At 71.8% G+C, this 55,388-nt stretch carries 50 protein-coding genes (2 of these 50 cut by a window edge); 22 read left to right on the forward strand and 28 right to left on the reverse strand.

The annotated features are described in order from the left end of the window. The 3 genes in view from AACH11_RS00300 to AACH11_RS00310 are tightly spaced (each overlapping or abutting the next) and all read left to right on the forward strand, a layout consistent with a single transcriptional unit that may run on beyond the window. A protein-coding gene (locus AACH11_RS00300) for a glycosyltransferase (protein WP_341372194.1) crosses the window boundary here: on the forward strand, nt 1-149 show its 3' portion. The gene continues 1,126 nt to the left of window position 1, outside the view; only the last 149 of its 1,275 coding nucleotides appear in the window; its start codon lies off the left edge, out of view; its stop codon occupies nt 147-149. Next, the gene (locus tag AACH11_RS00305) at nt 142-1,677 is read left to right on the forward strand and encodes a putative O-glycosylation ligase, exosortase A system-associated (RefSeq protein WP_341372195.1); all 1,536 of its coding nucleotides are present in this window, start codon (nt 142-144) and stop codon (nt 1,675-1,677) included. The genes AACH11_RS00300 and AACH11_RS00305 overlap by 8 nt, the downstream gene beginning before the upstream one ends. Beyond that, entirely contained in the window at nt 1,674-2,675 is a 1,002-nt protein-coding gene (locus AACH11_RS00310) for a polysaccharide deacetylase family protein (protein ID WP_341372196.1), read from the forward strand. The genes AACH11_RS00305 and AACH11_RS00310 overlap by 4 nt, the downstream gene beginning before the upstream one ends. Before the next feature lie 60 nt (nt 2,676-2,735). Here the strand turns inward: AACH11_RS00310 and AACH11_RS00315 are convergent, their stop codons facing one another. Genes AACH11_RS00315 through AACH11_RS00365 form a run of 11 tightly spaced genes read right to left on the reverse strand, consistent with a single transcriptional unit; the run spans nt 2,736 to nt 14,341 of the window. Beyond that, nucleotides 2,736-3,743, reverse strand: a complete 1,008-nt coding sequence (locus tag AACH11_RS00315) for an acyltransferase family protein (RefSeq protein ID WP_341372197.1) — start codon at nt 3,741-3,743, stop codon at nt 2,736-2,738. A gap of 32 nt (nt 3,744-3,775) precedes the next feature. Then, entirely contained in the window at nt 3,776-5,455 is a 1,680-nt protein-coding gene (locus AACH11_RS00320) for an asparagine synthetase B family protein (RefSeq protein WP_341372198.1), read from the reverse strand. A gap of 52 nt (nt 5,456-5,507) precedes the next feature. Beyond that, nucleotides 5,508-6,998, reverse strand: a complete 1,491-nt coding sequence (locus AACH11_RS00325) for a lipopolysaccharide biosynthesis protein (RefSeq protein WP_341372199.1) — start codon at nt 6,996-6,998, stop codon at nt 5,508-5,510. A gap of 5 nt (nt 6,999-7,003) precedes the next feature. Beyond that, nucleotides 7,004-8,011: a glycosyltransferase gene (locus AACH11_RS00330; RefSeq protein ID WP_341372200.1), complete on the reverse strand. Its 1,008-nt coding sequence runs from the start codon at nt 8,009-8,011 to the stop codon at nt 7,004-7,006. A 19-nt stretch (nt 8,012-8,030) separates the two neighbouring features. Further along, nucleotides 8,031-8,873, reverse strand: coding sequence for a glycosyltransferase (locus AACH11_RS00335; protein ID WP_341372201.1), 843 nt, complete (start codon nt 8,871-8,873; stop codon nt 8,031-8,033). A 39-nt stretch (nt 8,874-8,912) separates the two neighbouring features. Further along, nucleotides 8,913-9,833 (reverse strand): hydrolase 1, exosortase A system-associated, encoded by a 921-nt coding sequence (locus AACH11_RS00340; RefSeq protein ID WP_341372202.1) that lies wholly within the window; start codon nt 9,831-9,833, stop codon nt 8,913-8,915. Next, nucleotides 9,830-10,687, reverse strand: a complete 858-nt coding sequence (locus tag AACH11_RS00345; protein ID WP_341372203.1) for a hydrolase 2, exosortase A system-associated — start codon at nt 10,685-10,687, stop codon at nt 9,830-9,832. The genes AACH11_RS00340 and AACH11_RS00345 overlap by 4 nt, the downstream gene beginning before the upstream one ends. Further along, the gene (locus AACH11_RS00350; RefSeq protein ID WP_341372204.1) at nt 10,684-11,469 is read right to left on the reverse strand and encodes a sulfotransferase family protein; all 786 of its coding nucleotides are present in this window, start codon (nt 11,467-11,469) and stop codon (nt 10,684-10,686) included. The genes AACH11_RS00345 and AACH11_RS00350 overlap by 4 nt, the downstream gene beginning before the upstream one ends. A gap of 13 nt (nt 11,470-11,482) precedes the next feature. Beyond that, entirely contained in the window at nt 11,483-13,264 is a 1,782-nt protein-coding gene (locus AACH11_RS00355; RefSeq protein WP_341372205.1) for an arsenate reductase/protein-tyrosine-phosphatase family protein, read from the reverse strand. 38 nt (nt 13,265-13,302) lie between these two features. Next, a complete protein-coding gene (locus AACH11_RS00360; RefSeq protein WP_341372206.1) occupies nt 13,303-14,055 on the reverse strand; it encodes a tetratricopeptide repeat protein in 753 nt (250 codons plus the stop codon). Nucleotides 14,056-14,092: 37 nt separating this feature from the next. Beyond that, nucleotides 14,093-14,341: an acyl carrier protein gene (locus AACH11_RS00365; protein WP_341372207.1), complete on the reverse strand. Its 249-nt coding sequence runs from the start codon at nt 14,339-14,341 to the stop codon at nt 14,093-14,095. A gap of 341 nt (nt 14,342-14,682) precedes the next feature. On the opposite strand from AACH11_RS00365, the gene AACH11_RS00370 reads away from it, so the two are divergent. Then, on the forward strand, nt 14,683-16,329 hold the full coding sequence (locus AACH11_RS00370) for an acyl-CoA ligase (AMP-forming), exosortase A system-associated (protein WP_341372208.1): 1,647 nt from the start codon (nt 14,683-14,685) through the stop codon (nt 16,327-16,329). Nucleotides 16,330-16,380: 51 nt separating this feature from the next. Here AACH11_RS00370 and AACH11_RS00375 read toward each other — a convergent pair whose 3' ends face one another. The 3 genes from AACH11_RS00375 to cysD form a co-directional block, all read right to left on the reverse strand. After that, nucleotides 16,381-17,169 carry a sulfite exporter TauE/SafE family protein gene (locus tag AACH11_RS00375; protein ID WP_341372209.1) on the reverse strand — a complete coding sequence of 263 codons (789 nt, stop codon included), beginning with the start codon at nt 17,167-17,169 and terminating at the stop codon, nt 16,381-16,383. A 106-nt stretch (nt 17,170-17,275) separates the two neighbouring features. Next, nucleotides 17,276-19,180 carry a sulfate adenylyltransferase subunit CysN gene (gene cysN / locus AACH11_RS00380; protein WP_341372210.1) on the reverse strand — a complete coding sequence of 635 codons (1,905 nt, stop codon included), beginning with the start codon at nt 19,178-19,180 and terminating at the stop codon, nt 17,276-17,278. A gap of 1 nt (nt 19,181) precedes the next feature. Further along, nucleotides 19,182-20,081 carry a sulfate adenylyltransferase subunit CysD gene (gene cysD / locus AACH11_RS00385; protein ID WP_341372211.1) on the reverse strand — a complete coding sequence of 300 codons (900 nt, stop codon included), beginning with the start codon at nt 20,079-20,081 and terminating at the stop codon, nt 19,182-19,184. Between the two features lie 401 nt (nt 20,082-20,482). Between cysD and cysQ the strand changes: the two genes are divergently transcribed. Further along, the gene (cysQ, locus tag AACH11_RS00390; RefSeq protein WP_341372212.1) at nt 20,483-21,295 is read left to right on the forward strand and encodes a 3'(2'),5'-bisphosphate nucleotidase CysQ; all 813 of its coding nucleotides are present in this window, start codon (nt 20,483-20,485) and stop codon (nt 21,293-21,295) included. An 82-nt stretch (nt 21,296-21,377) separates the two neighbouring features. Here the strand turns inward: cysQ and AACH11_RS00395 are convergent, their stop codons facing one another. Further along, nucleotides 21,378-22,385 carry an NAD-dependent epimerase gene (locus AACH11_RS00395; RefSeq protein WP_341372213.1) on the reverse strand — a complete coding sequence of 336 codons (1,008 nt, stop codon included), beginning with the start codon at nt 22,383-22,385 and terminating at the stop codon, nt 21,378-21,380. 228 nt (nt 22,386-22,613) lie between these two features. Here AACH11_RS00395 and AACH11_RS00400 point away from each other — a divergent pair, with 228 nt between their 5' ends. The 3 genes from AACH11_RS00400 to htpG all read left to right on the forward strand — a co-directional run bounded on the left by AACH11_RS00400 (nt 22,614) and on the right by htpG (nt 27,294). Next, nucleotides 22,614-23,951, forward strand: a complete 1,338-nt coding sequence (locus AACH11_RS00400) for a UDP-glucose dehydrogenase family protein (RefSeq protein ID WP_341372253.1) — start codon at nt 22,614-22,616, stop codon at nt 23,949-23,951. 1 nt (nt 23,952) lies between these two features. After that, entirely contained in the window at nt 23,953-25,233 is a 1,281-nt protein-coding gene (locus AACH11_RS00405) for a pyridoxal-dependent decarboxylase, exosortase A system-associated (RefSeq protein WP_423228668.1), read from the forward strand. 168 nt (nt 25,234-25,401) lie between these two features. Next, complete coding sequence (gene htpG, locus AACH11_RS00410) at nt 25,402-27,294, forward strand: molecular chaperone HtpG (RefSeq protein WP_341372214.1); 1,893 nt, start codon at nt 25,402-25,404, stop codon at nt 27,292-27,294. Nucleotides 27,295-27,400: 106 nt separating this feature from the next. Here htpG and AACH11_RS00415 read toward each other — a convergent pair whose 3' ends face one another. The 3 genes from AACH11_RS00415 to AACH11_RS00425 all read right to left on the reverse strand — a co-directional run bounded on the left by AACH11_RS00415 (nt 27,401) and on the right by AACH11_RS00425 (nt 30,443). After that, nucleotides 27,401-28,513, reverse strand: coding sequence for a serine/threonine protein kinase (locus AACH11_RS00415; RefSeq protein ID WP_341372215.1), 1,113 nt, complete (start codon nt 28,511-28,513; stop codon nt 27,401-27,403). A gap of 92 nt (nt 28,514-28,605) precedes the next feature. Further along, nucleotides 28,606-29,475, reverse strand: coding sequence for a PDDEXK family nuclease (locus AACH11_RS00420; protein WP_341372216.1), 870 nt, complete (start codon nt 29,473-29,475; stop codon nt 28,606-28,608). Between the two features lie 323 nt (nt 29,476-29,798). Beyond that, a complete protein-coding gene (locus tag AACH11_RS00425) occupies nt 29,799-30,443 on the reverse strand; it encodes a GNAT family N-acetyltransferase (RefSeq protein ID WP_341372217.1) in 645 nt (214 codons plus the stop codon). A 393-nt stretch (nt 30,444-30,836) separates the two neighbouring features. Between AACH11_RS00425 and rplM the strand changes: the two genes are divergently transcribed. The 3 genes from rplM to erpA all read left to right on the forward strand — a co-directional run bounded on the left by rplM (nt 30,837) and on the right by erpA (nt 32,295). Then, complete coding sequence (rplM, locus tag AACH11_RS00430; RefSeq protein WP_341372218.1) at nt 30,837-31,265, forward strand: 50S ribosomal protein L13; 429 nt, start codon at nt 30,837-30,839, stop codon at nt 31,263-31,265. A gap of 9 nt (nt 31,266-31,274) precedes the next feature. Next, nucleotides 31,275-31,667 carry a 30S ribosomal protein S9 gene (gene rpsI / locus AACH11_RS00435; protein ID WP_341372219.1) on the forward strand — a complete coding sequence of 131 codons (393 nt, stop codon included), beginning with the start codon at nt 31,275-31,277 and terminating at the stop codon, nt 31,665-31,667. A gap of 253 nt (nt 31,668-31,920) precedes the next feature. Beyond that, nucleotides 31,921-32,295 carry an iron-sulfur cluster insertion protein ErpA gene (gene erpA / locus AACH11_RS00440; protein WP_341372220.1) on the forward strand — a complete coding sequence of 125 codons (375 nt, stop codon included), beginning with the start codon at nt 31,921-31,923 and terminating at the stop codon, nt 32,293-32,295. 45 nt (nt 32,296-32,340) lie between these two features. On the opposite strand, the gene AACH11_RS00445 is transcribed toward erpA, so the two are convergent. Together AACH11_RS00445 and AACH11_RS00450 are read right to left on the reverse strand one after the other, a co-directional pair. Continuing rightward, nucleotides 32,341-33,462 carry an anhydro-N-acetylmuramic acid kinase gene (locus AACH11_RS00445; RefSeq protein ID WP_341372221.1) on the reverse strand — a complete coding sequence of 374 codons (1,122 nt, stop codon included), beginning with the start codon at nt 33,460-33,462 and terminating at the stop codon, nt 32,341-32,343. A gap of 133 nt (nt 33,463-33,595) precedes the next feature. Beyond that, entirely contained in the window at nt 33,596-35,026 is a 1,431-nt protein-coding gene (locus AACH11_RS00450) for a peptidoglycan DD-metalloendopeptidase family protein (protein ID WP_341372222.1), read from the reverse strand. Between the two features lie 352 nt (nt 35,027-35,378). Between AACH11_RS00450 and tyrS the strand changes: the two genes are divergently transcribed. Next, complete coding sequence (gene tyrS / locus AACH11_RS00455; RefSeq protein ID WP_341372223.1) at nt 35,379-36,626, forward strand: tyrosine--tRNA ligase; 1,248 nt, start codon at nt 35,379-35,381, stop codon at nt 36,624-36,626. A 66-nt stretch (nt 36,627-36,692) separates the two neighbouring features. Here tyrS and AACH11_RS00460 read toward each other — a convergent pair whose 3' ends face one another. From AACH11_RS00460 to AACH11_RS00470, 3 genes are all read right to left on the reverse strand, one after another. Next, the gene (locus AACH11_RS00460; protein WP_341372224.1) at nt 36,693-37,253 is read right to left on the reverse strand and encodes a flavodoxin family protein; all 561 of its coding nucleotides are present in this window, start codon (nt 37,251-37,253) and stop codon (nt 36,693-36,695) included. A 106-nt stretch (nt 37,254-37,359) separates the two neighbouring features. After that, nucleotides 37,360-39,246 (reverse strand): ABC transporter ATP-binding protein, encoded by a 1,887-nt coding sequence (locus AACH11_RS00465; RefSeq protein ID WP_341372225.1) that lies wholly within the window; start codon nt 39,244-39,246, stop codon nt 37,360-37,362. Between the two features lie 107 nt (nt 39,247-39,353). After that, on the reverse strand, nt 39,354-39,935 hold the full coding sequence (locus AACH11_RS00470) for a Spy/CpxP family protein refolding chaperone (RefSeq protein WP_341372226.1): 582 nt from the start codon (nt 39,933-39,935) through the stop codon (nt 39,354-39,356). A 209-nt stretch (nt 39,936-40,144) separates the two neighbouring features. On the opposite strand from AACH11_RS00470, the gene AACH11_RS00475 reads away from it, so the two are divergent. The 3 genes from AACH11_RS00475 to AACH11_RS00485 all read left to right on the forward strand — a co-directional run bounded on the left by AACH11_RS00475 (nt 40,145) and on the right by AACH11_RS00485 (nt 43,228). Next, nucleotides 40,145-40,918, forward strand: coding sequence for a response regulator (locus tag AACH11_RS00475; RefSeq protein ID WP_341372227.1), 774 nt, complete (start codon nt 40,145-40,147; stop codon nt 40,916-40,918). Then, on the forward strand, nt 40,915-42,450 hold the full coding sequence (locus AACH11_RS00480; RefSeq protein WP_341372228.1) for an ATP-binding protein: 1,536 nt from the start codon (nt 40,915-40,917) through the stop codon (nt 42,448-42,450). The genes AACH11_RS00475 and AACH11_RS00480 overlap by 4 nt, the downstream gene beginning before the upstream one ends. A gap of 115 nt (nt 42,451-42,565) precedes the next feature. Beyond that, a complete protein-coding gene (locus AACH11_RS00485) occupies nt 42,566-43,228 on the forward strand; it encodes a GDP-mannose mannosyl hydrolase (RefSeq protein WP_341372229.1) in 663 nt (220 codons plus the stop codon). A 33-nt stretch (nt 43,229-43,261) separates the two neighbouring features. Here AACH11_RS00485 and AACH11_RS00490 read toward each other — a convergent pair whose 3' ends face one another. From AACH11_RS00490 to AACH11_RS00500, 3 genes are all read right to left on the reverse strand, one after another. Then, nucleotides 43,262-44,557 carry an amidohydrolase family protein gene (locus tag AACH11_RS00490; protein WP_341372230.1) on the reverse strand — a complete coding sequence of 432 codons (1,296 nt, stop codon included), beginning with the start codon at nt 44,555-44,557 and terminating at the stop codon, nt 43,262-43,264. Between the two features lie 173 nt (nt 44,558-44,730). After that, the gene (locus AACH11_RS00495) at nt 44,731-45,378 is read right to left on the reverse strand and encodes a response regulator (protein ID WP_341372231.1); all 648 of its coding nucleotides are present in this window, start codon (nt 45,376-45,378) and stop codon (nt 44,731-44,733) included. A 53-nt stretch (nt 45,379-45,431) separates the two neighbouring features. Continuing rightward, the gene (locus tag AACH11_RS00500) at nt 45,432-47,345 is read right to left on the reverse strand and encodes a sensor histidine kinase (RefSeq protein WP_341372232.1); all 1,914 of its coding nucleotides are present in this window, start codon (nt 47,343-47,345) and stop codon (nt 45,432-45,434) included. A gap of 103 nt (nt 47,346-47,448) precedes the next feature. Between AACH11_RS00500 and AACH11_RS00505 the strand changes: the two genes are divergently transcribed. Together AACH11_RS00505 and ybeY are read left to right on the forward strand one after the other, a co-directional pair. Beyond that, a complete protein-coding gene (locus AACH11_RS00505) occupies nt 47,449-48,471 on the forward strand; it encodes a PhoH family protein (RefSeq protein WP_341372233.1) in 1,023 nt (340 codons plus the stop codon). A gap of 2 nt (nt 48,472-48,473) precedes the next feature. After that, nucleotides 48,474-48,929 carry an rRNA maturation RNase YbeY gene (gene ybeY, locus AACH11_RS00510; protein ID WP_341372234.1) on the forward strand — a complete coding sequence of 152 codons (456 nt, stop codon included), beginning with the start codon at nt 48,474-48,476 and terminating at the stop codon, nt 48,927-48,929. A gap of 49 nt (nt 48,930-48,978) precedes the next feature. Here ybeY and AACH11_RS00515 read toward each other — a convergent pair whose 3' ends face one another. Together AACH11_RS00515 and hemB are read right to left on the reverse strand one after the other, a co-directional pair. After that, the gene (locus AACH11_RS00515; protein WP_341372235.1) at nt 48,979-50,082 is read right to left on the reverse strand and encodes a magnesium transporter CorA family protein; all 1,104 of its coding nucleotides are present in this window, start codon (nt 50,080-50,082) and stop codon (nt 48,979-48,981) included. Nucleotides 50,083-50,102: 20 nt separating this feature from the next. Then, on the reverse strand, nt 50,103-51,116 hold the full coding sequence (hemB, locus tag AACH11_RS00520) for a porphobilinogen synthase (RefSeq protein WP_341372236.1): 1,014 nt from the start codon (nt 51,114-51,116) through the stop codon (nt 50,103-50,105). A 393-nt stretch (nt 51,117-51,509) separates the two neighbouring features. Between hemB and AACH11_RS00525 the strand changes: the two genes are divergently transcribed. The 5 genes from AACH11_RS00525 to AACH11_RS00545 form a co-directional block, all read left to right on the forward strand. Next, nucleotides 51,510-51,950 carry a CopD family protein gene (locus tag AACH11_RS00525; protein WP_341372237.1) on the forward strand — a complete coding sequence of 147 codons (441 nt, stop codon included), beginning with the start codon at nt 51,510-51,512 and terminating at the stop codon, nt 51,948-51,950. Between the two features lie 44 nt (nt 51,951-51,994). Further along, a complete protein-coding gene (locus AACH11_RS00530) occupies nt 51,995-53,125 on the forward strand; it encodes a VanZ family protein (protein ID WP_341372238.1) in 1,131 nt (376 codons plus the stop codon). A 99-nt stretch (nt 53,126-53,224) separates the two neighbouring features. Next, a complete protein-coding gene (locus AACH11_RS00535) occupies nt 53,225-53,551 on the forward strand; it encodes a (2Fe-2S) ferredoxin domain-containing protein (protein ID WP_341372239.1) in 327 nt (108 codons plus the stop codon). A 15-nt stretch (nt 53,552-53,566) separates the two neighbouring features. Then, nucleotides 53,567-54,187, forward strand: a complete 621-nt coding sequence (locus AACH11_RS00540; protein WP_341372240.1) for an alpha/beta hydrolase — start codon at nt 53,567-53,569, stop codon at nt 54,185-54,187. Nucleotides 54,188-54,319: 132 nt separating this feature from the next. Continuing rightward, a protein-coding gene (locus AACH11_RS00545) for a D-alanyl-D-alanine carboxypeptidase family protein (protein WP_341372241.1) crosses the window boundary here: on the forward strand, nt 54,320-55,388 show its 5' portion. The gene runs 113 nt beyond the window's last position; 1,069 of the gene's 1,182 nt are visible here — the first part of the coding sequence; its start codon is at nt 54,320-54,322; its stop codon lies beyond the right edge, outside the window.

The raw sequence follows: 55,388 nt of genomic DNA on the forward strand, positions 1-55,388 counted from the left end.
TGGCCGATCTGCTGGACGCGGCCGTGCCGCGTCCGGCCGTGCGCGCCTATGCCGCGGATTTCGGCTGGGACCACACCAGCCAGACCCAGCTCGGCCTGTTCGCGCGCGTGCGAGGCGGTGCCTGCAACGAGGCCTGCGCCCATGCGTGACATCGCCCTCAGCCTGATCATCAGCTGGATGCTGCTGGTGTCGCTCAAGCGACCCGAGATCGGGGCCTATCTGTGGGCCTGGCTGTCGCTGATGAATCCGCACCGGATGACCTACGGCTTCGCCCACGACCTGCCGTGGGCGATGATCGCCGCGCTGTTCGGCCTGATGGGCGCGCTGTTCTCCCGGCACAAGTCGATGCCGCGCAGCGCCGGGGTCTGGCTGCTGGCCCTGCTGTGGGCCTGGATGAGCCTGACCTCGCTGACGTCCATCAATCCCGGTGACGCGGTGCTGGAGCGCTGGATCTTCGTCTCGAAGATCATGCTGATGTTCTTCGTCGCCCTGCTGGTGGTGCAGGGGCGCTCGCAGATCGAGGTGCTGGTGGCCGTGGTCGCCGTCTCGCTCGCCTTCTTCGGCGTCAAGGGCGGCATCTTCACCGTGGCCACCGGCGGCAGCTACCGCGTCTGGGGGCCGCCGGACAGCATGATGGAGGAGAACAACGCGCTGGCGGTCTCGCTGATCATCGTGCTGCCCTTCGTCTACTACTTCTGGTCGGTGACCACGCGGCGCTGGCTGCGGCTGGCGCTGCCGTGGGCGATGCTGTTCATGGGCGCGTCCATCCTCGGCTCGCAGTCGCGCGGCGCGCTGGTGGGCGTGCTGGCGATGTCGATCTTCCTCGGCCTCAAGAGCAAGCACCCGGTGCGCTTCTCGCTGGTGCTGGGCGCGCTGCTGGTGCTGCTGATCGCCTTCATGCCCGACAGCTGGTCCGAGCGCATGTCGACCATCAGCAATCACCAGGAGGACGCGTCGGCGACCCAGCGGTTCTATGCCTGGATCTCGATGTGGAACGTGGCGGTGGACCGGCCGCTGGTCGGGGCCGGCTTCCGCGCCGACAACCTGGCGCTCTACGCGGTCTACGGCCCGACCGATCCGAAGTACGAGGTCGCCTTCGGCACGCCCTGGGTGGCCCACAGCATCTACTTCCAGGCGCTGGGCGAGCACGGCTTCGTCGGGCTGGGCCTGTTCCTGCTGATCTGGGCCTGGGTCTGGCGTGCGGCCGGGCGCACGGCGCGCGAGGCGGCCACCGTGCCGGAACTGGCCGACTGGGTGCCGGTGCTGATGCGCATGTGCCAGGTCTCGACCATCGGCTTCCTGGTCGGCGGCGCCTTCCTGTCGCTGATGAATCTGGATCTGCCGTACTACATCGTCATCTTCGTCATCCTCTGCCAGCGGGAGGTGCAGCGGGCACGGGGCCCGGCGACCCGGGCCGTCAATGCCAGCGCCATCGCCGGCGCGGGTGCCGGGCCGGCGATGGCCGCCGGCCGCCCGTCCCGTGTGGCGGGGGCGGCGTCCTCATCCGTGCCCGCCGCGAACCCGCAGCCGACCGCCGTGTCGACCCCCGTGCCGAACCCCGTGTCGATGGCCCGCCCGGGTGCGCCCCGCCGCGCCCGTCCGGCGGCGCCCGGCGCGACCGCGCCCCACGATGGCGCCCGGCCGGCGCCCGCGAACCGACCTCCGACCCGACGATGAGCCCGTCCGATCTGATGCTGGGCGCTGGCGCCCGTCTGGGCCTGGCGCTGGCCACGCCGGCCGCGCCGCGGCTGTCGATCCTGATCTTCCACCGCGTGCTGCCGCAGCCCGATCCGGTGTTTCCGCTGGAGCTCGATGCCGCGCGCTTCGACCGCCTGATGGGCCTGGTGCGCCGCAGCTTCAACGTGCTGCCGCTGGAGGCTGCCGTCGACGGGCTGGCCGCCGGCCGGCTGCCGCCGCGGGCGATGGCGATCACCTTCGATGACGGCTATGCCGACAACCACGACGTCGCGCTGCCGATCCTGCGCCGCCACGGCCTGCACGCCACCTTCTTCATCGCCACCGGCTTTCTCGACGGCGGGCGCATGTTCAACGACACGGTGATCGAGAGCCTGCGCCATTCACCGCTGACGGAGCTGGATGCCGGGGACTTCGGCCTCGGCCGCCTGCCGATCGGCACGCCGGCGCTCAAGGCCGCGGCCATCGGCCAGCTGCTGGGCGTCATCAAGTACCAGTCGCCGGCCGAGCGCGAGCCCTCTCTGGCGCGGCTGCGCACGCTGGCGCAGCCGCGCCACCTGCCCGACGACCTGATGATGCGCTCGGACCAGGTGCAGGCGATGGCCGCGGCGGGCATGGGCCTGGGCGCCCACACGCTGGACCACCCGATCCTGTGCTCGATCGAGGACGCCGAGGTGGCGCGCCAGATGCGCGGCAGCCGCGATCGCCTGCAGCAGCTGGTGCAGGCCCCGGTGGACCTGTTCGCCTACCCGAACGGCCGCCCGGACCGGGACTACGCCCGTCGCCATGCCGAGCTGGCACGCGGGCTCGGCTTCAAGGCCGCGGTGACGACGGCCCCGGGCGTGGCCCGGCCGGGCGACGATCTGTTCGAGCTGCCGCGCTTCACCCCCTGGCAGGCCGGCGCCTGGCCGTGGATGGCCCGCCTGGTGGCCTGCCGCCGGCAGCCCGGCTACCAGCGCGCGGGCCTGGCCGCGGCCTGAGCCCGACGGCCGGCATCCGGCGACATCCAGCCGGACCGCCGGCTTCAGCCCGTCAGCCCCTCAGCCCACCAACCAGCGCGTGTGCCGGCTGCGCAGCAGCAGCGCACTGATCAGCAGCGCGCCGGTCAGCGCGGCCAGCATCAGCGTGCCGCTGGCGGGTGCGGCCCCGTGCTGGATCGCCAGGATCAGCGCCATGTGGCTGAAGTACACGCCGTGGGCCAGGCGGGCGGTCTCGCGTGGCACGAGGCCCGGCGGCCAGCGTTCACCCAGGCGCAGCGCGGCCAGCAGCAGGGCCGGCGCGGCCGGCAACAGGCTCAGCAGCAGGTCCCGGTCGCGGTCGGCCGTTCCGGCCTGCACATGCCACCAGGCTTCGGCCAGCACCGCCAGCAGGCCGAGGGCGGCCAGCCCGGCCGCGTGGCGGGCCGGCAGCCGGCTGACCCAGGCCTGCCGTTGCAGCAGCAGGCCCAGGCCGAAGAAGGGCAGGCCCACGCCCAGCACGTTGCGCCAGGCCCAGGGCCGTCCGTCCAGATCGCCGAAGCCCGGCAGCGGCGCGTCGGCGGGTACGCCGTCCTGCAGCGCGAAGCCGTAGAGCCAGCCCGCGGCCATCAGCGCCAGCAGCGCCCGCGGATGGCGGTCCAGGCCCAGCCAGCACAGCCCGGCCGCGGTGGCCGCCGCCGGCAGATACCACAGGTGCCGGTCGCCGAGCAGCAGCAGGCGCAGCGCGGTCCAGCCGGGCTGGGGTGAGGCGAGCGCGGTCTGCACGAGGTCCGCGCCGTAGATCAGGCTCCAGGCCAGGTAGAGCCGCAGCAGCTTGCCGATCCAGGCGCGCTGCCGGCCGCGGTCACCCAGCGCGCCGAAGAACCAGCCGTTGATCAGCAGGAAGGTGGGCACCGCCAGCCGGAACAGGCCCTCGCCCAGCAGCTGGCCGGCCAGCGGATGGTCCTGCCGCCAGAGCTGGGCGTGCAGGCCCACCACCATCACCGCCAGCACGATCTTCAGCAGATCGATGCCGGGCAGGCGCCGCGCCGGCGGGCCGGGCGGCGCGGATCGGCGGTCGCTGGCGACCACGGCCTGCGCTGTCGATCGTGGCCCGGGCCCGGTCAGGCGCGCAGCTTCCAGTCCGGCGCGTGGCGGCGGAACCAGTGCTCCATCATGATCAGGATCCAGGCCATGGTGCCGTAGTAGTGCGGGTGTTCGGGCATGCGCTGCTCCAGCAGCGTGCGGATGAACTCCGGCCGCACGATGCCGCGGGCCACGCCGGCCTGCAGCGCGTCGCGGGCCATGGCCTTCAGGCCCTCGTGCTGCACCAGCCAGACGCCGAAGGGCAGGCCGAAGCCCTGCTTCTGCTTGGTGATCACGTCGTCGGGCAGGAAGCCGCGCAGCGCCTCCTTGAAGAACCAGCGCAGCGCCTTGCCGCGCAGCTTGTAGTCGACCGGCAGGCGCGACGAGAAATCGACCAGCCGCGCATCGAGCATCGGGAAGCCCACGCTCAGGCCGCCGAGTCCGGTGGTGCCGACGACCTTGGGCAGATCGCACTCGGCCAGCGTGTAGCGCCAGTCGTAGCCCAGGTGGCGGTCGAGTTCGTCGCTGGCCTGGGGCAGGGCCCAGACCGCGCGCTGCTGGACGTTGACCGAGCCGGTGTCCACCCGGCGCAGGAAGCCGGTGGTGAAGACGTCGGCATAGCCCAGGCGCTTGATCAGGTTGTAGTCCTGCACGCGGTCGGGCATCGGCGTGGTGGCCTGGCGGATGTAGCTGGCGCCCTTGCGCAGCAGCGGCGCGGCGGCCACCGGCGGCAGGCGGAAGAAGGGCTCCAGCAGGCCCTTGCGCACCAGCGCGGGCACGCGCTCGTAGACCTCGAAGATGCGCTGCGTCGCGTAGCGCGAGTTGCCGCCGAACAGCTCGTCGCCGCCGTCGCCGGCCAGCATGCGGGTCACGCCGTCCTCGTGCGCGCGCAGCGAGGCGAGGTAGGACGGCAGGGCCGAGGAGTTGCCGAAGGGCTGGTCGTAGCCGCCGGCCACCCGCGGGATGTCGCGCAGCAGGTCGGCCTGGGTGTAGTAGATCTCGCGGTGCTCGGCGCCGAAGTGGCGGGCGGCCAGGCGCGCGTAGGCCATCTCGTCGTAGCCATCGGCCTCGAAGCCGATCGAGTAGGCCACCGCTGGCCGGCCGGCTGCCGCGCAGGCCATGCCGGTGACGGTCGAGCTGTCGGTGCCGCCGCTGAGGAAGCAGGCCGGCGTGCTGCCGTCGAGCTGGTCGGCGACCGAGGTCTTGAGCAGGTCGCGGAACTCGTCGCGCAGCGCGTTGAAGTCGGCCTGGGCCGAGGGCTGCGGCGCGAAGGTCGGCACCCAGTAGGGCTGCACCGTCAGCCGGCCGTCCTTGAACAGGCCGTAGTGGCCGGCCGGCAGGCGCTGCACGCCGTCGAAGACGGTGCGCGGCGAGGGGATGACGTGGAAGTACAGGTAGTCGAACAGCGCCTGCGGGTCGATCTCCTGCACGCCGAAGGCGTCGGCGCGGTCGGCCACCTGCAGGGCGCCGCCCTCGACGCGCCAGCACAGCGTGCGGATCGCGAAGCGGTCGACGGCCAGGAAGACGCTGCCGTCGTCCAGCGTCAGCGCGACGGCGAAGTCGCCCTGCACGCGGCGGGCGGCCTCGGCCGGGCCGTGCTGGCGGATCAGCGCGCGCCAGCGCTCGGCGGTGCCGGCGTCAGGCCGGGCCAGGCCGGGGACAGTCAGCTCGGGAAAGCGCGGGTAGCCGGCGCACAGGGGCAGGGTCGAAGCGGGCATGGGCGATGCGGTCGGAAGGCGGTGCGGGGCGGGCGTGGACACGGGCGCGGTGTCAGTGCGGGGCGCCGTCGGAGGGTTCGGGGGTGTCGGCGGAGCGGCCGCCGAAGCGGCGCCGCAGCGGGACGATCAGGCGGGCGATCTCGGCCCACAGGGGATGGCCGGTGCGCTGCAGCGCGAGCAGCCAGGTCGCGGTCGTCAGCAGACCGCCGACGGCCAGCTGACCGAGGTAGTTCGATGCGGTGGCCGGCCAGGCCAGCACCAGCGCCCCCATCGGGGCCAGTGCGATCAGGGCCACCGGCGCGCTGGCGCGGCAGGGCGCCAGCAACTCGCCGAGCGTGTAGCCGGTGCCCTGGTGCAGCGCGCGCTGCGACAGCACGAGGCCGATGGCCTGGGCGGCGATCAGGCCGACGCAGGCGCCGGTCAGGCCCCAGGGCAGCACGCCCAGCAGGCCGACCAGCTGCACCCCCTGCAGCTCGGCCTGCAGGCGCGAGGCGGCCTTGACCTGACCGTGGGCCAGCAGCGCCTCCTTGGCCAGGTAGTGGACGATCTCGAAGGCCGCGGCCAGGCACAGCAGCTGGGCCAGCGGCACGGCCGCCAGCCACTGGTCGCCGTAGACGACGCGGATCGACGGCCAGGCCGCCAGCGCCAGGAAGCCGAGGAAGGTCCAGCCGATGACGGTGAAGATGGCCACGCCCCTGCCATAGGCCCGGTTGACGCTGCCCTCGTCGCGCACCGACTGCGCGAAATACGGCAGGCACACCGGCATGATCGCGCGCACCACCAGCTGGCGGAACAGCTGCACCAGACCGCCACCACGGCTGAACATCGCCACCGCGCTGACGTCCTGCACGCGGCCGATCACCAGCTCGGGCGCATTGCGGCCCAGCTGGCCCAGCAGGTAGATGCCGCTGGCGAAGCCGCCGAAATGCAGCACCTCGCGGATGCCGGCCAGACCCGGCCAGCGCGGGAAGTCACGCGGCCGGAACGAGACCGACACCAGCCAGGTCACGACCACGCCGGCGAACGACGACCAGGCCAGACTGAGCGCACCATGGCCGCGCAGCGCCAGCGTGATGGCCACGACCAGGCCGATCACGTCCGACAGCACGCCGGCCATGAACATCGGCTTGAAGTTCATCTCGCGCCGGTACCAGGCCATGTTGATCGCGCCGAAGGGGATCAGCACGAAGTTCAGCGCCTGGATGCGCATCACCTCGCTGATGCCCGGCTCGCGGTAGAACTGGCCGGCCAGCCCGGCGCCGAGCGCCAGCGCCAGCGCCATGGCCCAGGACACGCCGATGTTGACGGCGAAGGCGGCGCGGATCTGGCGGTGCGTCAGCTCCTTGGCCTGGATCAGGTACTCGGCGACGCCGAAGTCGCGGAAGTTGCTCGCCAGCGCGGCGAACACGGTGGCCACGGCGAAGGTGCCGACCTCGGCGGGCGTGAGCACGCGCGAGAGCACCATGGTCGACAGCAGCTGCAGTGCCACCCCGAGGTAGCTCTGCGCGGCCGACCAGGCCAGCGAACGGCGCAGTTGCGTCATGTGGCTCAGGCCCCGCGTCCGCCGAGACCGCGCAGGCTGGCCTGCAGCGTCCACAGGCCCCACTTCAGGCCCGGCGCGGCGCCGAAGGCCTGGCGGGCGTACCAGCCGGCCAGCGGCCAGTCACCGCGCTCGGCGCAGTCGGCGGCCAGCTTCTTCAGCGCCCAGGCCTTGTGCTCGCGGGCATGGGCGATGACGGCCGGATGGCGCGCGCGCACCAGCACCTTGTCCAGCACCAGGCACTGCAGCACGCGCTTGTCGGCCGTGCTCAGCGAGGTGGTCATGTTCAGCGCCTTGGTCGGATCGGGCACCCGGTGCCAGGACATCACGCCCGGATGGTGGCGCATGCGGCGCGCGGCCTCGACCAGGCGCAGCCAGACCTCGCGGTCGCATTCCCAGCGGATGCCCTCGTCCATGCCGCCGATCTGCTCCCACAGCGCGCGGCGCACGGTCAGCGCGTTGAGGTGGCAGAAGCCGTCGATCGCCATCAGGTCGTCGAGCGTGACGTCGAGGACGCCGTCGGCGTCGGCCGTCGCGCCGCGCGACTGCAGCCGGGCCTGCAGGCCGCCGATCCACAGCACGCCCACGCGCGAGCCATCGACCCGCCAGGCCTCCTGGTTGGCCATGTAGAGGTCGGCCGGCGGCACGTCGGCCCGCGGCGCGGCCACCGCGCGGCCCACACGGGCCAGATGGCCGTCGTCGGTCCAGCGGTCGTCGTCGTCGAGAAAGCAGACATGGCTGCCCGTCGCCTGCGAGACCCCGTAGTTCAGCGAATAGCTCTGGCCATGGCCCCGCGGCCGGTGCACCAGGCGGTGGACCGAGAAGCGCTCGCCCAGCCGCGCGCGGGCGTCCGCCCACATGGCCTGATAGGCCGGCAGGTGCCGCTCGTCACCGCCGTCGTTGACGACGATGAGCTCGAAATCGGCATCGCGCTGGGCCAGCACCGACGCCAGTGCCTCGCCGAACAATTGCGGGCGATCGCGCGTGGCGATGATGACGGAGATCATGGCGGACATGAGGGGCGGGCCGGCGGGCTCAGGAACGGAAGTCAGGGGCTTCGATGAAGCGGCGGAAGTCGGTGCGCGAGGCGATGCCCAGCGCGCGGCGGTAGATGCGCGAGATCAGCATGTCGCTCCAGTACAGCTCTTCGAGCGGCACGTCCTTGAGCACGCCCTTGAACGGCCCGTTGTAGAGCATGAAGATGCGGGTGTCGGGCTTGAGCACGGCCTCCGGCGACAGGCGCGTGTCCGGAAAGGCCGTGTCGGCCTGCTCCCAGGTGACCGGCTGGATCTCGCGCTCGGGGATGTCCAGCGCGTGCCGCGGCATCGCATCGGCGATCGGCGTCAGCATCTCGTGGCCGACCTCGTTCCAGTGGTAGTCCAGCGGGCCGGCCAGGCGTGCGCGCATCTGCCGCACGTAGGCGTCGATCACCGGGTTGCCCGGTCGGGCGCCATAGAAGCCGATCGACGTGTGGCGCTTGCCCAGCGACGCGCGGCGCGTGACCAGGAAACCGTGGTGTTCGAGCGCCTCGAAGTAGGGCTGGATGGATTCCAGCACGATCGCGTCGGAATCGATGTAGAGCCCGCCGTGGGCCTGCAGCAGCAGCGCACGGATGTAGTCGGCGCGCTGGGCGACGGCGCGCTGCCGGCGCGCGGCGCGGCCGAACAGGCGGTCGGCCCAGCCTTCGGGGGCCAGCGCGATGCGCTGCAGGCGCGGCGGCAGGTCGGGCAGCCAGCGCGCGACGTTGGCGGGCGTCACCAGCTCGAAGCCGTAGCCGTGCGCGGCCGCCTTGCGGCGCATGATCTGGTGGCACAGCGCGATGTGGCCGGGCTTGTCCTGGCCGGGCGGGTTCTCCCAGTAGGCCCAGAGGGTACGCATGTCGTCGAACAGGTCCGCCGTACTGCTGTCGCGGCCCGCTCAGCGCGTGGCGTGCGGGATGGCGCGCAGCCACTCGAGCACCGCCGGCGCCAGCATGTCGCGCGTGGCCACCGAGGAGAAGCTGTGATCGGCCTCCGGCAGGTCCCGCCGCTGCAGGCTGCGCGGCGCCTGGACCGCCCGCTGCCAGGGCGCATCCACCGCCAGCAGTTCGTCGAACTCCTTGCTCTGCAGGCTGCGGCCGCTGATGATCAGCAGCACGTCGCCCTTGAAGCGCTCCAGGCCCAGGCGCATCCGCAGCAACGGTGAAAGCGAGGGGTCATCCTGCGCCGCGGCGGCCGGGCCGCCGGCCTGGGCGCCGCCGCCCAGCTTGCGGGCGACGCGGCTGCGCAGATTGCGCGCCAGGGTGCCGAGGGCCTCGCGCGGGTCGTACTGCAGGCGCGCGACCTTGAGCCAGAAGGCCTTGTCGAGCAAGCGGCGGCGGTAGTGGGCGACCGCGGCCTGGTCGCCCAGCTCCTCGGAATGCACCCAGGGATTGCCGACCGCCATGCCGACGACCTGCGGGAACTTCCAGGCATTGATCATGATGGCCGAGGCGGCATCACAGCCGCCCCACAGCACGATCTCGTCGAGCCCCGGCACCGCGCGCTGGAAGGCGGCGATGGCGGCGCGCAGGTCCGGCTCGACGTGCGGATAGCCGCGGAAGCTGCCTTCGCTGTCGCCGATGCCCCGGTAGTCGAAGCGCATCACCGGCACGCCCTGGGCCGACAGCGTGCGCGCCATGTCGACCTGGCCGCGCGCCACGCCGCCTCGGTACTGCGGACCGCCGGCGACCACGCACAGCATGCCGCGGCCGGCATGGCGTGCCGGGCGGTGGACCATGCCCAGCAGTTCGCTGCCCTGGCAGTCGAAGACCAGCGGACATTCCTCGACCGCCACGGGGCCGTGCTCTCCGGCGCTCATGCCGCGTCTCCCACCTGGGCCAGCGTCGCCTGCAGCAGGGCGCCGGCATCGAACTTCTCGTACATCTGCCAGATCAGCGGGCAGGCCACGGTCTCGGTCTGGACCTGGGCGCCGGCCGCCGTCAGCGCATCGACCAGCTTGCGGCTGGGCACGCCCAGCGGCTGCTGCGGCTGGGCCACCATCTCCAGCCAGTGCAGCCGGGTGCCGGCCAGTGCGGCCTGCCAGTCGGCCATGCGGCGACGCTCGAAGGCGGCGGCCAGCGCATCGGTCATCACGTAACCGGCCACTTCAACGTCCTCGCCGGCGGCCAGGCGCTTGCGGATGCTGTCGGTGGTCTCGCGTTCGCCGTCGGCCACCAGCTGCGAGGCGATGCGCAGGCGCAGGTGCTGGTTCAGGTAGAGCTTGCCGTCGAGCACCGGCTGCCAGAACAGCAGCCGCCGCGCGCTCACCGCACCGGTGTGCACCAGCTCGGCGGCCAGCAGCGCGCCCAGGCGGATGCCCCACAGCATCGGCACGTGGCCGCTGTCGGCCTGCAGCTGTGCGGCCAGCGCGGCGGCGTCGTCGCGCCAGTGTTCCCAGCGGCCGTCGGCGATTTCGCCTTCGCTTTCACCGGTGCCCACGTGGTCGGGCAGCATCACCTGCCAGCCACGCGCGGCCAGCAGGCGGGCCATCGTGGCGACCGAGGCCCGGCAGCGGTTCATCTCCTCCACGAAGGGGGGCAGGTAGAGGATCGAGCCACGCACCGGCCCGGTGGGCACGATCTGCAGCGTGTACAGGCGCCGGCCGTTGACGGTGGCGAAGGCGGCGCGCGCGGTCGAGGTGCGGGCGGCGGCGTGGGCGGAGGCGGCGCTCATGCGGTAACGGCGGTCTCGAGGGTGCAGCGCTGGGCCGCGTGGCGGATCAGCGTCTGGCGGTGCGTGTCGTAGGCGGCCTGGGCCTCGGCCATGCAGGCCTCGGGCACGACGATGTCGTCGTAGCTGTTGGCGCTGCGGCTGATCTTGCCGGACTTCAGCCGCGCCGATGTGTCACCCGAGTTGCCGCGTCCGGTCTTGGCGAAGGTGCCGTACTCGGTGGGGATCGGACCGTCCAGACCCAGCCAGGTGCCCAGGGCCAGCAGCGTCGGCTCCGACTGCTGCACCAGACATTCGGCGTCGAGGTAGAAGCCGCGGCCGTCGAGTTCGCGGGCCATGCGGGCCAGCGTGGCCAGGCGGTCGACGTAGTAGCGGGTGGCGCCTTCGGCCGTCGCCTCGGGCAGGTGGCCCTTGCCGTCGCCGCGGTAGAGCGTCATCAGGCTGCGCACCGACTGCCGCGGCTCGCGCACCATGAAGATGGCGCGGCTGTCGGAGCGCTGCAGCAGCGGCAGCGCGACCTCGTGGCCGTCGTGCAGCACCTTGTCGAACATCTGCCGTGCCCCCGGCTTGGGTTCGTGGCTGGCGAAGTGCAGCATCTTCTGCCGCCACAGGCTCTTCCAGCTGTAGTAGCCGATGTGCATCTCGTAGTAACCCTCGACTTGAGGATGACTGCCGAGCAGGTGGCCGAACAGGCTGGTGTTGGCCCGCATGTGGCTCAACAGGAAGATGTTGCGGTGCCTGAGGATCAGGCCCGGATTGGCGCGCAGGGCGTTCAGCAGGCTCATGGCGTGTCGGGGCTCAGGGATGCGGTCGTGGGCCCAGCCAGGCGTCGACCGCGCGGCGGACCTGGTCGCAGACCCGCTGGTAGGTGGCGCGGGGCTGGCCGTAGGGGTCGGGGATCTCGGCGCGGCCGGCGTCGTCGGCCAGCGGGGCGCCCAGCAGGAAGGCCTTGCCGCGGGCCTGCGGGTGCTCGCGCGCCAGCCGGTCGAGGTGGGCCAGCTCCATCGCCAGGATCAGGTCGGCCTGCGCGATCTGCTCGTGCGAGAGCGTGTGCGAGCGCCAGGTGCCGAGGTCGACACCGGCCGCGGCCGCCGTCTCGACCATCATCGGATCGGCCGGCCGGCCGGCCGGGGCGTGGAAGCCGGCGGAATCGGTGCGCCAGCCGGCCGCCAGGCCGCGGGCGTCCGCATGGGCATGGGCCAGCGCGCTGCGGTTGATGTTGCCGTAGCACAGGAAGAGCACGCGCTGCGGCGCGCCGGCAGCGGCCATGCTGCGCTGGCGGGCCCGGGCGTCCTGCCAGGCGCGGCGCAGCGCGCGGCGCTGCTGCAGCTGCTCGCTGACGCGGCGCCACTGGTGGCGCACGAGGCGTCCGGCATCGACCAGGCCCGGCCAGGGGTCGCGCCAGGACTGGACGTCGAAATGGTGGCGCGGCGACAGCACGCTCAGGCTGTCGCGCAGCACCTGGCCGTGCGAGGGCAGGCGCACCAGCTGCGGCGGCGCGGCCTTGCGCAGCACGTGCTCGACCCAGTCCAGGTCGCGCGCCAGATGGCGGCACAGCACGCCGGTGCGCGCCGGCGGGCGCTCGCGCACCTCGCCGGTGGTCATCAGCTCGTGCAGCATGGCCGGGAAGTCGGCGCCGGCGGCGATCGCCAGCGGCAGCGAGCCCCAGAAGCGGCCGTTGATCTCCATCAGCCGGAAGGCGCCGCTGCGCGGCTCGTGCTTGAACTCGACCATGGCCACGCCGTGCCAGCCGAGCGAGCGCACCAGCCGGCGCGAGGCCTCCAGCAGTGCGGGCACGATCGGGTCGGACACGCGCAGGCTGCTGCCACCGCCGGTCAGCGGCACCTCGTGCAGCCGGCGGTGCTGGAAGGCATGGCGGATCTCGCCGTGGCGCGCGATCAGCTCGATGCCCACGCCGTCGCCGCGGAAGTACTCCTGCAGCATGACCTGGCCGTAGCGCAGCGCGTGCTGCACCTGCTGGCGCAGGCCGGTGGCGTCGTGCGCGTAGCTGACGCTCAGCTGCACCGCCTGCCCGCCGCCCTGGCCGACCGAGCGCGTGGGCTTGACCACCACCGGCCAGCCCCAGCCCTGCGGGCCGTCCATCATCGCCAGGAAGGCGTCGAGCGCGTCGAGCGCCTCGACCGGCCAGCTGTGCGGCACCGGCACGTCGAGCTCGCGCGCCAGCGCGACGGTGCGCGACTTGTCCAGCACCTGTTCGAGCGCGGCCGGCGGCGCGATGGCCAGGCGTGCGGCGTCCGGCAGCCGGGCATGGGCGCGCATCAGCGGCACCACGGTGCGCTCGGTGACCGGAATCACCAGCTCCTGTGGTTGACGGCGCTGCCGCTCGGCGACCCAGTCGACGAAGGCCGCGGCCTCGCGCAAGGGGTCCGGATAGCGCAGCGCCTCGGTGACATGGCGCGAGCGGGTGGCGATCGCGCCGTCGCTGCTGGCCGCCACGCGCACCGTCAGGCCCTGGCGGGCGAGCGAGCGCACGATGGCCAGGGCCGAGGCCTGGTCCGCGTCGAGGACCAGCACCGGTGCGCGGGCGGCGCTCGGACGGGGGGAGGATTCGGGGGGCATCGGTGCGAAGGCGCGGCGGGGGCGCGCGCGGTGCGGGCTCAACGCGAGGCGGCGGCCTCGGTGGCGGAGGGCGCGGAAGCGGCGGCCGGCGCGATGGCGGCGGCATCGCCCGCTTCCGGTTCGCGCCACAGCCCGCGGGTCTGCAGCTGCTCGATCAGTTCGCGCCGTTGCACGCCGAGCGCGCGGGCCCGGCGGGCCTCGGCCAGGGCCTCTTCCGGGCGGCCGAGGTCCAGGTAGAGCATGCCCAGGTTGTAGCGCGTCAGCGGATCGTCACCGGCCAGACTGTCGCGCACGTAGTCGAGCTGGACCAGCGCTTCCTTCGGCCGCTTGCGCTTGCCGAGGTAGTCCGCGTAGAGCATGCGCACCACCCGGTCGTCGGGCCGGAAGCGCAGCGCACGTTCGTAGAAGCACTCGATCGGCCACTCGAGCCGGCCCGGCTGCTGGTTCTTCGTCTTCTCGCCCAGCCGCGTCAGCGCGACCAGCGCGCGCGGATGGTTGGGGAAGGCCCGCAGCGTGTAGGCGATGTCTTCCTCGAGGTAGGCGGTGGTCTTGCCGCGCAGCAGCAGCTCCACCTCGGGCGTGAAGTGGTACTGCTCGACGATGTCGATCTTCGATCGGTCGTTGCGGTAGTCGAACGGGCCGGGGCCGAAGTGGTTGGCCAGCGGGCCGCAGGCATTCGGCGCGGCCAGGGCCTGGTCCTGGGCCCGCGACTGCGCGGCAGCGATCTGCACGCCACCCAGCAGCAGGCCGATCGCACAGGCCAGGGCCGGCACGCGGCGGGAACGGGGCATGAGGTACTGCATGCTGCCGGCGCGGCCGTGCCGGCGATCAGCCGGCGCGTTCCTGGATGAAGCGCGCCAGGCTGCCGACGGTGGCGAAGGTGTCGCCGCTGATGTCGTCGTCGCTGACGGCGATGCCCAGGCGCTCCTCCATCGCCGTGATCAGGTTGACCACGGCCATGCTGTCGAGCTCGGGCAGGGCGCCCAGCAGGGGCGTGTCCGCCGTGAACTTCAGGCCGCGGCCTCCCAGGCCGAGGGTGTCGTCCAGCAGCTGCAGCACGTCGTTCAGGTCGTTCACGGGGCACTCTTCTCGCGGTGGGTTCGGGACATCGGGCCCCGCCGCGCGGCACAGGGTCGCAGACGGGGGCCGACATCGGATTGCAGCGGATTCTAGAGGGGGCGTCCGCCCCCGCGACCGACGGTCAGGGGGGGCTTCCAGGGGCGACGTGCCAAAGTTGTCGGCCGGCGGGCAGGTGGCGGTGGCCGCCCCCACAGGCCAGGGGGATCGGTCCATGGGGGTGGTCGTGACATCGGTCGGGGTGGTGCGTGTGGCGGACGGGTCCGGCTTGCTAGAGTCGCTGTCCGTCTTCCGGGGCACGTCTGCGCCCGGCGTCCCCGTCCGTCCCGACACCGCACCGCATGAGCACACCCGTCCCCGAGGCCCATCTTCTGCATGAACTGGTCTGGCGCAGCGCCTGCATTCGCCCCGACGCGCCGGCGCTGACCTATGGCGCCGAGACCTGGAGCTATGCCCGTCTGCAGCAGGCGGTGCAGGCGTTCGCGAACGGCCTGCTGGGCCTCGGTCTGCCGCGCACCGGTCGGGTCGGGATCTGGCTGGACAAGCGGTTCGAGACGGTGGTCGCCAGCTTCGGCGCACCCGCGGCCGGTGGCGTGATGGTGCCGATGAACCCGCTGCTCAAGCCCGAGCAGGTGCTCTACATCGCGCGCGACTGCAACGTCCAGGTGCTGGTCACCTCGCCCGAGCGGCTGCCGCTGCTGCTGCCGCTGCTGGCCGACGCGCCGGATCTGCGCCACATCGTGCTGACCGAGGTCGCCGGTGCCGCCGCGTCCGGGCCGATGGAGCGGCCCGAGGGCCTGCCGGCATCGGTCGGCCTCCACCGCTGGAGCCCGCTGCTGGCCGCCGCGCCGGCCGCGCCGCACCGCGTGATCGACAGCGACCTGACGGCCATCCTCTACACCAGCGGCTCCACCGGCCGGCCCAAGGGCGTGGTGCTGAGCCACCGCAACATGGTCGCCGGCGCCAAGAGCGTGGCCAGCTACCTGGAGAACGGGCCGGGCGACACGCTGCTGGCCGCGCTGCCGCTGTCCTTCGATGCCGGCTTCAGCCAGCTGACCACCGCCTTCCATGCGGGCGCCCGCGTTGTGCTGCTGAACTACCTGCTGCCGCGCGACGTGCTCAAGGCCATGGTCAAGGAGAAGGTGACCGGCCTGACCGCCGTGCCGCCGCTCTACATCCAGCTCACGCAGATGGACTGGCCGGTCGAGATCGACGCGCATCTGCGCTATTTCGCCAACACCGGCGGGCGCATGCCGCGCGACACGCTGGACAAGCTGCGCGCGCGCGCCCCCTCGGCCCGGCCCTTCCTGATGTACGGCCTGACCGAGGCCTTCCGCTCGACCTATCTGCCGCCCGAGGAGGTCGACCGCCGGCCCGATTCGATCGGCAAGGCGATCCCCAACGCCGAGATCCTGGTGCTGCGCGAGGACGGCAGCGCATGCGCGCCCGACGAGCCGGGCGAGCTGGTGCACCGCGGCGCGCTGGTCGGCCAGGGCTACTGGAACGATCCGGAGAAGACCGCCGAGCGCTACAAGCTGCTGCCGGCCGGCACCGCCGGGCGCGAGGCCGGCCTGCAGCTGCCGGAGTACGCGGTGTTCTCCGGCGACACCGTGCGCCGCGACGCCGAGGGCTTCCTGTACTTCATCGGCCGGCGCGACGAGATGATGAAGACCTCCGGCTACCGTGTCAGCCCGACCGAGGTCGAGGAGGTGCTGTACGCGACCGGCCGCGTCGGCGAATGCGCGGCCTTCGGCGTCGAGCATCCGGCGCTCGGCCAGGCGATCCAGGTCATCGCCACGCCGCCCGAGGGCCAGGACACGCTGGACGTCGCCGCCCTGCTGGCCGACTGCAAGCCGCGCATGCCGGCCTACATGGTGCCGCATGGCGTCGAGGTCGTGGCCGGTCCGCTGCCGCGCAATCCGAACGGCAAGATCGACCGCAAGCGCCTGTCGACCGAGTGGGTCGAGCGCCGCGACGCCGCGGCCTGAGCGCCGGAGCCCGCGCGGCACCGGACGCGCGCGGGGCCGGTGCCGCGCGCCTCAGGCCAGCAGCAGCTTGGCGCCCACGGCCACCAGCACCAGCGCGATCGCCAGCCGCAGCACGCCCTCGGGCGCCCGGGCATTGAGCCGGGTGCCGATCAGGATGCCCGGGATCGAGCCCGCCAGCAGCGCGGCCAGCAGCGAGAAGTCGACATGGCCCATCATCAGATGGCCCATGCCGGCGACCAGGGTCAGCGGGATCGCGTGCGCGATGTCGGTGCCCACCAGCACCTTGGGCGTCATGCGGAACGGGTACAGGTAGACCAGCATCACCACGCCGAGCGCGCCCGCGCCCACCGAGGTCAGCGTCACCAGCAGGCCCAGGATGGCGCCGGCCACCACCGTCATCGCCGGCTGGGCGCGCTTGAAGCCGTCGGGCGCCCGCGCACGCAGCCGCTGGCCCAGGGCCTGGGTCTGGCGGCGGAACAGCGTGGCCAGCGCGGTCAGCAGCAGCACGCCGCCGAGCGCCTGCAGGATCAGCCCGCTCTTGGTCGCCGCACCGCCGGTGGCGTGCAACCACCACAGCGTCAGCAGTGCGGTCGGCAGGCTGCCGGCGCACAGGCGGCGGAAGACCTGCCAGTCGACCGTGCCCTGACGGTGGTGCGCACCGGCGCCCACCAGCTTGGTCAGCGCGGCGAACCACAGATCGGTGCCGACGGCCGCCGCCGGCGCGACGCCGAACAGCAGCACCAGGATCGGCGTCATCAGCGAGCCGCCCCCCACGCCGGTCAGCCCGACCAGCGTGCCGACGCCGAAGCCGGCGACGGTGTTGAGCCAGTCGAACGTCATCGGAGCGCACCACACCGGTCGGACGCCGGCCGGCGCGTGCACGCCACGGCGGGCGCGCACGCGCGGCCCCCGCGCCGGCGGGCGCCGTGCGACAGGGCGCCGGCCATCAGGCGATCAGGCCGCGCTCGCGCAGGCAGGCGATGACCTGGTCGGCCGCCTCTTCCGGCGTGCAGGCGTCGGTGCGCACGCGCAGCTCGGGCGTCTCCGGCGTCTCGTAGGGCGAGTCGATGCCGGTGAAGTGCTTGAGCTCGCCGCGGCGGGCCTTCTTGTACAGGCCCTTGACGTCGCGCGCCTCGGTCACCTCCAGCGGCGCATCGACGTGCACCTCGACGAACTCGCCCTCGGCCATCAGGCCGCGCGCCATCGCGCGCTCGGCGCGGAACGGCGAGATGAAGGCGGTGATGACGATCAGGCCGGCGTCGACCATCAGCTTGGCCACCTCGGCGACGCGGCGGATGTTCTCCACCCGGTCGGCCTCGGTGAAGCCCAGGTCCTTGCTCAGGCCGTGGCGCACGTTGTCGCCGTCCAGCAGGTAGGTGTGGCGACCCATCGCGTGCAGGCGCTGTTCGACCAGGTTGGCGATCGTGCTCTTGCCCGCGCCCGACAGGCCGGTCAGCCACACCACCGCCGGCGTCTGGCCCTTGAGGGCGCCGCGCGCGGCCTTGTCGACGTCGATGTGCTGGCGATGGATGTTGTGCGCCCGGCGCAGCGCGAAGCGCAGCATGCCGGCGCCCACCGTGTGGTTGCTCAGACGGTCGATCAGGATGAAGCCGCCCATCTCGCGGCTGGCCGTGTACGGATCGAAGGCGATCGGGCGGTCCAGCGCCAGGTTCACCTCGCCGATCTCGTTGAGCGCCAGCTGCTTGGCCGCCAGGTGCTCCATCGTGTTCACGTTGACCCGGTACTTGGGCTCGGTGATGGTGGCGTTGACGGTGCGCGTGCCGATCTTCAGCAGATAGGGCCGGCCGGGGTACATCGGCTCCTCGGCCATCCAGACCAGCGTGGCCTCGAACTGGTCGGCCACCTCGGCCGGGCTCTCGGTGGTGCTGATGACGTCGCCGCGCGAGATGTCGACCTCGTCGGCCAGCGTCAGCGTGATCGACTGGCCGGCCACGGCCTCGGCCAGATCGCCGCCGGCGGCCACGATGCGCGTGACCGTGCTTTCCTTGCCCGAGGGCTGCACGCGGATGCGCTCGCCGGCCCGGATGCGGCCGGAGGCGATCTGGCCGGTGAAGCCGCGGAAGTCCAGGTTCGGCCGGTTGACCCACTGCACCGGCAGACGGAACGGGCCCTGCTGCTGTCGGTCCTCGTCGATCTCCACCGTCTCCAGGTAGCCCATCAGCGTCGGGCCGTGGTACCAGGGCGTGCGCGCGCTGGGCTGCAGCATGTTGTCGCCCTTGAGGGCGGCCAGCGGGATCGCGGTGAACTCGGTCAGGCCGATCTGCTGCGCGAAGGCACGGTAGTCCTCGACGATGCGGTCGAAGGTGGCCTGGCTGTAGTCGACCAGGTCCATCTTGTTGATCGCCAGCACGATCTTGCGGATGCCGATCAGCTGCGTCAGGTAGCTGTGGCGGCGCGTCTGCGTCAGCACGCCCTTGCGCGCGTCGATCAGGATCACGGCCACGTCGGCGGTCGAGGCGCCGGTGACCATGTTGCGCGTGTACTGCTCGTGGCCGGGCGTGTCGGCGACGATGAACTTGCGCTTCTCGGTCGAGAAGAAGCGGTAGGCGACGTCGATGGTGATGCCCTGCTCGCGCTCGGCGGCCAGGCCGTCGACCAGCAGCGCGAAGTCGATGTCACCGCCCTGGGTGCCCCACTTCTTGCTGTCGCTCTCCATCGCCGAGAGCTGGTCCTCGAACAGCATCTTGGCGTCGTAGAGCAGACGGCCGATCAGCGTGCTCTTGCCGTCGTCGACCGAGCCGCAGGTGATGAAGCGCAGCAGGCTCTTGTGCTCGTGCTGCTTCAGGTACGCCTGGATGTCGCTGGCGATGAGGTCGGATTGGTGGGCCATCTCAGAAATACCCTTCTTGCTTCTTCTTCTCCATCGACGCGCTCTGGTCGTGGTCGATCATGCGGCCCTGCCGCTCGCTGGTGGTGGCCAGCAGCATCTCCTGGATGATGGCCGGCAGCGTGTCGGCCTCGCTCTCGATGGCGCCCGACAGCGGGTAGCAGCCCAGCGTGCGGAAGCGCACCTTGCGCATCTGCGGCGTCTCGCCCGGCAGCAGGCGGAAGCGCTCGTCATCGACCATCAGCAGCGTGCCGGCGCGCTCGACGACCGGGCGCTCCTGCGCGAAGTACAGCGGCACGATGGGGATGTTCTCGAGGTAGATGTACTGCCAGATGTCGAGCTCGGTCCAGTTCGAGATCGGGAACACGCGGATCGACTCGCCCGGGCGCTTGCGGGCGTTGTAGAGGTTCCACAGCTCGGGGCGCTGGCTCTTCGGATCCCAGCGGTGCTGCTCGCTGCGGAAGCTGAAGATGCGTTCCTTGGCGCGGCTCTTCTCCTCGTCGCGGCGGGCGCCGCCGAAGGCCGCGTCGAAGCCGTAGTGGTCCAGCGCCTGCTTCAGGCCCTGGGTCTTCCACATGTCGGTGTGGACCTGGCTGCCGTGGTCGAAGGGGTTGATGCCCAGCTTCTGCGCCTCGGGGTTGTGCCAGACCAGCAGCTCCATGCCGAGCTCCCGGGCCATGCGGTCGCGCAGCGCGTACATGTCGCGGAACTTCCATGTGGTGTCCACGTGCAGCAGCGGGAACGGGGGCGGCGCCGGGTAGAAGGCCTTCTTCGCCAGATGCAGCATCGTGGCGGAGTCCTTGCCGATCGAGTAGAGCATCACCGGGCGCTCGCACTCGGCCACCACCTCGCGCAGGATGTGGATGCTCTCGGCCTCCAGGCGTTGCAGATGGGTCAGTCGCATGGTCGTCAGGGCGGGCCCGGGCAGCGGGCCGTTTCGAGGGTCGTGATCGTGTCCGTCATGCCGGCGGGCGGCGTGCACGGACGGGCCGCGGGGCGTCGCGCGCTGCGCGGGTCGCGGGCAGGGCACTGCCACCACCGGTGGCGGTCAAGGGCGCGAGGGTACCCGATCCGCGCGCCTGCGCCGCCGCCGATCGCCTGTGCGGGCGTGGACGGCGTCGCGCTGCGGCCCCGTGTGTGCACCACGGACAGGGGGGCGCACGCACGGGCGGCGGCGCGGCGGTCGGCTGTCACACCGGACCCGGTGTCCGCCGGGCCCCCAAGGCGTGGCACGGGCCGCGTGCTCCTTAACATCGACGGGTGGCCGGCCCGGGTGGGTGCGGCCGTCTGTCGACAAGGGATGCGATGACGAATGCGACGAGCGCCGGGCCGGCCGCCTGGCAGGACTGGCTGGGCCCGGTGGAGGCCCTGGTGCGGGAGGCCGCCGAGGCGGTGATGGCGGTCTATGCCACCGATTTCGCCGTCCGCGGCAAGGGCGACGCCTCGCCGGTGACCGAGGCCGACGAGCGGGCCGAGGCCCTGATCCTGGCCGGCCTGGCGCGGCTGGCGCCAGGCGTGCCGGTGGTGGCCGAGGAGGCCGCGGCCGCCGGGCGCATCCCGGACGTGACCGGGGGCGCGTTCTGGCTGGTCGATCCGCTGGACGGCACGAAGGAGTTCATCGGCCGCAATGGCGAGTTCACCGTCAACGTGGCGCTGGTGGTCGATGGCGCGCCGGTGCTGGGCGTGGTGCTGGCGCCGGCGCTCGGCGGCGCGGCGGGCACCTTGTACGCCGGGGTCGTCGGCCAGGGCGCCTGGCGCGAGCGCGACGGCCTGCGCGAGCCGATCGCCGCGCGCGTGCCGCCGGTCGCGGGCCTGACCGTGGTGGCCAGCCGCTCGCACGGCGATGCGGCCGCGCTCGACGCCTTCCTGGCCGGGCGGCCGGTGGCGGCGCTGCGCAATGCCGGCTCCTCGCTCAAGCTGTGTCTGGTGGCGGCCGGCGAGGCCGACTGCTACCCGCGCCAGGGCCGCACGATGGAGTGGGACATCGCCGCCGGCCAGGCCGTGCTGGTGGCCGCCGGCGGTCGCGTCGTGCGCATCGACGACGGACAGCCGCTGCGCTACGGCAAGCCGGGTTTCGACAACCCGCACTTCGCCGCCTGGGGCCGGTCGGCGGACTGATCCGCGCGACCGCCGCCCCGCGGTGGTTCGAGGGGCGCCCGTCCGGGCGTCCCGGTCGGGCGTCGGGCCTCGTCGGGTCCCGTCAGGCCTTGAAGTACTCGCGGTACCAGGCCACGAAGCGGCCGATGCCGGTGTCCACCGAGGTGCCGGGCTTGAAGCCGGTCCAGGCGGTCAGCTCGGAGACGTCGGCGTGGGTGGCCGGCACGTCGCCCGGCTGGATGTCCTTGAGCACCTTGATCGCCGGCTTGCCGACGTGGCGCTCGATGGCCTCGATGAAGTCCATCAGCTGCACCGGCTCGTGGTTGCCGATGTTGAAGACCTTGTACGGGGCCCAGCTGCTGGCGGTGTCGGCCTCGTCCTTGTCGTAGGACGGGTTGGCCACCGGCGGGCGGTCGAGGGTGCGCACCACGCCTTCGGCGATGTCGTCGACGAAGGTGAAGTCGCGCACCATCTTGCCGTGGTTGAACACCTCGATCGGCTCGCCGGCCAGGATCGCCTTGGTGAACAGGAACAGCGCCATGTCCGGACGGCCCCAGGGGCCGTAGACGGTGAAGAAGCGCAGGCCGGTGGTCGGCAGGTTGAACAGATGGCTGTAGGTGTGGGCCATCAGCTCGTTGGCCTTCTTGCTGGCCGCGTACAGGCTGACCGGGTGGTCCACGCCGTGGTGCTCCGAGAACGGCATGAAGGTGTTGCCACCGTAGACGCTGGAGCTCGACGCGTAGACCAGGTGCTGCACCTCGTTGTGGCGGCAGCCCTCGAGGATGTTGGTGAAGCCGACGATGTTGCTGTCGATGTAGGCGTGCGGATCGATCAGCGAGTAGCGCACGCCGGCCTGGGCGGCCAGGTGGACGACGCGGTCGAACTTCTCGGCCTTGAACAGCGCGGCGATGCCTTCGCGGTCGGCGACGTCCATCTGCACGAAGCGGAAGCCGGGGAACTTCTGCAGGCGGGCCAGGCGGTCGCGCTTGAGCTGCGGGTCGTAGTAGGCGTTGAGGTTGTCCAGTCCGACCACCGTGTCGCCGCGCGACAGCAGGATCTGGGACACGTGCATGCCGATGAAACCGGCCGCGCCGGTGAGCAGGATCTTCATGTGAGGTCGTCGTGGCGTTGGAGCCAGGCGGTGGCCTGGCGGCGGCCGGATTGTCGCGGCTCGGCGTCGCCTCGGTACATCCCGCTCCCCCCCAGCCGTGTCAGGCAGCACGGCGTCCCGGGGGGTTGACAGCGTGGTGACACGGTCGCCGCTGCAGAATAGCCGTCTTGTCAGACGCAACTGCGGTGCGCGCCCCGGGAAGCCGGAGCGACGGCCGCCTCGATGAAGATGAAGATCACGGTGGTGGGTGCCGGCTATGTCGGCCTGGTGACGGGGGCCTGCCTGGCCGAGATGGGCAACCACGTGGTGTGCCTGGACGTCGATCCGCGCAAGATCGAGATGCTGCAGCGCGGCGAGATCCCGATCCACGAGCCGGGGCTGGACAAGGTGGTGCAGCGCAACGCCGCCGCCGGCCGCCTGTCGTTCACCACCGACATGCAGGCCGCCGTGGCCCACGGCACGCTGCAGTTCATCGGCGTGGGCACGCCGCCCGATGAGGATGGTTCGGCCGATCTGCAGTACGTGCTGGCCGCCGCCCGCAACATCGGCCGCCACATGACCGACTACAAGGTCATCGTCGACAAGAGCACGGTGCCGGTGGGCACGGCCGACAAGGTGCGCGCGGCCGTGGCCGATGAGCTCAAGACCCGTGGGGTGGATCTGGCGTTCGCCGTCGTCAGCAACCCCGAGTTCCTGAAGGAAGGCGCGGCGGTCGATGACTTCATGCGGCCCGACCGCGTGGTGGTGGGCTCTGACGACGAGCGCGCCACGCTCCTGATGCGTGCGGTCTACGCACCATTCATGCGCAACAAGGACAAGCTGCAGGTGATGGACGTGCGCAGCGCGGAATTCACCAAGTACGCCGCCAACGCGATGCTGGCCACGCGCATCAGCTTCATGAACGAGCTGTCGCGCCTGGCCGAGCGCGTGGGCGCCGACATCGAGGCGGTGCGCCGCGGCATCGGTGCCGATCCGCGCATCGGCACGCACTTCCTGTATGCCGGCACCGGCTACGGCGGCAGCTGCTTCCCCAAGGACGTGAAGGCGCTGGTGCGCACCGGCCGTGAATACGGCGTGGAGCTGCAGGTGCTGCAGTCGGTGGAAGACGCCAACGAGCGGCAGAAGAGCGTGCTGGTGGACAAGGTGAAGGCGCGCTTCGGCGCGGACCTGACCGGCCGCACCTTCGCCATCTGGGGCCTGGCCTTCAAGCCCAACACCGACGACATGCGCGAGGCACCCAGCCGCGTGATCATCGACGCGCTGCTGGAGGCGGGCGCCAAGGTGCAGGCCTATGACCCAGTGGCGACCGAGGAAGCCCAGCGCGTGCTGGCCGGCCGCGAGGGCCTGACCTTCGCCACCGGCCAGCAGGCGGCACTCGAAGGCGCGGACGCGCTGCTGATCGTCACCGAGTGGATGGAGTTCCGGAACCCGGACTTCGACGGCATCAAGGCCGCGCTGAAGCAGCCGGTGATCTTCGACGGACGCAATCTGTATGACCCGGCGCTGGTGCGCAGCTTCGGGCTGGACTATCTGTCGATCGGCCGCCCGTCGGTCAGCGTGGGCTGAGATGGCGGCCCCCGACACCCAGACGCCGGCCGCGCCGCGGGCCCTGCCGCAGCATGTGCCGATGGACCAGTTCCCGGTGCGCGACGGCCAGCTCGTCGTCGGCGGCCTGTCGCTGAACCAGCTGGCCGCACGCGTCGGCAGCACGCCGTTCTACGCGGTCGACCGCCAGCTGCTGCGTGACCGGGTGGCCACGCTGCGGGCCGTGCTGCCGGCCGAGGTCAAGCTGCACTACGCGATGAAGGCCAATCCGATGCCGGCGGTCGTCGCCTGCATGGCCGGTCTGGTCGACGGCATCGACGTGGCTTCCGGTGGCGAGCTCAAGGTCGCGCTGGACGCCGGCGCCGATCCGGCCGAGATCAGCTTCGCCGGTCCCGGCAAGCGCGATCCGGAGCTGCGCCAGGCGGTGGCTTCCGGCGTGCTGGTCAACGTCGAATCGCTGCGCGAGCTCGACGTGCTGGCCGCGGCCTCGGCCGAGTTCGGCCTGCCGGCCCGTGTCGCGCTGCGCGTCAATCCGGACTTCGAGCTCAAGGGCTCGGGCATGAAGATGGGCGGCGGCCCCAAGCAGTTCGGCATCGATGTCGAGCAACTGGCCGAGGCCTTCGCCCGCATCCGCGCGCTGGGTCTGGCCTTCGAGGGCTTCCACCTGTTCGCCGGCTCGCAGAACCTCAAGGCCGAGGCGATCTGCGAAGCCCAGTGCAAGGCCTACGACCTCGCGCTGCGGCTGGCGGCCGAGGCCCCGGCCCCGCTGCGCTTCCTGAACCTGGGCGGCGGTTTCGGCATTCCCTACTTCCCCGGCGAGCAGCGCCTGGATCTGGCGCCCATCGGCGCCAATCTGGCGGCGCTGGTCGAGCGGGCGAAGGTGGAGCTGCCGCAGGCCGAGCTGGTGATCGAGCTGGGCCGCTACTTCGTCGGCGAGGCGGGCGTCTACGTGACCCGCGTGGTCGATCGCAAGGTCTCGCGCGGCCAGGTCTACCTGGTGTGCGACGGCGGGCTGAACCACCACCTGTCGGCCTCGGGCAACTTCGGCCAGGTCATCCGCAAGAACTACCCGGTGGCCATCGGCAACCGGATGCCGGCGGTCGACGCGCCGGAGGCCGCGTTCGAGAGCGTGATGGCCGTCGGCCCGCTGTGCACGCCGCTGGACACCCTGGCCGAGCGCATGCGCCTGCCGGTGGCCGATGTCGGCGATCTGGTCGTCGTCTTCCAGTCCGGCGCCTACGGCGCCAGCGCCAGCCCGCAGGCCTTCCTCGGCCATCCGGTCGTCACCGAAGTCCTGGTCTGAGGTCGGGCGGTCGGGCGCGCGCCGTCGCGCCCGGGCCGCTCCGAATGGGGTGGCCGCTCTTGAAAGCGGGGTGCCCACCCCCAAGTCCGGCTGCGCACGCGCGCGCCGGACGTCGTCTTCTCGATGCTGGCGTCGCGCACGGACCGACCCCGCATCGACCGCACGACCATGAGCAAGCACACCCACGCCTTCCAGGCCGAAGTCAAGCAGATCCTGCACCTCGTCACCCACGCGCTGTACTCCAACAAGGAGATCTTCCTGCGCGAGCTGGTGTCCAACGCGAGCGACGCCTGCGACAAGCTGCGCTTCGAGGCGCTGGACAACGCCGCCCTGTACGAGGACCAGCCCAACCTGGAGGTGCGCGTCTTCTTCGACCCGGACGCGAAGACGCTGACCATCCGTGACAACGGCGTGGGCATGAGCGCCGAAGAGGCGGCCGCCAACCTGGGCACCATCGCCAAGAGCGGCACGCGCGAGTTCATGGCCAAGCTCGAAGGCGACCAGAAGAAGGACGCCCAGCTGATCGGCCAGTTCGGCGTCGGCTTCTACTCGGGCTTCATCGTCGCCGACCGCATCACGGTCGAGACCCGCCGCGCCGGCCTGCCCGCCAGCGAAGGCGTGCGCTGGAGCAGCGAGGGCACCGGCGAGTACGAGCTGGAGACCATCGAGAAGGCCGGCCGCGGCACCGACATCATCCTGCACCTGCGCGACGAGGACGCCGCCGAGTTCCTCAGCACCTGGCGCCTGAAGAGCACCATCGGCAAGTACAGCGACCACATCTCCCTGCCCATCCTGATGGAGAAGGAGGAGTGGGACAGCGAGAAGAACGAGCAGGTCAGGAAGGGCGAGTGGGAGACGGTCAACAAGGCCGCCGCCCTGTGGACCCGCAGCAAGAGCGACATCACCGACGCCGAGTACCGGGACTTCTACCAGCAGATCAGCTACGACGCCGAGGCGCCGCTGGCCTACACGCACAACCGCGTGGAAGGCCGCAGCGAGTACACGCAGCTGCTGTTCGTGCCGAAGAAGGCGCCGATGGACCTGTGGAACCGCGACAAGCGCGGCGGCGTGAAGCTCTACGTCAAGCGCGTGTTCATCATGGACGACGCCGAGGCGCTGATGCCCGCCTACCTGCGCTTCGTCAAGGGCGTGATCGACTCGGCTGACCTGCCGCTGAACGTCAGCCGCGAGCTGCTGCAGGAAAGCCGTGACGTCAAGGCCATCCGTGAGGGCTCGACCAAGCGCGTGCTGGGCATGCTGGAAAGCCTGGCCGACAGCGACTCGGCCGACGACAAGGCCAAGTACGCGGACTTCTGGAAGGAGTTCGGTGCGGTGCTCAAGGAAGGCCTCGGCGAGGACTTCCAGAACAAGGAGCGTCTGGCCAAGCTGCTGCGCTTCGCGTCGACCCATGCCGACAGCGGCGTGTCCTTCGCCGACTACGTCTCGCGCATGAAGGAGGGCCAGGAGGCCATCTACTACGTCACCGCCGACACGATGGCCGCGGCCAAGAGCAGCCCGCAGCTCGAGATCTTCAAGAAGAAGGGCATCGAGGTGCTGCTGCTGACCGACCGCGTCGACGAGTGGATGCTCAGCCACCTCCACGAATTCGAGGGCCAGTCCCTGCAGAACGTGGCCAAGGGCGCGGTGGATCTGGGCCAGTTGCAGGACGAGGCCGAGAAGAAGGCGGCCGAGGAGGCGGCCGAGGCGTTCAAGCCGACGCTCGACAAGCTCAAGGACGCCCTGAAGGACCGTGCCAAGGACGTGCGGGTGACCACCCGCCTGGTCGATTCGCCGGCCTGTCTGGTCGCCGACGAGCACGACATGAGCGGCCATCTGGCCCGCCTGCTGAAGCAGGCCGGTCAGAGTGCGCCCGCTGCGCTGCCGATCCTGGAGGTCAATGCCGAGCACGCGCTGGTCCGGCGTCTGGACGCGGCCGGCGCGCCATTCGACGATCTGGCCCACATCCTGTTCGACCAGGCGCTGCTGGCCGAAGGTGGCCAGCTGGAGGATCCGGCGGCCTATGTGGCGCGGATCAACAAGCTGCTGACCACGGCGGCCTGAGCGGCCTGAGCGGCCTGAGCGGCCAGTCGCGCCCGGACGGCACGGCGCCCGGGCGCGACCGGGCTGGCGGAGCGACAGGCGGCGGCGCGCGAGGGCGCGCTGCCGCTCAGTCGTCCAGGCCCCAGTCGGCCGGGTCGTCCAGCGGCGGCTCGGTCATGGCCTCGATCTGCTGGCGCAGCTGCACCGTCTGCTGTGACCACCAGGCCGGCGTGCCGAACCAGGGGAATGCCGCCGGAAAGGCCGGGTCGTCCCAGCGCTCGGCCAGCCAGGCGCTGTGGTGGACCATGCGCAGGGTGCGCAGCGGCTCGATCAGCCGCAGCTCGCGGCCGTCGAAGCGGCGGATCTGCCGGTAGCCGGACAGCACCGCGCCCAGTTGCTGCTGCATCGCCTCGCGCTCACCCGACAGCAGCATCCACAGATCCTGCACCGCCGGGCCGTTGCGTGCGTCGTCGAAGTCCACCAGCTGCGGGCCGCGACGCGCGTCGTCGCCGTCCGGCGAGCGCCACAGGATGTTGCCGGGGTGGCAGTCGCCGTGCAGGCGCAGCGTGGCGGTGGGCGTGTCGGCCAGGGCCTGGGTGGCCAGTTCCAGCGCCTGCCGGCAGGCGCTGTCCCAGGCCGGCCATTCGGCGGGCGTGATGTGGCCGTCGTCGCGCAGACGCGCATGGGACTGCCAGCCGAAGGCCTCGGCGTCGAGCGTGGGGCGGGCGCTGAAGCGCTCGCGCGCGCCGACCTGGTGCAGGCGGGCCATCAGCCGGCCCAGCCAACGCAGCGTCGACGGATCGTCCAGCTCCGGTCCGTGGCCGGCGCGGCAGGGCCAGACCGCGAGCGCCAGTGAGGGGCGCTCCGCGCCCGCATCGCCGGGCCGCAGCCGCACCCGGGCCAGGCTGGCCGGGGCCTGCGCGATGGCCTGCGCGTCGCGGCCATCCGGCTGCAAGGCCAACGGGGCGATCACCGGCAGGTCCTCGGCCTGCAGCTCGGCCAGCAGGCGGTGCTCTTCCGCCAGCTGCGCGTCGCTCCATCGGCCCGGGCGGTAGAACTTGGCCACCAGCGCCCGGCCATCCTCGTCATGGACCAGGAAGACGCGGTTCTCGTAGCTGTTGAGCTGCAGCAGCCGGCCGTCGGCGCGGATGCCGACGGCCTCCAGGGCATCCAGCACATGCCGTGGCTCCAGGGCCGCATACGGGTGGGGGGCGGCGGCGCCGCGGGGGGGCTCTTGCATCGACGGGAGTCTGCACCAGCCCGATGTCACGCGGCGAGCCGCGGGTGGGCGGGACCTGCCAGCGGTCCGTGGGTCGCCTTGGTGCCGGCCGGTCAGTGCCCGCCGGCGGCCGCGGTGCTGCCGTTCAGGCTCGCGTGGCCATTGACCGGCAGCGGATCGACCGGCAGGGTGCGCAGTTCGCCATGGCCGGAGGGCTCGAACTGACGCTGGTGGCTGAAGAAGGAATCCATGAACGCGCTCGATTCCTGCCACAGCGTGGAGCGGTCTGGCCGGGCGGCGGCCGGTGTCCCCGTGCGGGGCGCGGTCGCGGCCCCGGTGGCCGGCATGATCGGTGCCGTCGGGCCGCTCGTGTTCGGGCCTGGCGCGCCATGGGCCGGCCCGCTGGTGGGGGCGGGCGCAGCCACCGGTGCCGGGTGCGGCGATGCCGCTGCTGCTGTCGGCATCGGCTGCGGCGTGCGTGCGGCACCCGTGCCGTGCGGCACGAGCAGCTGCAGCTCGGGAATCGACGGCAGCTGGTCGACCGGGCAGCGCAGATAGCGGATCTTGCAGGCGTTGAGCACGGCCTGCTTGATGCGGGTCGAGCGGCTTGGCAGGCCGATGTCGTAGCTGATGTCGACCGCCGCCAGCACGCGGCCGTTGGCACTGCAGATCGCGTAGGCGACGTTGATCGAGCCCAGCAGGTTGTACCAGTAGCGCACGCTCTTCGGATCCGCCGGCTGGCACAGGCGGACCAGCGGCAGCTTGGCCAGCACGATGTGGTGCGGCAGTGCTTCACGCAACTGGCGGTAGACGCGGCGTTCGTCGGCGGTGAACACCGGGCGCGGCAGCAGATCCCATTGGGTCGGCAGCGGCGGTGGGCCGGCCGGACGACGGCGGGCCGTGTACACCTGCCATGCCAGATAGAGCATGGCCAGCACCGCCAGGGCAGCGGCACCGATCAGCCACGGGAGATAGGACTGCATGAAACTGCGCGCGGGCGGACAGCCAGATCAGCCGCGCGGAGTCCGGGGTCCGAAGCCGCTGCCGGCGCGCGACGGGACCGGAGGGGCTCGCCGGCACGGGGTCTGCTGCAGGGCAGGGTGCGCGGGCTGGACAGGCCGATGTCAGGGCGGCTGCGCCATGCATGGCGCGCCAGCCGAGGCCGTTCCGCGGATGTTACCCGTTGCAAATCTGCTTGGGCTGCAGCAATTGGTAACAGTTCGCCCCGACTGGGGGCCGCGATCTCCAGATGGGGGATGCGTGTGCAGACGGGCGCGCCCGGTCGATGGGACCGTGGCGCGGGCCGTCAGTTGGCGGATTCGTCCTCGGCTCTGGCGCCTGACGGCTGGCGGCGCCACCAGCCGCTGAGCCGGTGCATCTGCCGTTTCAGTCCGTAGTCGAGTTCGGCCGCACCGTGTTCCAGCCACTGCTCGACCTGCGAAGCGACGGTCTCGGGCGGCAACTCGATCCAGGCGTCGGCCTCCGGCCCACTGCGGGTGATGGTGGCGCCGGCGGCGCGGGCGATGGCCAGCATCGCGGTGTTCTCGGCCAGCGCATGGATGTAGAGGCGTCCCAGGCCGCGGTTGCGGGCATGCAGCGCGGCATGGTCGAACAGCCGCCGGCCCAGCCCCAGCCCGCGCGCATCGGGCAGCACCGAGACGCCGAACTCGGCGCCGATGTCGTGGCTCAGGTCGGCCGGCGGGCAGGCCAGATGCGCGGTCGCGATCAGGCGCAGCCGGGCATCGAAGACGCCGAACAGTTCATCGCGCCGGAAGTCGAGCTGCGCCACGTGACGGCAGATCTGCGCGTCGCTGGCGACGTGACCGAAGCGGCGGTAGCGGTCCTGTGGCGACAAGGCCAGCAGATGCGCGGTCAGCCGGTGACGATGGCGAGGCTCGAGCCGGCGGATCGGAATCCAGGGCTGGGGCGGCGGGGTGCGGCGGCGGCTCATGGGCTGAATCAGGGTTTACCCCTGGATTGTGCCTGTGGGGGCCGATGTCCGGTGCGTGCGGTCCGGCGTCCGAACGTGTGTTCTTCACACGTTCGGACTGCTGCAGGAATGGGCAAGTCTCTGTTAGACTCGCGGGCTTTCCCCGAAATTGGCTGGGGGATGAGTCCGTGTCGTGCGGGCGTCGTCGGGTGGCAGTGCCGTAGTGGCCATGCCGCAGGACGAGGCTGGCGCGGCGGTCGTGCGTCGTGAGAGGCTGCCCGTCATAAGCAGCGCCGAACGTCGATCGACTGGCTCCGGTGGATGTCCAGGCATCCGTCACCGGACACGGCCGTCGAAACGCCATGTTGCGCCGGGCGCTGCAGCAATGCGCTCCCGGTACTTGAAAGACCTCTCATGAAGACCTTCAGCGCCAAGCCGGCCGAAGTGCAGCACGAGTGGTTTGTGCTTGATGCCACCGACAAGGTGCTCGGACGTGTCGCCAGCGAAGTGGCACTCCGTCTGCGCGGCAAGCACAAGGCCATCTACACGCCGCACGTGGACACCGGTGACTTCATCATCGTCGTCAACGCCGACAAGATCCGTGTGACCGGCAACAAGGCCGAGGACAAGGTGTACTACCGCCACTCGGGCCACCCGGGCGGCATCTACGGCACCAAGTTCAAGGACATGCAAGCCAAGCATCCGGGGCGCGCCCTGGAGAAGGCCGTCAAGGGCATGCTGCCCAAGGGCCCGCTCGGCTACGCGATGATCAAGAAGCTGAAGGTGTATGCCGGTGATTCGCACCCGCACACCGCCCAGCAGCCCAAGGCTCTGGAAATCTAAGGAGCGGCGATGATCGGCAATTGGAACTACGGCACGGGCCGTCGCAAGTCCTCGGTGGCTCGCGTGTTCATCCAGAAGGGTGACGGCCAGATCGTGGTCAACGGCAAGCCCGTCGACCAGTACTTCGGCCGCCAGACCTCGATCATGATCGTCAAGCAGCCGCTGGCTCTGACGAACAACGAGCAGACCTTCAACATCAAGGTCAACGTGCACGGTGGCGGCGAAAGCGGCCAGGCCGGTGCCGTCCGTCATGGCATCACCCGTGCCCTGATCGACTACGACGCGACGCTGAAGAGCGAGCTGAGCAACGCCGGCTTCGTCACCCGCGACGCGCGTGAAGTCGAGCGTAAGAAGGTCGGTCTGCACGGCGCGCGTCGCCGGAAGCAGTTCAGCAAGCGCTGATGCGCCTGCCGCCCGTGGTTCCGGCTGTGCCGGCACCATGGGTCGACGCCACAGCCGCCCCGGTCTGCGTACCGCGGGCGGCTTTGTCGTTCTGGCTGTCCGCGATGCGGGGCAGTCCGATGTCCACAAAGACCGGAGGCCGATCAGGGCCTCCGGTGCTGTCCGATTACCCGGGCAAAATACTCGGGTTCAAAGGGGCTGCCGCACGTCAGACGTGTGAGGCCCCGTCCTGACCTTGTCCCATGGAGCCGCGATGAACGCCGTTGCCGAATCGACCGCCGCCAGCACCGCCGAGGTGCCTTGCCCCATCGTCTTCACCGATGCCGCCGCGGCCAAGGTCGCGGACCTGGTCGCCGAGGAAGGCAATCCCGACCTGAAGCTGCGCGTGTTCGTGCAAGGGGGGGGCTGCTCGGGCTTCCAGTACGGCTTCACCTTCGACGAGGTCGTCAACGACGACGACACGCCGATGGTCAAGAACGGCGTCACCCTGCTGGTCGATGCGATGAGCCTGCAGTACCTGGTCGGTGCCGAGATCGACTACAAGGAAGACCTGCAGGGCTCGCAGTTCGTGATCCGCAATCCGAACGCGAGCACGACCTGCGGTTGCGGGTCCTCGTTCTCGGTCTGACCCTCGGGCCCGGCCCGGCTTCAGCGCCGGGGGCAGGGCCGGTGCTCAGCGCGCCGGGTGCCAGCAGCCGAGACGGCGCAGCCCCCGTGCGCCGGTGACCTCGGGCCGGTTGCCCGGCTCGCCGGCCAGGAAGGCCCTTGCCAGCCAGGCGAAGGCCGCGGCTTCCACCTGCATCACCGGCAGGCCCAAGGCGTCGGTGGGCCGCACCGCTGCAGCGGCCCGTCCACCGCCATGGCGGGCGAGCGCCGCCTGCAGGCGTGCCAGCAGGTCGCCGTTGAGCGCACCACCACCACACACCAGCAGGTCCCGGGCGCCGGGCAGGGTCATCTGCAGGGCGTCGACCGCGGCCTCCGCGGTGAACTGTGCGAGCGTGGCCTGCACGTCCTGTGGCCCGGCCGTGTCCGCATCGGCGATCCGCAGCCGGGACGTCAGCCACTCGGCATGGAACAGGTCGCGCCCGGTGCTCTTCGGCGGTGGCAGGCGCAGGAAAGGCTCGTCCTTGAGGGCCGCGAGCAGCGCGGGCAGCACCTGCCCACGGGCGCCCCATTGGCCGCCGGCATCGTAGGTGGCGCCGGTGTGCCGTTCGCACCACAGATCGAGCAAGGCGTTGCCCGGTCCGCAGTCGAACCCTCCGACCCGGCCGTCGGCATGCAGCAGGCTGAGGTTGCCGATGCCGCCCAGGTTCAGCACGGCGCGGTCGTGCCCGGCGCCGAAGACGGCCGCGTGGAAGGCGGGCACCAGCGGTGCGCCCTGGCCACCGGCCGCCACGTCCCGGCTGCGCAGGTCGCAGACCACGTCGATGCCGGTGAGCTCGGCCAGCAGGGCGCCGTTGAGCAGCTGCACGGTGTAGCCGCAGCCGTCGAACTCACCGGGACGATGGCGCACCGTCTGACCGTGGGCACCGAGGGCATCGATGGACGCGGCCTTGCGGCCGGTCGAGCCCAGGAGATCCGCACAGCAGGCGGCGCAGGCGCGGGCCAGGGCGTTGGCGGCCAGCGCCGCGCGGTGCAGTTCGTCCTCGCCGCTGCGGTTGAGTGCCAGCAGCTCGGCTCGCAGGGCGGCATCGAAGGGGCGGTGCACATGGCCGGCGACCCGCCAGATCCGGGCGTCCGCGCGGTCCCAGTCGATCAGCACGGCGTCGATGCCGTCCAGCGAGGTGCCGGACATCAGCCCGATCGTGCTCCGGCGTCCGGGTGCTGTTGGCGCCAAGTCGCGGTCAGCCGTGGTGGTCGCGTGGGGCGAGGTCGGTGCCGGTCGGCCGGCCGCGGGTGTGTCCGTGTTCACCGGGCCGGCCGTGGGCTCACTCGGCGTCGCCGCGGAAGCGGCTCACGCTGCCGGCCATCGCCAGCCATGCGCGGCCTTGCTCGGTGCGCTCGCGCAGCTGCGGTCGCGCCGCGGCCTCGAGCGAGCGCTGGCTGCGGGCCTGTTCGGCCAGCACCAGCGGATCCTGGAACTGGCCGTCGACCCGCAGTTCGAAGTGCAGATGCGGGCCGGTGGCCATGCCGGTGGCGCCGACGGCGCCGATCGACTGGCCGCGCTGCACCTTCTGTCCGGCCTTGACGCCGATCTGGCTCAGGTGCGCGTAGAGCGTGGTCTGGCGGCGGTCATGGCGGACCTCGACGACCTGTCCGTAGCCTCGTTGCTGGCCGGCGAACTCAATCACGCCATCGGCCACGCTCATCACCGGTGTGCCGGTCGGCGCGCCGTAGTCGACGCCGTTGTGGGCGCGCCAGTCCCGCAGCACGGGGTGCACCCGCATCTCGAAGCCGGAGGTCACGCGGGAGAAGGCCAGCGGGCTGGCGAGGAAGGTGTTGCGCAGGCCGCGGCCTTGTTCGTCGAGGTAGGCGCCTGCGTTGTCCGCGCTGTTGGCCGATCCCGGATGCCAGTAGGCCTGGTGGACGCGGCCGCGGTTGCGGAACTCGGCGGCCAGCACGCGGCCGGTGCCTTCATCCCAGGCGACCGGGCGGCCATCGGCCAGCAGGCCTTCATAGGCGACGCGGAAGCTGTCGCCGCGGCGCAGCTCGCGGTGGAAGTCGATGTCGTCGGAGAAGATCTCGATCAGCTGTCGGGCGATGGCGTCGGGCAGATTGGCCTCGTCGATCGCGGCCCAGATCGAGCCGCGCACGTCGCCACTGCCCAGGCGGGTGATGCGCTCCAGCTCGGCGGTTTCCACGCGAACCTCGGGCGCGGCCCCTTCGGTGGACGCCTGAACCCAGGTCAGCCGCCGGAACTGGTGTGTGCGCTGTTCCGGCTCGGCCGCCGGCAGGCGGGCGACCAAGGATTGCAGCCGGCCTTGCGCGTCGGCGGTGGCCTCGACCAGTCCGCCGGCGGAAGAGGCGGCCAGCAGCGTCGCCAGTCGCTCGTCCTGGCGCAGCAGGCGTGCGCTCTGGCCGTCGCTCACGCCCAGTCGGCGCATCAGCGCGTCGGCGGTGTCGCTGCGGCGCAGCGTGGTCTGGCGGTGCAGTTGCAGCACCTGCTGGTCGAGGGCCTCGATCTGTTGCTGCAGACCCGGGACCGCGACGCTCTGGCTGATCATCTGCTGGGCGACCGGCACCGAGGTGGCGGTCAGCGGCGCCACGCCGAAGGCGGTGACGGCGAACCCGCCCAGCAGGGCCAGTGCACCGGCGGCCAGCCGGCCCGGATGACGGTGCACGGCCGCGGCCATGCGCGACAGGGGGCGGCTCAGGGCCGGAGGCAGGACAGGCTCGGACGACAGCTCGGACTTCGACATCTCGACTACGCGACGGACATGCGGGGTGAAGCAGGATCCGCGGAGCGGCAGGGTCGCGGCGGTCGGCGCGCGGCCCGGCTCCAGAGCGACGCCCCCCGCAGGGAGTCACTCTGCGGCCGTGCGCCCTCCACATAGAATCGCGCACCGCCGCGGCGGCAACCGTCATGGAGCCGATCGGAGGCGATCGGTTCCGTCGGATGCCGCGGCCATCAGACTGGGCCGGCAGTATATCTGCCGCCCTCCGAGCCCCGGACCGGGCCGGCGCCACCGGGATGCAGGTCCCGCGAGGGCGCCGCGGCCGGCCTGTGCGCACCGCGCCTGCGTGCCGGTGCGTCCTCAACCGCCATCCGTCATGACCGCTTCCGACGTGGCCGCTCCGCCGGCCCCACACCCTGTCACCGACCGCGTGCGCGAGGCGCTCGCGATCAGCCTGCGCGGCTGTGACGAGCTGCTGCCCGAGGCCGACTGGCTGAAGAAGCTGGCCCGCAGCGAGGCCACCGGCACGCCGCTGCGCATCAAGCTGGGGCTGGATCCGACCGCGCCCGACATCCATTTCGGTCACACGGTGGTGCTCAACAAGATGCGCCAGCTGCAGGATCTGGGGCATCAGGTGATCTTCCTGATCGGCGACTTCACGACGCTGATCGGCGACCCGTCGGGCCGCAACACCACCCGCCCGCCGCTGACGGCCGAGCAGATCAAGGCCAACGCCGAGACCTACTACACCCAGGCGGCCAAGGTGCTGGATCCGGCCCGTACCGAGATCCGCTACAACAGCGAATGGTGCGACCCGCTGGGTGCCCGCGGCATGATCCAGCTGTCGGCCAGGTACACCGTGGCCCGGATGATGGAGCGCAATGACTTCCATCAGCGCTTCACCGCCGGCACCTCGATCAGCCTGCACGAGTTCCTGTACCCCCTGCTGCAGGGCTATGACTCGGTCGCGCTGAAGTCGGATCTGGAGCTCGGCGGCACCGACCAGAAGTTCAACCTGTTGATGGGCCGCCATCTGCAGGTCGAGTACGGTCAGGAGCCCCAGTGCGCGCTGACGATGCCGCTGCTCGAAGGACTGGACGGCGTCGAGAAGATGTCGAAGTCCAAGAACAACTACATCGGCATCACCGAGGACGCCAACAGCATGTTCTCCAAGGTGCTGTCGATCAGCGACACGCTGATGTGGCGCTGGTACGTGCTGCTGAGCTTCCGCTCGGAGGCGGAGATCGCGGCGCTGAAGGCCGAGGTCGAGGCCGGGCGCAATCCGAAGGACGCCAAGGTCATGCTGGCGCGCGAGCTGGTCACGCGCTTCCACAGCGCGGCGGCGGCCGATGCGGCCGAGGCCGACTTCAACAACCGTGCGCGCGGCGGCATTCCGGACGAGATCCCCGAGGTGACGCTGTCGGGCGCGCCGCTGGGCATCGGCGCGCTGCTGAAGTCCGCCGGCCTGGCGCCGTCGACCAGCGAGGCCAACCGCCTGCTGGATCAGGGCGGCGTGCGCATCGACGGGGCGGTGGTCAGCGACCGTGGCCTGAAGGTCGAGGCCGGCACGGTCGTGGTGCAGGTCGGCAAGCGCAAGTTCGCGCGGGTGACGCTGACGGCCTGAGCGCGCGCGGCCTGCGCCGGTCGATCGACCGGCGCAGGCCGCTCGGCCGCTCGGCCGCTCGTCCGTTCAGGCGGCCAGCTTGGCCACGGCCGCCGCCACGCGGGCGCCGAAGGCCTGGGCGGTGGCGAGGTCACCGGCGACCATCTCGTCGGTCGAGGCGTCGGCCGGCGTGGCCGTCAGCAGGCCGGCCGAGGCGCCGAGGTTGTTGACGTCGGCGCGGCTGGAGGCCTTGGCGTTGGACGGCATCATGCCCAGGCTGATCCAGAACATGCCGTGCTGGTTGGCCAGGGTCTGCAGATAGGCCAGGGTCGAGGCCTTGTCGCCGTTGAGCGAGGCGGAGTTGGTGAAGCCGGCCGCCAGCTTGTCCTGCCAGGCGCGGGTGAACCAGGCCTTGGACGAGGCGTCGGCGAACTTCTTGAACTGCCAGCTGACGCTGCCCATGTAGGTCGGCGAGCCGAAGACGATGGCCTTGGCCGCGTTCAGCGTGTCCCAGGCGCCGTCGGGCAGGTTGCCCTCGGCGTCGATGGCGATCAGCGTGGCGGAGGCACCCGCGCCGGCGGCCACGGCCTCGGCGACCTTCTGGGTGTGGCCGTAGCCGCTGTGGAAGACGATGGCGATGCTGGACATGGAGCGCTCCTGAGGTGAGGGATGAGGCCGGCCGCAGGCGGCCGGCATGCACCGCATTCTGGTGGGCGGCCCGGAGCGCCTGCGTCAGCCCGCTCGACGCCAGGATTCAAACGGCTTGAATGCCCGGGCCAGGGGCCGCGGGCGCGCCGCGGTCCTGATCGTCCTCGGCCAGGAAGCCGCCGCTCTGGCGCGCCCACAGCCGGGCATAGAGCCCGCCGGCGGCCAGCAGCTGCGCATGCGTGCCCTGCTCGACGATGCGGCCCTGGTCCATCACCACCAGCCGGTCCATCGCCGCGATGGTCGACAGGCGGTGGGCGACGGCGACCACGGTCTTGCCCTGCATCAGCTGGTCGAGGCTGGCCTGGATCGCGGCCTCGACCTCGCTGTCGAGCGCGCTGGTGGCCTCGTCGAGCAGCAGGATCGGCGCGTCCTTGAGCATCACGCGGGCGATCGCGATGCGTTGGCGCTGGCCGCCGGAGAGCTTGACGCCGCGCTCGCCGACATGGGCGTCGAAGCCGGTGCGGCCCTTGGGATCGCTGAGGGCCGCGATGAAGCCGTCGGCCTCGGCCCGGGTGGCGGCTGCGCGCAGCGCGTCCTCACCGGCATCGGGCCGGCCGTAGAGGATGTTGTCGCGCACCGAGCGGTGCAGCAGCGAGGTGTCCTGCGTGACCATGCCGACCTGCGCGCGCAGGCTGTCCTGGGTGACGTGGGCGATGTCCTGGCCGTCGACGGTGATGCGCCCGCCCTGCAGGTCGTGGAAGCGCAGCAGCAGGTTCAGCACCGTGCTCTTGCCGGCGCCCGAGCGGCCGACCAGGCCGATCTTCTCGCCGGCGCGGATGTCGAGCGAGAAGTCCTGCAGCAGCGGCGGCCGACCGACGGCCGCCGGATAGCCGAAGCGCAGCTGCTCGAAGCGGATCTCGCCGGCGCTCACGCGCAGCGGCCGGGCGTCGTCGGCATCGCGCACCTGCACCGGCTGGGCCAGCGTGCGGATGCCGTCCTGCACCGTGCCCACGTGCTCGAACAGCCCGGCCATCTCCCACATGATCCAGTGCGAGATGCCGTTCAGGCGCAGCGCCATCGCGGTGGCCGCGGCCACCGCGCCGGCCCCCACCTCGCCGTGCGACCACAGCCCCAGCGCGGTGCCGCAGATCGAGCCGATCAGCAGCATGCTCAGCAGGTGGATCGTCACTTCCAGCCAGCTGACCAGGCCCATCTGGCGGTGCACGGTGACCAGGAACTCCTGCATCGCGCCCTGCGCGTGCGCGGCCTCGCGCCGGTCGTGGGCGAACAGCTTGACGGTGGCGATGTTGGTGTACGCGTCGGTGACGCGGCCGGTCATCAGCGAGCGGGCGTCGGCCTGGGCCTGGGCGCTGCGCGCCAGCCGCGGCACGAAGAAGCGCAACGCGGTCGCGTACAGCGCGAGCCAGCCCAGCAGCGGCGCCAGCATCATCGGGTCGAAGCGCCCGACGATGGCCACCAGGGTCACGAAGTAGATGCCGATGAAGACCAGGATGTCGGCCAGCGTGAACCAGACGTCGCGCACGGCCAGCGCCGTCTGCATCACCTTGGTGGCGACGCGGCCGGCGAACTCGTCCTGGTAGAAGCCCAGGCTCTGGCCGAGCATGCGGCGGTGGAAGTTCCAGCGCAGGCGCATCGGCAGGTTGCCGGCCAGCGTCTGGTGCTTGATCAGCGTCTGCAGGCCGACCAGCGCCACGCTGCCGGCCAGCACCGCCATCACCATCAGCAGCCGGTCGCGCTCGCGTGCCCACAGCTCGGCCGGTGGCACGCGGGCCAGCCAGTCCACCAGATCGCCGAGCACGGCGAACAGCCAGGCCTCGAACACGCCGATGGTGGCCGTGCACAGCGTCATGCAGGCGATCCAGCGCCGGGCGCCGCGCACGGAGGCCCACATGAAGGGCCAGAAACCGGGTGGGGGCGTCGGGGCATCGCCCCCGGGAAACGGGTCCAGCAGTCGTTCGAAGCGGCGCAGCACGGTCGGGGCAGGCGCGTCGTGCAGGGCGCCGCGCCGGAGTGGACGAAGCCGTCGAGCGTAGCGGAAAGGTGTGACCCGCGGGCTGCTCCGGTCCGCCGCGCCGGCCGTCAGCGGCTGGCGGCGGCGCCCGGTGCCGAGGCCGGTGCAGCCGGACGGCCGAAGCCGTCCCGGCCGCCGCGCTCGTCGCGGTCGCCCCGGCGGTCATGGCGGTCATGGCCACGGCCGTCCCGGTCGCCGCGGGCGTCGCGGGCGCCGTCGCCGTGCGGGCGCAGCACCAGATCGGCCACGCGCTTCTGCTCGGCATTCAGCGCGGCATACAGCGCGTCGTGCGCCTTCTGGCGGGCGCTGCGGTCGGCCTCGGCCTGGGCGCGCCACTGGTCGCGCTCGGTGGCGCTCGGGCGCTCGCCCTTGGCCCGGCGCTCCTGCAGCGCCTTCATGCGGGCCTCGTGCTCGGTCTGCTGCTTGCGCAGCTGGCTCTCGTAGGCCGACCAGGCGCCTTCCTGGGCCGGCGTGATGCGCAGCGCGTACTTCAGCGTCGACAGACGCTCGGCCACCTGGGCGGCGGTGGGCGGCTGCATGCGGTCGGGGCCGCCGCGGCCATGGTCGGCCAGCGCGGGCAGGGCGGTGGACAGGGCGACGGCGGCGGTCAGGGCGGCAGCCAGGCGGGTCAGGGACGAGGTCGAGGACATGGGTGTTTCCTTCAGCGTTCAGGGGCCAGGGCGTCGGGATCCGGTGGGCCGGACCGTCTGCGCCATGGATGCCATTGCAGCGCCGCGCTGTAAGCCGGCTGTGTCATGCGGCGGCCGTTTTGTCGCGCCGCATGTCGGGCGCCGGCCGTGACATGCTGTGATACGTTGCCGCGGATGCGGTGCTCCCGCCGCCGCGCTCCAATCCCGACATGCCTGCCACGCCCGAACGCAGCGACCACGTGCTGATCGTCGATGACGATGCCGAGATCCGCCTGCTGCTGTCCCGCTACCTGGAGAAGAACGGTCTGCGCACCACCGCCGTGGCCGACGGCCGCGCGATGTGGCGCATGCTGGACGATGGCGCGCCCGACCTGATCGTGCTGGACCTGATGCTGCCCGGCGATGACGGGCTGACGCTGTGCCGCACCCTGCGCGTGCGCCACGACGACATCCCGGTGCTGATGCTGACCGCCCGCGGCGAGGACACCGACCGCATCATCGGCCTGGAGATGGGCGCCGACGACTATCTGGCCAAGCCCTTCAACCCGCGCGAGCTGCTGGCCCGCATCAAGGTGATCCTGCGCCGCACGCGCAGCCTGCCGCCCAATCTGCGGCCCCGCGACGAGGGCCGGCTGCGCTTCGGCGGCTGGACGCTGGACACGGTGGCGCGCCAGCTGGTGGCCGCCGACGGCACGGTCACGCCGATCGGTGGCGTCGAGTACAAGCTGCTGCACGTCTTCGTCACCCATCCCAACCGCGTGCTCAGCCGCGACCAGCTGCTGGACCTGACGCAGGGACGTGAGGCCGACCCGCTGGACCGCAGCATCGACGTGCAGGTCAGCCGGCTGCGCCAGCGCCTGGGCGACGACCCGCGGGACCCGACGCTGATCCGCACCGTGCGTGGTGAGGGTTATGTGCTGACGGTCGCGGTCGACACCGTCGAGCCGTCCGGCGGCGGCGCGGACCGTCCGGCCAGCGCATGACCGCGCTCTGGCGGCGGCTGCGGCCCGACACGCTGTTCGGCCGCCTGATCGGCGTGCTGGTCGGTGGCCTGATGCTGGCCCAGTTGCTGAGCGCCGCCATCAACGTGGCCGAGCGCGACCAGCTGCTCAACCGCGGCTACGGCCTGCCGGCGGCCCAGCGCATCGCCGATGTGGTCGTGCTGCTCGACGACCTGCCGGCGGCCGAGCGCGAGCGGGTGGCCGCCGTGTTCCAGGTGCCGCCGCTGGTGCTGTCCTTGCACGAGGCGCCCGATCTGCCGGCGCAGCTGCCGCAGGACCGGCGCGCGCGCCTGTTCGCCGAGCGGCTGCAGGCCGCGCTCGGGGCCGGGCGCGCCTTGCGCATCGCCCCCCGGCCCGATGTCGAGCCCGCACACGCCGGCGAGCGTCGGCGCCGGCTCTGGCGGCAGGAGTCCGGCGGTGAGGCCGGACGTCGCGCGCTGGAGCCGATGGGGGCGGAGTCTGAGGACGCCGCGCTCCGGCGTGCGGCCGCCTGGGCTTCCGCGGCGGATGCGGCTGCGGCCGACGGTGCCCGCGCGCCGCGCCCGCCGCGGGCCGGCCGGGGCGACGCGCGCGGCGGGCCGATCTGGCGCACCGAGGTGCGGCTGGCCGACGGCCGCTGGGCCCGCTTCGACGCCGCCCTGCCGGCACCGCCCGAGCGCCTGCCCTGGACCCTGGTCGCGCAATGGGCGGTGCTGCTGGCGAGCGTGCTGCTGCTGGCCTGGCTGGCCGTGCGCTGGGTGGTGCGGCCGCTGAACCTGCTGTCGCAGGCGGCGCAGTCGCTGGGCGAGGATCTGGCGCGCGCGCCGCTCGACGAGCGTGGCCCGCGCGAGGTCCGCCAGGCCGCCCAGGCCTTCAACGCGATGCAGCGCCGCCTGGCCGGCTTCATCGACGAGCGCACGCGCATGCTGGCCGCGCTCTCGCACGATCTGAAGACGCCGTTGACCCGCATGCGCCTGCGGGCCGAGCTGCTGGACGACGACGAGGCGCGCGAGCGCTTCGAGCGCGATCTGCAGGAGATGGAGGCCATGGTCGGCGAGACCCTGGCCTTTCTGCGCGGGCTCGGGGGCCATGAGCCGCGCGCGCCGGTCGATCTGCTGGCGCTGGGCCGCACGCTGGCGGCCGACCAGGCCGCGCTGGGCCGCACGGTGACGCTGGATGGCGCGCCGGCCGCGCCCTGCGTCGGCGTGGCCTCGCTGCTCAAGCGCCTGCTGGGCAATCTGCTGGACAACGCGGCGCTGCATGGCGGCGGCGGCCCGGTCACGCTGCGCTTCGAGGAGCGGCCGGGCGTGCTGCGGGTCTCGGTCCTCGATGCGGGACCCGGCCTGCCGCCGGCCGAACTGGAGCGGGTGTTCGAGCCCTACCGCCGGCTCGAGGCCTCGCGCAGCCGCGCGACCGGCGGCACCGGGCTGGGGCTGTCGATCGCCCGCAGCATCGCGCAGCGCCATGGCGCGACGCTGAGCCTGCACAACCGGGCCGAGGGCGGGTTGGAGGCGCGGCTGGACCTGCCGCGCTGATGGATGGCGCGAGCACGGCGCGAGGCGGGGCCGCATGGGGCGTCGGCGGCGCGCACCGGCGCGCGCGGCAACCGCGGGACTGACGCCTGGCGCGGCCTGCGGCACCATCGCGGCCATGAACCCTTCCGACAGACCTGTACCGGCCCCGGCCCCGGCCGCATCCGGCGCGCACCTCCCGCCCTGCGCCGCGCCAGGACCGCGAGCCGGCGCCTCCCCCGCGGACACCACTGCGGACACCCCCACGAACACCCCCGCCGCCGGCCCCGCATCGTCCCCCCCGCGCCTGCCGCACGACGTCTGGCTGGGCATCGTCCGTCAGACGCCACTGGTCTCGGTCGATCTGGTCTGCGAGGACCCGCAGGGCCGCGTGCTGCTGGGCTGGCGCGAGAACCGGCCCGCCCGCCACAGCTGGTTCGTGCCCGGTGGCGCGATCCGCAAGGACGAGCGCGTGGCCCAGGCCCTGGCCCGTGTGCTGCGCGACGAGCTGGGCCTGGCGGTGATGCCCGGGACGCTGCCGCCGCTGGAGAGCCTGGGCACCTGGCAGCACCTCTATCCCGATGACAACTTCGCCGACGAGCCCGGCACCTCGACGCATTATGTGGTGCTCGCCTGGCGGCTGCGGCTGGATGCCGCCCAGGCGGCCTCGCTGCGGCCTGATGCGCAACATGAGCGGCTGCGCTGGTTCAGCCGCGAGGCGCTGCGGGCCGACATGCAGGTGCACGCGAACACCCGGGCCTACTTCGATCCTGAGGTGACGGCCACCCGCCTGCTGCCCTGAGGCCGTGGTGCCGCCCGGCGGCCACGCCGTGGCTCAGTGCCCGCCCGGCCGGTGCAGGAAGTCGGTGTGCGGCGGCCGGCCCGGCAGGTGCAGCGTGGCTGTCGGCGGCGCGCGCTCGGCCAGCAGCCGGCCGCCGCGCCAGACCTTCAGCCGCGCCGCGCGCAGGCGGATCGCCTCGATCGGATCGCGGGCGTGCAGCAGCACGAAGTCGGCGCGGGCGCCGGGCGCCAGGCCGTAGCCGTCCAGTCCCAGCAGCGCGGCCGGCGTCGTGGTCACCGCGTCGAAGCACTGGCGCATCGCCGCCTGACCCGTCATCTGCGCGACGTGCAGGCCCATGGCCGCCACCTCCAGCAGGTCGCCCGAGCCCAGGCCGTACCAGGGGTCCATCACGCAGTCCTGGCCGAAGGCCACCGGCACGCCGGCGGCCAGCAGTTCGGGCACCCGGGTCATGCCGCGGCGCTTCGGGTAGCTGTCGTGCCGGCCCTGCAGCGTGATGTTGATCAGCGGGTTGGCGACGATGCCCACGCCGGCCTCGCGGATCAGCGGCAGCAGCTTGCTGACGTAGTAGTTGTCCATCGAGTGCATGCTGGTGACGTGCGAGCCGACGACGCGGCCCTGCAGCCCCAGGCGCTGTGCCTCGCAGGCCAGCGTCTCGATGTGGCGCGAGTGCGGGTCGTCGCTCTCGTCGCAGTGCATGTCCACGCGCAGGCCGTGCTCGGCGGCCAGCGTGCACAGCTGCTTCACGCTCTCGGTGCCCTGCTCGGCCGTCCGCTCGAAGTGCGGGATGCCGCCCACCACCTCGACGCCACGGTCCAGCGCCCGCACCAGGTTGGCCAGTGCGGTCGGGCTGCGCAGCACGCCGTCCTGCGGAAAGGCCACCAGCTGCAGGTCGATGTACGGGGCCACGCGCCGCTGGACCTCCAGCAGCGCGTCCACCGCCAGCAGGCGGTCGTCGCAGACATCGACATGGCTGCGGATGGCCCCCAGGCCCTGGGCCACGGCCCAGTCGCAATAGGCCAGCGCGCGATCGACCAGCGCCTGCTGCGTCAGCAGCGGCTTGAGCTCGCCCCACAGCGCGATGCCCTCCAGCAGCGTGCCGCTGGCGTTCACGCGCGGCAGGCCGTAGCTCAGCGTCGCGTCCATGTGGAAATGGGCATCGACGAAGGGCGGGCTCAGCAGCAGGCCACCGGCGTCCACCACCTCGGCGGCCGGGGCCGTCGTGGGCGTCAGGCCGGGGGCGATGTCGATGATGCGGCCGTCGCGCACGGCGACGCCGCAGTCCTGGCGGCCGTCGGGCAGGGCGGCGTGGGTGATCAGCAGATCGAGCATGACGGGCTCCTTGCAAGGCGTGGGCCGGCACTGCCGTGGTGCGGGCTGGGCCTCGCCATCATCCCGTGTCCGGCGGCGCGGACATGAAAAAGCCCGCTCAGCGCGGGCTGGCGGGCGTGTCGGGAGCCTGGGCCTGGGGCGCCACATCGGGCGCGCAGCCAGGCCGGCCAGGCTCAGCGGCGGAACAGGCCCAGGCGCTGCGCCTCCAGCGCGGCCTCGGCGCGCGAGCTCACGTTGAGCTTGCGGTAGATCTGCTTGACGTAGTCGGCGATGGTGTGGCGGGACAGGCCCAGCTGCACGCCGATCTCGGGCAGGGTGAAGCCCTTGGCCACGCGCAGCAGCACCTCGCTCTCGCGTTCGGTCAGCTGCACGTCGGGCATCAGGTTGGCCTGCGGCTTGGCCTGTTCGGCGAAGTAGCGGATGACCTTGCGCGCGATCGACGGCGACAGCGGCGGCTCGCCCTGGCTGATGCGCTGCAGCTGCTCGGTGATCAGCTCGCGCGACTGCTCCTTCAGGATGTAGCCGTAGGCGCCGGCCTGCAGGGCCGGGAACAGGTGCTCGTCATCGTCGTGGATCGAGACCACCACGCTCTGGGCGTCGGGCTGCAGATCGCGCAGGCGGGCCACCACGTCGGTGCCGCTGCCGTCGGGCAGGCCGAGGTCGATCAGGCAGAGGTCGAAGCGGGCGCTCTGCACCTGCAGCAGCGCGTCCTGGACGCGCGAGCACTCGGTCAGGCGCGCGGTCGGGAAGACCTGCAGCACGAGGCTCTTCAACCAGGCCCGGATCTCGGGCAGGTCTTCCAGCAGCAGGATGTTGTTCATGATCATGTGCGGTGCAGCAGTCAGCGACGCGGGTGTCGGAATGTATCAGCGCCTTACGTCGGTGTGACGTGGCGTTCGAGGGGAATGGTCAGGCGGATGACGGTGCCATAACCCCGTCCCGACTCGACCAAGCATTGGCCTGACAATTGTTTGGCGCGACTCTTCATCGACGCCATCCCGTGACCCTTGTCCAGGCGCCCCTCCAGTTCGGTGGGTATGCCGTGGCCGTTGTCCTGGATCACGAGCTGGAAATCGCCCTCGGCGATCGTCGTGCGCACGGTGCACATCGAGGCCCCGCTGTGCTTGATCACGTTGGACACCGACTCGCGCAGGATGCGCGTGGTCTGCACGAAGGCGCGGGCCGACAGCGTCTGCGGCGTCTCCTCGTCCGAGGGGGCGGTCCACTCGCCCTGCACGCCGGCCTGGCTCAGGCGCGAGACCACCTCGGCGCGCCAGTCGCCCAGCGCGTCGGACAGGCGGATCGGCTTGCCGGTCAGCCCGCGCACCGACAGTCGCATCTCCTCCAGCGCCTCGCGCGCCAGCGAGCTGATGCGGTCGTTGTCGCTGGTGTGGACGATGGTCAGCAGCTTGGCGCCGAGGTCGTCGTGCAGGTCGGCGGCGATGCGCTTGCGCTCCTTCTCGGTGACCTTCTCGACCTTGAGCTCGGCCAGCTGGGCGAAGTTGCGCTCGATCTGGGCGGTGGCCTCGCGGATGCGTTGTTCGAGCTCGCCGCGGTTTTCCTCGGCACTCTGGAAAGCCTGGCCGAACTCCTTGACCAGCATCAGACCCAGCAACAGGTACAGCGTGGGCGGCAGCAACTGGGCCAGATGACCGATGCGCGGATCCAGCGGCAGGGCGCCGGCCAGCATGTCCAGCGTCATCGCGCCGGCCACCAGCAGCAGCAGGGCCGTCATGCCCCAGCGCCAGCGGCCCTGCTGGCGATGCAGATGGGCCAGGTGATGGCCGCCGGCCAGCAGCGCGCCGCTGGTCAACAGGCCCTGCCAGACGAGGCCGGTGACATGCCGCATCGCGGGCGGCACCAGCGCGACCGACAGCGGCATCAGCACGCAGACGGCGATCAGCGCGGCGGTCACGCGTGGCAGGCGCAGCCCGCCCAGGCGCAGCAGGAACTGCACGCCGGCCGCCGCGGCCAGGGCCAGCAGGCCGCTGGCGAGGGTGTCGCCGAGCCAGGGCGTGGCGTCCGGCAAGGCTTCCCAGGGCCGGCTCAGCAGCCCGGCCCAGGCCAGCATCAGTCCGCCGAAATAGAACAACTCGCTCTGTGCGCGGTGGAATCCGCCCAGCAGCAGCGTGAACCCCCCCATCAACAGCAGCGAGCCGGCCAGGATCTGCGGCAGCCGCACCGCCAGCCACAGCCGGCGCTCATGGTCGGTCTGCAGGCGGGCGTGGTCGCCGAAGCGCACCGCGCCGAGGGCGCCGGCCCGCTCCCGGGCGGTGGTCTCGGCCAGCGGCAGACCGTGCACCTGCAGCTGCAGGGTGTTCTGGCCGGCCTTGAGCAGTGCGGCCGGCACGTCGATCAGGCGCGGCTCATGGCAGCGGCGGGGTTCGCCGGCTTCGTGCAGGGCGAGCAGCTGCCCGTTGACGGTGACGCGGCGCAGGCTGCAGGCCCGTTCGATCAGCAGGGCCTGCGGGCGTTGCGGGAGGTCTCGCAGCTGCAGGGTGAGCTGGTAGACGAGGGGGCCGCCGAGCCCGGGCCGGCTCTCGGACCATTCGTCGGGCAGCGGCACGCGGCGCGACAGGCTCCAGTCGTCGCGCTCGGCCTGGGCCAGCGGCAGCACCAGGGCCTCCGTCCACTCGTGGGTCTGGGCCCGTGCCGGCAGGCTCAGTCCGCCAGCGCACACCAGCAGCAGCCAGACGAGCAGGATGCGCCAGGGCATCAGCGGGCCGCGCAGCACGCGGGCTGCCGCCGCGTGGCCGGAACACCGGTACGGCAAATGGATCCTCTGCATGGCGCCGGATTGTGCGTGAGCCGCACCGGCGCGGATCGGTGGAGAATGCGCACCCTTGCGCGCGGGCTCCCCCCGGCATCGGGGGCTGCGGCCCCACAGCACCATGATTCTTCGTCACCGTTTCGAGCCGCTGGACAACCAGCGCCTGGCCCATCTGTGCGGCCCCCTGGACGAGCACCTGCGCCGTGTCGAACACGCGCTGGCCGTGCGCCTGATCCGCCGCGGGGCGCTGTTCACCGCCGAAGGCGAGCGCGGCGCCACCGAACGCGCGCTGGCCGTGCTCGCCAGCCTCTACGAACGGGCGCAACGGCCGATCGCGCCCGAGGTGCTGCAACTGGCCCTGGTCGAGGCCGAGGCGCTGGCGCACCCGCCCGACGCCGCGTCCACGGCGCGGACGGGCAGTGGGGCGCCGGCGCTCAACGTCCAGGTGCCCGGCGCCGAGGACATCGTGCTGCACACCCGGCGCGCCGACCTGCGCGGGCGCACCCCCAACCAGGTCCGTTACCTGCAGCGCATCCTGGGCCATGACATCACCTTCGGCGTCGGCCCGGCCGGCACCGGCAAGACCTTCCTCGCCGTGGCCTGCGCGGTCGACGCGCTGGAGCGCGCCGGCGTGCAGCGCATCGTGCTGACCCGCCCGGCGGTCGAGGCCGGCGAGCGCCTGGGCTTCCTGCCCGGCGATCTGGCGCAGAAGGTCGACCCCTATCTGCGGCCGCTCTACGACGCGCTCTACGACCTGATGGGCTTCGACCGCGTGCAGGCCGCCTTCGAGAAGGGGCTGCTGGAGATCGCGCCGCTGGCCTTCATGCGCGGACGCACGCTCAACCACGCCTTCGTCATCCTCGACGAGGCGCAGAACACCACGCCGGAACAGATGAAGATGTTCCTCACCCGCATCGGCTTCGGCAGCCGCGCGGTGATCACCGGCGACACCAGCCAGATCGACCTGCCGCGCGGCCACACCAGCGGGCTGGTCGATGCGCTGCAGGTGCTCGACGGCGTGCGCGGCATCGCCGTGCAGCGCTTCACCTCGGTCGATGTGGTGCGCCATCCGCTGGTGGCGCGCATCGTCGAGGCCTATGACGCGGCGCGGCCGGCGCGCCACACCCGTCCCGATCAGGAGTGACCATGGCCCGACCCGAGCTGACCCTCTCGCTGCAGTTCGCCGATGCCCGGCACAAGGCGCTGCTGCCGCGCCACAAGGTCCAGCGCTGGCTGCGCGCCGCGCTCGAGGCGCCGGGCGAGCTGACCGTGCGCATCGTCGACGACGAGGAAGGCCGCGCCCTGAACGCCGAGTTCCGCGGCAAGGACTACGCGACCAACGTGCTGACCTTCGACTACAGCCACGAGCCGGTGGTGATGGCCGATCTGGTGCTGGCCGCCGGCGTGGTCGAGCGCGAGGCGGCCGAACTGGGCATCACGGTGGCCGACCACTACGCGCACCTGCTGGTCCACGGCGCACTGCACGCCCAGGGCTGGGACCACGAGGACGACGAGGAGGCCGAGGCGATGGAGGCGTGCGAGACCGCGATCCTGCTCGGCCTCGGTCTGCACGACCCCTACGCCGGCGCGCGCGCGGACTGAGCCGTCCGGCGGCGCGCGCCCGCCGGGGCCGGATCGGCGGCCTCGGCGCTCAGCGCCGCGGTGATCCCAGGTAGCGCTTGCGCCAGAAGTAGCCGCCCAGGCCGACGGCGATCACGACCATCATCAGCAGCGCGATCCAGGCGCCGATGCTGGCGTGGATCAGCGGCAGATCGTCGAAGTTCATGCCGAAGAAGCCGGTGATCAGGTTCAGCGGCAGGAAGACGGCGGTCAGCACCGTCAGCGTGCGCATGATGTCGTTGGTGCGGTGGCCGAGCGCCGAGAAGTGCATCTGCACCGCCGCCTCGGCCGAGGCCTCCAGCCGGCGCACATGGCCCAGCACCCGCTCGATGTGTTCCAGCACGTCGCGCGAGCGCACCCGCAGCAGCTCGCGTTCGCGGCGCGGCATCGCGTCGTCGTCGTCCGGCCAGTCGTCGAGGGCGTCGATCCATTCCTGCACGGCGGCGCGCTGGTCCTCGCAGATGTCCTCCAGCTGGTGCAGCGTGTTGCGGCTGTCCAGCAGGATCTGCCAGTCGCTGAAATGGCTCTTGGGGTCGAGCAGCTGCTGCTGCAGATAGCCCAGCTGTCGCGTCAGCAGCCGCCGCAGGTCGAGGTAGCTGTCGACCATGTGGTTGACCATGCGCAGCATCAGGTCGGCCGGATTGGCCGGCAGCCGGGCGCTGCCGCGGCCGTCGGCTGAACTGGCCATCGTCGACAGGCGCTGGGCGAAGTGGTCGAGCACGGCGCAGTCGGCCGGATGGACCGTCAGCAGCACGCGGTCGAAGACGGCGAAACCCACCGGGCTGGTGTCGATCGCCGACAGGGCCCGTCGGGCCGAGGCCGTCGTGCCGTGCTCCTCATCGACGAACAGCGACGCGCTGCCCGGCGCCGCGGCCAGACGACGGAACACCAGCAGGTCGTACCAGCTGGTGTAGTCGAAGTGGCTGGGCAGCTGGTTGTTCAGCAGGTCGCTGACGTGCAGGTCGACCAGCGGGCCGACGGCCAGCCGCTGCAGCAGCATCTGCAGGCTCGGCGCCTTGAGCTCGAACTCACGCCGGGTGCAGCCGATCCACAGGAAGCCCTGCGCGGGCAGGGCCTCCGGCAGGACCTCCGGCAGCGCGTCGAAGTGGTCGCCGTGGATGTGGAACAGCCGCATCGCGAGGGGGCGCGAGCCGTTCAGCCCTGGCGACGCAGCAGCCGGGCGGCGTCGAGCGCGAAGTAGCTCAGCACGCCGTCGGCGCCGGCGCGCTTGAAGGCCAGCAGGCTCTCCATCATCACCGCGTCGTGGTCCAGCCAGCCGTTGGCGGCGGCGGCCTTGAGCATCGCGTACTCGCCGCTGACCTGGTAGGCGAAGGTCGGCACGTGGAAGGCGTCCTTCACGCGGCGCACGATGTCGAGATACGGCATGCCGGGCTTGACCATCACCATGTCGGCGCCCTCGGCGATGTCCAGCTGCACCTCGCGCAGCGCCTCGTCGCTGTTGCCCGGGTCCATCTGGTAGACCTTCTTGTCGGCCTTGCCCAGGTTGCCGGCCGAGCCCACCGCGTCCCGGAAGGGGCCGTAGAACGCGCTGGCGTACTTGGCGGCGTAGGACATGATGCGGGTGTGGACGTGGCCGGCGCCTTCCAGCGCCTGGCGGATGGCGCCGATGCGCCCGTCCATCATGTCGCTGGGCGCGACGATGTCGACGCCGGCGGCGGCCTGGTTCAGCGCCTGGCGCACCAGCATCTCGACGGTGGGGTCGTTCAGGATGTAGCCGCTGTCATCGAGCAGGCCGTCCTGGCCGTGGCTGGTGTAGGGGTCGAGCGCGACGTCGGTGATCACGCCCAGTTGCGGGAAGCGGTCCTTCAAGGCGCGCACGGTGCGCGGCACCAGGCCCTCGGGGTTGCAGGCCTCGCGGCCGTCGGGCGTCTTCAGCGCCTGGTCGATGACCGGAAACAGCGCGAGCGCCGGCACGCCCAGCTCGACCGCCTGTTCGGCCAGCGGCAACAGCCGGTCGATCGACAGGCGCTGCACGCCGGGCATGCTGGCCACGTCCTGTGCGATGGCCTGTCCGTCGAGGACGAAGACCGGCAGGATCAGGTCCGACGGATGCAAGCGGTGCTCGCGCACCAGATCGCGGCTGAAGGCGTCACGGCGCAGGCGGCGCGGACGGCTGGCAGGAAAGGCGGGCAGGGCAGGCAGGCTCATGGCCGCCGATTGTCGGCCAGGTCATGGTCCGGGCGCCGGACCGGACACGAGGCTCCGGTGGATCGAGTCTGTCCCGTCCCGGCTCTCCCGGCGGCGTCGGGCGTGACATCCGGCGCGATCCATCCCCCCAGTTCTTGGTCCGGCTGCGGGACAACACCGAGCGCGCAGACTGGTAACAGATCGTGGATATGCTAATATTGACATCGGGTTGTCGTCCTCTGGGACGGTGGCCCCCTGCTTTTCCTCCCTGAGCAGGTGCCTCGACGCGTGACCGCGAGAAGGCTTCCAACCCCAGCCCTGCGGCTGGGGTTTTTTTTCGGCCCTGCAGATCGACGCCCAGGGTGTCCGGCCGGCCCCGGCGGTCTGCGCCGCCTGCGACCGGATAATGCCGGCATGACATCCGGCTACCTCTGGCTGAAGGCCATCCACCTCGTGTTCGTCGCGAGCTGGTTCGCGGCCCTGTTCTATCTGCCCCGCATCTTCGTCAATCTGGCGACGGTGCCCGCCGACAGCCACGCCGAGCGTGAGCGCCTGCTGCTGATGGGCCGCAAGCTCTACCGGTTCGGCAACCTGCTGATGCTCATCGGGCTGGCGCTCGGGCTGTGGCTCTGGCTGGGCTGGGGGGCGGGCCGTTTCGCCGGCACCGGCTGGCTGCACGCCAAGCTGCTGTTGGTGGTCGGCGCGATCGGCTACCAGCACGTCTGCCGAGCCCATCTGCGCCGCTTCGAGCGGCTGGAGAACACGCGCACCCATCGCTGGTTCCGCGTCTTCAACGAGGTGACGGTGCTGCTGTTCGCCGCCATCGTCATCCTGGCGGTGGTCAAGCCGTTCTGAGCACCGGCCGACCCCGGAACGCTCCACGGTCCAAGGCGCTCGACATGTCCGTGCCGCCGTCGGATGCGCCGCGGCCTGCACGCAGCACCGCCGGGATGCTGGCCTGGGTGTGGGCTGGCGTGATCGTCTATGCCAGCCTGTTCCCGTTCGAGGGCTGGCGCTGGCCGCCGGGCGTCGCGCCCGGTGATCTGCTGCGCCTGCCCTGGCCGCGCTACTTCATCCCCTTCGACATCGTCAGCAACCTGGCGGGCTATGCCCCGCTAGGTCTGTTGATCACCCTGGCGGGTCTGCGCCGCGGCGCGTCCTGGCGCCGCGCACTGGTTCCGGGGCTGCTGGCCGGCGCCCTGCTGTCGGGCGGGCTCGAACTGATCCAGCATCTGCTGCCCGGGCGGGTGCCTTCGTCGCTGGACTGGTTGCTGAACGCGGCCGGTGCCCTGCTGGGGGCCGTGCTGGCCGGGGTGGCGGCGCGCGGGGGCGGACTGCGCGCCTGGGACCGCTGGCGCAACCGCTGGGTGTTGCGCGGCCACGGCGGCGCACTGGCCTTGCTGGCCTTGTGGCCGGTGGCGCTGGTCTATCCGCCGCCCAGCCCCTTCGGCCTCGGCCGGATCGGCCCGGCGCTGCAGCGCGGCATGGTCTGGGCGCTGGAGGACGTGCCCTGGGCCCGCCCGGTGCTCGATGCGCTGACCACCCCCATGCCGGCCGCGCTGGCCTGGCCCGGCCCGGTCGGTGCGACCGTGCTGTGCGCCGGGCTGCTGGCGCCCTGTCTGCTGGCCTGTGCCGCCTCCACGCCCGGCCGTCGCCGCGGGGTGCTGCTGTGCGGCATCGTGCTGGCCGGCGTGGCGGCCAGCACCTTGTCGTCGGTCATCAACTACGGTCCGGCCCATCCCTGGGCCTGGGCAGCGCCCGGCGATGGGCACGGGCTGATGCTGGTCATCGCGCTGTTGCTGCCCTTGGCCTGGTTGCCGTCCCGCCTGGCCGGGCTCGCTGGCCTGGCCTGTCTGCTGGTGCTGGTGCTGGCGGTGCACGCGCTGCCGCTGGATCCCTACGGGGCGCTCAACGAGCAGAGCTGGGAGCAGGGCCGCTTCATCCGCTTCCATGGCCTCACCCCCTGGCTGGCCTGGCTCTGGCCGTACGGGGCCATGGCGTGGCTGAGCGCCCGCCTCGCCCGACCCTGATCCCTACAATCCGGAAGGATGACCCGCCAGCCGCCGGTCGCGTGCGGCTTCCGCGCGCCGGCCGGTCGGCCGTCTCCGCCACCTCCGTCCAGGGCCGCCGTGAGCTACTACCGTCACCACATCTTCTTCTGCCTGAATGACCGCCCCAATGGCGAGGCCTGCTGCGCACGTCAGGGCGCCCAACAGGCGTTCGACCACTGCAAGTCCCGCGTCAAGGCCGAAGGCCTGGCCGGGCCGGGGGGCGTGCGTGTCAACAAGGCGGGTTGTCTGGACCGCTGCGCCGGCGCACCGGTGGCCGTCGTCTATCCCGAGGGCACCTGGTACACCTTCGTCGACCCGGCGGACATCGACGAGATCGTCGAGTCGCATCTCAAGCAGGGCCAGCCGGTCGAGCGCCTGTTGCTGGCGGCCGATGTCGGCCGCTGAGCGGGTGTCCGCCCGATGAACCGCGAGACCCGTCGCCTGATCGTCGCCGGCCCGGCCGGCGACCTGGAGTGCGCGATCGACGAGCCTGCCGAGGGTGCGTCGTCGCGTGGCGTGGCCGTCGTGTGTCACCCCCATCCGCTGCACGGCGGCACGATGGACAACAAGGTCGTCCAGACCCTGGTCCGGGCTTTCGTGCAGCTGGGCTACCGCTGCGTGCGTTTCAACGTGCGCGGCGTCGGTGCCTCGGCCGGCGCCTGGGACGAGGGTCGTGGCGAGACGGACGACTGTCTGGCCGTCGTCGCCGACCAGCGCCTGCCGGATCAGGCCCTGGTGCTGGCCGGCTTCTCGTTCGGGGCCTTCGTCGCGGCGCAGGCTGCGCAGCGCCTGCGCGAGGCCGGCGCACCGGCCGAACGTCTGGCCTTGGTCGGTCCGGCCACCAGCCGCTTCCCGGTGCCGCCGGTGCCGGAGGACACGCTGGTCATCCATGGTGAGGCCGACGAGGTGGTGCCGCTGCAGGCCACGCTGGACTGGGCGCGTCCGCAGCAGTTGCCGGTCGTCGTCATGCCGGGCGTCGGGCATTTCTTCCACGGTCAGCTGACCACGCTGAAGGCCCAGCTGCTGCGCGGCTGGCACTGAGCGCACCGCGATCCTGGCGGCCCTGGCCGTCTGTCGCCATCGTCGATACGGAACCTCGCCCGTCCGTGTCGGATCGTTGCAGTTCCTCTTCATCCCGAGGCCGCTCCGGTGGCCTCTCCGTCTGTTCCTCCGATGAACCTTTTCCCGTCGAGCCGCCGTGTGGTGGCCCTGTTCTGTCTGACCGTGGCCGCACTCGGCGCCGTGCTGCCTGCGCGTGCGCAGACGCCTCAGCCGCCCGAGATCCTGGCGCGTCAGTACTTCCTGATCGATCTGGGGGCCAACCAGGTGCTGGCCGAGCGGCAGGCCGACGTGCGGGCGGAGCCGGCTTCGTTGACCAAGCTGATGACGGCCTGGCTGGTGTTCGACGCGCTGCGGGCGCGCAAGCTGGCGCTGGATCAGCCGGTGGCCGTCTCCGAGCGGGCCTGGGCCGAGCGCAAGGGCGGCGGCTCGCTGATGTTCATCGAGCCCAAGATGCGGCCGACCGTCGATGAACTGCTGCACGGCATGATCGTCGTCTCGGGCAACGATGCCTCGATCGCCCTGGCCGAGGCGGTCGGCGGCAGCGTCGAGCAGTTCGTCGCGATGATGAACCGGCAGGCCCAGGCCTGGGGCCTGAAGAACACGCAGTTCCGCAATCCGACCGGGCTGACGGCCGACGGCCACTATGCGAGTGCACGCGACATCGCGACCATCGCCGCCCGTGTGGCGCTGGACTTCCCCCAGGAGTACACGCGCTACTACAGCCAGCGCCAGTACACCTACAACAAGATCCGGCAGGACAACCGCAACATGCTGCTCGGCCGGGATCCGTCGGTCGATGGCATGAAGACCGGGCACACGGCCGCCGCCGGCTACTGCCTGGTGGCCAGCGCGCAGCGCGACACACCGTCCGGCAAGCGGCGGCTGCTCAGCGTGGTCCTGGGCACGGCGGGCACCGAAGCGCGGGCCACCGAGAGCGCCAAGCTGCTGAACTGGGGCTGGACGGCCTGGGACGCGGTGCGCGTCGTGCAGGCCGGCAAGCCGCTCGCGACGGTGCCGGTCTGGAAGGGCGCGGTCGACCAGGTCGGCCTCGGCCTGTCGCGCGACGTGGTCATCGCCGTGCCGGCGGGCACCGCCGCCCAGCTGCGCACCACGCTGGACCGGCCGGATCCGTTGCTCGCTCCGTTGAGCGCGGGCCAGACCGTCGGCCAGATCAAGGTCC

It is taken from the genome of Pseudaquabacterium rugosum, assembly GCF_038066575.1.
Classification (GTDB): Bacteria; Pseudomonadota; Gammaproteobacteria; order Burkholderiales; family Burkholderiaceae_C; genus Pseudaquabacterium; species Pseudaquabacterium rugosum.

Excerpts from the sequence above, each read along its gene's own strand:
- AACH11_RS00425 (WP_341372217.1), bottom strand. The coding sequence starts at position 30,443 with ATGAGCCGCCGCCGCACCCCGCCGCCCCAGCCCTGGATTCCGATCCGC.
- AACH11_RS00355 (WP_341372205.1), bottom strand. The coding sequence starts at position 13,264 with ATGCCCCCCGAATCCTCCCCCCGTCCGAGCGCCGCCCGCGCACCGGTG.
- AACH11_RS00360 (WP_341372206.1), bottom strand. The coding sequence starts at position 14,055 with ATGCCCCGTTCCCGCCGCGTGCCGGCCCTGGCCTGTGCGATCGGCCTG.
- AACH11_RS00345 (WP_341372203.1), bottom strand. The coding sequence starts at position 10,687 with ATGAGCGCCGCCTCCGCCCACGCCGCCGCCCGCACCTCGACCGCGCGC.
- ybeY (WP_341372234.1), top strand. The coding sequence starts at position 48,474 with ATGGCCCGACCCGAGCTGACCCTCTCGCTGCAGTTCGCCGATGCCCGG.
- AACH11_RS00485 (WP_341372229.1), top strand. The coding sequence starts at position 42,566 with ATGAACCCTTCCGACAGACCTGTACCGGCCCCGGCCCCGGCCGCATCC.
- AACH11_RS00460 (WP_341372224.1), bottom strand. The coding sequence starts at position 37,253 with ATGTCCAGCATCGCCATCGTCTTCCACAGCGGCTACGGCCACACCCAG.
- AACH11_RS00370 (WP_341372208.1), top strand. The coding sequence starts at position 14,683 with ATGAGCACACCCGTCCCCGAGGCCCATCTTCTGCATGAACTGGTCTGG.
- AACH11_RS00305 (WP_341372195.1), top strand. The coding sequence starts at position 142 with ATGCGTGACATCGCCCTCAGCCTGATCATCAGCTGGATGCTGCTGGTG.
- AACH11_RS00335 (WP_341372201.1), bottom strand. The coding sequence starts at position 8,873 with ATGCGTACCCTCTGGGCCTACTGGGAGAACCCGCCCGGCCAGGACAAG.
- AACH11_RS00320 (WP_341372198.1), bottom strand. The coding sequence starts at position 5,455 with ATGCCCGCTTCGACCCTGCCCCTGTGCGCCGGCTACCCGCGCTTTCCC.
- AACH11_RS00340 (WP_341372202.1), bottom strand. The coding sequence starts at position 9,833 with ATGAGCGCCGGAGAGCACGGCCCCGTGGCGGTCGAGGAATGTCCGCTG.
- hemB (WP_341372236.1), bottom strand. The coding sequence starts at position 51,116 with ATGAGCCTGCCTGCCCTGCCCGCCTTTCCTGCCAGCCGTCCGCGCCGC.
- AACH11_RS00530 (WP_341372238.1), top strand. The coding sequence starts at position 51,995 with ATGTCCGTGCCGCCGTCGGATGCGCCGCGGCCTGCACGCAGCACCGCC.
- AACH11_RS00420 (WP_341372216.1), bottom strand. The coding sequence starts at position 29,475 with ATGCAGTCCTATCTCCCGTGGCTGATCGGTGCCGCTGCCCTGGCGGTG.
- AACH11_RS00515 (WP_341372235.1), bottom strand. The coding sequence starts at position 50,082 with ATGCGGCTGTTCCACATCCACGGCGACCACTTCGACGCGCTGCCGGAG.
- AACH11_RS00500 (WP_341372232.1), bottom strand. The coding sequence starts at position 47,345 with ATGCAGAGGATCCATTTGCCGTACCGGTGTTCCGGCCACGCGGCGGCA.
- AACH11_RS00350 (WP_341372204.1), bottom strand. The coding sequence starts at position 11,469 with ATGAGCCTGCTGAACGCCCTGCGCGCCAATCCGGGCCTGATCCTCAGG.
- AACH11_RS00400 (WP_341372253.1), top strand. The coding sequence starts at position 22,614 with ATGAAGATCACGGTGGTGGGTGCCGGCTATGTCGGCCTGGTGACGGGG.
- AACH11_RS00525 (WP_341372237.1), top strand. The coding sequence starts at position 51,510 with ATGACATCCGGCTACCTCTGGCTGAAGGCCATCCACCTCGTGTTCGTC.
- AACH11_RS00325 (WP_341372199.1), bottom strand. The coding sequence starts at position 6,998 with ATGACGCAACTGCGCCGTTCGCTGGCCTGGTCGGCCGCGCAGAGCTAC.
- AACH11_RS00490 (WP_341372230.1), bottom strand. The coding sequence starts at position 44,557 with ATGCTCGATCTGCTGATCACCCACGCCGCCCTGCCCGACGGCCGCCAG.
- AACH11_RS00445 (WP_341372221.1), bottom strand. The coding sequence starts at position 33,462 with ATGTCCGGCACCTCGCTGGACGGCATCGACGCCGTGCTGATCGACTGG.
- htpG (WP_341372214.1), top strand. The coding sequence starts at position 25,402 with ATGAGCAAGCACACCCACGCCTTCCAGGCCGAAGTCAAGCAGATCCTG.
- tyrS (WP_341372223.1), top strand. The coding sequence starts at position 35,379 with ATGACCGCTTCCGACGTGGCCGCTCCGCCGGCCCCACACCCTGTCACC.
- AACH11_RS00395 (WP_341372213.1), bottom strand. The coding sequence starts at position 22,385 with ATGAAGATCCTGCTCACCGGCGCGGCCGGTTTCATCGGCATGCACGTG.
- erpA (WP_341372220.1), top strand. The coding sequence starts at position 31,921 with ATGAACGCCGTTGCCGAATCGACCGCCGCCAGCACCGCCGAGGTGCCT.
- cysD (WP_341372211.1), bottom strand. The coding sequence starts at position 20,081 with ATGCGACTGACCCATCTGCAACGCCTGGAGGCCGAGAGCATCCACATC.
- AACH11_RS00540 (WP_341372240.1), top strand. The coding sequence starts at position 53,567 with ATGAACCGCGAGACCCGTCGCCTGATCGTCGCCGGCCCGGCCGGCGAC.
- AACH11_RS00450 (WP_341372222.1), bottom strand. The coding sequence starts at position 35,026 with ATGTCGAAGTCCGAGCTGTCGTCCGAGCCTGTCCTGCCTCCGGCCCTG.
- rpsI (WP_341372219.1), top strand. The coding sequence starts at position 31,275 with ATGATCGGCAATTGGAACTACGGCACGGGCCGTCGCAAGTCCTCGGTG.
- AACH11_RS00475 (WP_341372227.1), top strand. The coding sequence starts at position 40,145 with ATGCCTGCCACGCCCGAACGCAGCGACCACGTGCTGATCGTCGATGAC.
- AACH11_RS00330 (WP_341372200.1), bottom strand. The coding sequence starts at position 8,011 with ATGTCCGCCATGATCTCCGTCATCATCGCCACGCGCGATCGCCCGCAA.
- AACH11_RS00495 (WP_341372231.1), bottom strand. The coding sequence starts at position 45,378 with ATGAACAACATCCTGCTGCTGGAAGACCTGCCCGAGATCCGGGCCTGG.
- AACH11_RS00470 (WP_341372226.1), bottom strand. The coding sequence starts at position 39,935 with ATGTCCTCGACCTCGTCCCTGACCCGCCTGGCTGCCGCCCTGACCGCC.
- AACH11_RS00505 (WP_341372233.1), top strand. The coding sequence starts at position 47,449 with ATGATTCTTCGTCACCGTTTCGAGCCGCTGGACAACCAGCGCCTGGCC.
- AACH11_RS00405 (WP_423228668.1), top strand. The coding sequence starts at position 23,953 with ATGGCGGCCCCCGACACCCAGACGCCGGCCGCGCCGCGGGCCCTGCCG.
- rplM (WP_341372218.1), top strand. The coding sequence starts at position 30,837 with ATGAAGACCTTCAGCGCCAAGCCGGCCGAAGTGCAGCACGAGTGGTTT.
- cysN (WP_341372210.1), bottom strand. The coding sequence starts at position 19,180 with ATGGCCCACCAATCCGACCTCATCGCCAGCGACATCCAGGCGTACCTG.
- AACH11_RS00480 (WP_341372228.1), top strand. The coding sequence starts at position 40,915 with ATGACCGCGCTCTGGCGGCGGCTGCGGCCCGACACGCTGTTCGGCCGC.
- AACH11_RS00415 (WP_341372215.1), bottom strand. The coding sequence starts at position 28,513 with ATGCAAGAGCCCCCCCGCGGCGCCGCCGCCCCCCACCCGTATGCGGCC.
- AACH11_RS00310 (WP_341372196.1), top strand. The coding sequence starts at position 1,674 with ATGAGCCCGTCCGATCTGATGCTGGGCGCTGGCGCCCGTCTGGGCCTG.
- cysQ (WP_341372212.1), top strand. The coding sequence starts at position 20,483 with ATGACGAATGCGACGAGCGCCGGGCCGGCCGCCTGGCAGGACTGGCTG.
- AACH11_RS00375 (WP_341372209.1), bottom strand. The coding sequence starts at position 17,169 with ATGACGTTCGACTGGCTCAACACCGTCGCCGGCTTCGGCGTCGGCACG.